Below are 57,671 nucleotides of genomic sequence, written 5' to 3' on the forward strand. Positions count from 1 at the left end.
AGCGGTGAAATCGTTCAACGCGCCATTGATTATATCGAAGATCATCTAACAGAATCGCTGTCACTCGAGGAAATTGCCGGCGTGGCGGCCATGTCATTGCCCAATTTATACCGATTGTTTCATAGCCTGACGGGACACCCCATCAAGGAGTACATACGTAAACGCAGAATCAACGAAGCCGCCATCTGCTTGCGGGATACCGACTTGCCGACAATCGATATCGGATACCGCTGCGGATTTGAGTCCTACCAGGCATTCATTAAAACCTTCAAGAGGCTCACGGGACTGACTCCAGGACAATACCGGAGATCTCAGTTGGTTTACAGTTTCGAATGGATGAATCTGAATGAACATGTAAGCTATATGGAAGAGCGGGACTTATCAGAACGATTTCCGGAGGTAAGGGTTATCCGTCTGAATCCTCAGCAAGGGATCGGCTATCTGTTTGTTTCCGAGTTTGAGAGTGGCATAGAAACCGTGGCGATTGATCATTTTCGCGAATTATTGTCTTCATACCGTATCGACATGAATGGCTTGAGGCTCTTCGGTTGGAACGTGGATATGGAAGGTGATACCAAGCCATTCGGTTATCAGCTGCTCGCTGTAGACCTGATGGACCACACCGAGATGATGAAGCATCCGGAGCTATATTCCATAACGCTGGACGGCGGCCTTTATGCAGTAGCTAGATCCCCATCGGTGGCGGAAGACTGTATTCAGAACACCTGGAACCGTTTGTTCTCTGAATGGCTGCCCCGCAGTGTGTTTGAGCAAGGAAAGCATGAATTCATTGAAGAATATGCGCTGAACCGGGATCAAATCGTTCGGATGAAGCTATATCTTCCGGTGGAACGAAGTAAGCTGGTGAAGCGTATTGAAATCGTGGAGTTGTCTTCGCTTAAGGTGATGCGTTTTCGAAGAACGGGTGTAGACTGCGTCAAACAAGCGGATGAAGATTCCATTTCCTGGTTATTTCGTAATGGATTAATTGAAGATTCGCGAATTCGTGTATTCATGCACTGTGACGGTGGACTGCTGGACGAAAGCTCTTTGTACGAGGTTTATATAGCCCCTCCTGAGGAGTTTCTTGCTTCCCATGAAGAAGTCGATCTACAAGTTGAGCTGGAAGGCGGAATGTATGCCTGTCTGGAGTCAGGTGCTTATGGCACAATGACAGGTTTACTTGAAAGAGTGGATCGATGGCTCGCTATGTCAACCGAGTATAGGCCAGATCCAGCGCGCTCTTGGTTTGCGAGTTACTTACCTAAGGAAGAGGCGGACCACGGGATTTTCAAAGTGAAGTGTTATGTTCCTGTTCAAATCATGTCATAGGCTTAAGAATGGAGGGAGTTGATGAGCCGATTGCCTATCGAAAAAGTGCAGCCGGAAGGGTATCGTCCGTTTACGACACCCCGCGTGTTAAAAATGATCCATGGAGGCAAAACAATGAACGAACAAATGCAGGATGGTCACAACCATGCACAGGCAAGCCCGATTAAGAACAAAGTAGGCAGCATTTTCATTCCGGTTCGGGATATCGAAAGGTCGCGCAACTGGTACTGCCGTGTACTCGGAATAGCGGAAGATGATTGCCAGGTGATGAATGGTCATCTATGCCCTTTGCCCATGGAAGGAACGGGCGTGATCCTGGATACCATGCCGAAGTGGGGAGGAGATCAGCCGGGGGGAGCGCCGTCTATCGATACTCCTGCGTTCATGCTGCTGACAGAGGACCTGGAAGGATCATTAACCTACATGAAAAAGCTCGGAGTGGAACTCGTGACGGAAATTGAGCATAATCATTGGTTCGTCGTGAAGGATCCCGATGGCAACAAACTCATGATATGTCGTGAATAAGTATTGACGATATCATGTTGTCTCTAATAACCTGAATCTCCCTGCGAGAGTTCAGGTTATTGTTGTTCCGCCAGACGATAATGGGGAACATAAGGGTGAACTCATCATTACGGTTGACTGTCAACAAAAACTACAAACCGATGAGCGATATTCTACGTCTATAGAGTGGAACGATTGGTGGGAATAACAAATGTGATCGAGGGAAACTCTAAGCCGGCGCTTGCAGCCGGCTTTTTCTGATAGGATAGGGATGTATAGATTGTAAAAAAATATAAAATGAGGTTGATAGTGGTATATAATGGTCTTATAATGGAAATGTAAGCGTATTATTTCAAGTGTTATATCCTCGAACAACAAGTGAATCTACCATCATAGATTGGTTGTATGGCAAACAATGGTGAACAGAAAGAGAGGTGATTCGAAGCTTCAGTAGACGGTTCGCTTGAAGAACAGCTATGAGTTGCACTGGTATCCATGAAGCCATAATCCGATGATAATTAGGAGGGAACATGATGCTAAGAAAAGGAATATGTGTAGTTATACTGTTCAGTCTTCTGGTCGTTCTATTGCCTGTCAACAAAACCAATGCCGCACCGAACTGGAATTTGGTATGGAGTGACGAGTTCAACGGAACCTCGCTCAATAGAGCCAATTGGACACCGGAAATCGGTACCGGCAGCGGCGGATGGGGAAACAATGAGCTGCAGTATTATACCGACCGGGCACAGAATGTGCAGGTTACTGGCGGTAACCTTGTCATTACAGCGCAGAAGGAATCTTATGGCGGGATGAATTACACTTCTGCCCGGATAAAAACCCAAGACTTGAAGAGCTTTACTTACGGGAAAGTGGAGGCGCGGATCAAGCTGCCTTCGGGTCAAGGCTTGTGGCCGGCGTTTTGGATGCTCGGAAGCAATATCAGTTCGGTTGGCTGGCCGAAAAGCGGAGAAATTGACATTATGGAACGGGTAAACAATAACCCTTACGTGAATGGTACCGTACACTGGGATGCAGGAGGGCATGCCGATTTTGGACGAGTGTCCGGCAATTTGGATTTCTCCCAATTCCATGTCTACAGCATAGAATGGGACTCTAAATATATCCGTTGGTTCGTGGACGGCCAGCAGTTCAATGAGTTCTATATTGAGAATGGAACCGGTAATACCGAGGAATTCCAGCGCCCGTTCTTTATATTATTGAATCTGGCGGTCGGCGGAAATTGGCCTGGAAGTCCGAACAATTCCACACCGTTCCCATCGCAGATGTTGGTGGATTATGTACGCGTCTATCAGGACACGGGTGCATCAAACGTGATCAGTAATGGGATTTACACGATCGCTTCCAAGGCGAGCGGCAAAGTGATGGATGTTGTGGATGTCTCCACGGCAAGTGGAGCCAAGATACAGCAATGGACCAACTACGTCGCCAATAATCAAAGGTTCAGAGTAGAAAGCACCGGAGACGGTTACTACAAGCTAACAGCCGTACACAGCGGAAAAGTTCTCGACGTGCCGAGTTCATCTACATCCACTGGCGTTCAACTGCAGCAATGGGATGATAATGGATCGAATGCGCAGCGATGGAAGATCGTTGATGTGGGCGGAGGGTATTATAAACTTGTGTCCAAGGTGAGCGGACTGGCAGTCGATGTAGCCAGTTCTTCAACAGCAGATGGGGCTGTTGTCCAGCAGTGGACGGACAATGGGACGGATGCACAGAAGTGGTTGTTTACCAAAATTAACTAAACTTGAACAAGCAGCTCCGTGAGGGGCTGCTTGTTTGTGTGAGCTTAACGGAAGCATCGAATGGTTTATGCTCGGCGGGGCCAAGGAGGCAGGGAGAAGCGGGGAACGATTGAATTAGGGGAATATGCCGATTGTTAATGGGAAAATCGATTATACGCAGTAACTTATCCAATCGAGCAGTCCAGCAATGGACTTGCTCGATTTGTCTGTATGGTTGATTTTTACTGACATGAAGATGGGGTATTGACTTGAGCCTTGCTTCACGACATGGTATATTGTGAAGTTACCGGCAAATTCGTCGTGCAAAATGAGGGGATGATCTTAAGCTAAACGCAAGTGAAGATGAGAGACCATGGTAGTTATCCGGATTAACATTCAAACCATATGATATTACGGCTGAAATCGTTGGTTAATGTCAAAAACAGGTGGCGCAATTGCGTTGTTGTTTCATATATTTAAAGAGACTGAAGAGTCGAAGAAGGGAGGAAGCCAATGAACTTAAAATGGAAGTCATATCTCCCGCTGCTATGGATCCTGGCCATTCCTGTGCTCAACATTTTTTATGGTGTCTTAAACCATGCACATACGCCAGTAAAAAGCCTAGTGACGGATCTTGACACCGTGATTCCGTTTGTACCGATATTCATTATACCTTATCTGGTATGGTACCCTTTTATCATTATCATGCTGTTTTTGTTCTGTGCCAGAGATCGCAATGTGTATTATCGAACACTGTTGACCCAGTGTATTGGACTAATTGCCTGTTACATTATCTTTTTCTTGTTCCAGACGACGGTAGAGCGACCGCCACTTATGGGCACAGGGGTTCTTGATTGGTTTGTAAACCTGGTGTATAGTACCGACAATCCCTACAACTGTTTCCCAAGCATCCATGTCCTGACCAGTTACTTGATGATAAAAGGGGCAGCAGCTAGTGCAGGCTTTACAAATAAAGATCGGGTTGTCGTGCATATCATTGCTTGGTCGATCATTGTTTCCACGCTATTCGTGAAACAGCATGTCCTGCTGGACGTGGTTGGTGCCATCGCATTAGTTGAGATTCTGTGGTTTGGGGTAGGAAAATTATTTTCAGCACTCCGGGCTAAGGATAGGGGAGTTATCGTCCGCGGGGAGAATATGTAGGAGCAATGAAAGTCCGGATGGAACGATAGCCGTTTAGCTTGAAGCATTATGCACGAAACCGATCGATAAGTGCCGTATTTATAGGAAAGATGTCGTCATCATAAACAGTGATTATGAGATGCGGAGATCAGAAATTGGCTGAGGAAATTGCGCATGTTTGTTTTTGATGGGTAGAAACTTAAGGAGAAGAACGGGAAGCCACTGGTGGGATTTACATGTCTATGCAAATGTCCGAAGTAATGTTCAGTCAGCTTATTTCGGACATGAAGAATAGGATGCCGCTGGATTTACATAAGGGTGAGACGTTAGAGGCAGAGTCGTTGATCGTTCACAGGCTGTAGGTGCTGCATGATTTGATGGAAGCGAAGCTGAGTGATTATCTTCATCCCCTCCGTTTTATTGCGACGAATAAGGAGCTGTTCTCCGATCTCTACACGGAGTTGTTCCAATGGAGCAACGAGTATAAAGATGATTCCATGACTGGCCGGATCCAACATGTTTTGGGCTGCGATCACCCGTTGTTGAATCAATACATATTATTAAGAACGAGAATGGAAATGACGATACACCGGGAAATGGAACTGGAAGCACTGCGACTTCAGCCATAAATTGGTTCCAACAGGTATCGATTGGAGTAACAGCTCCTGAAATCAGCCGAGTTTTCCGAAAATTTTATAAATAAGGTTTACCACCGAAATGGTTTTATATATAATAATCTTAACAAATGCGATGAAGAGACGAGTAAATAAACGAATTCTTGTACAGAGAGCTCCGGCAGCTGAAAAGGGGCAAAGCGTTCTTTATTGAAAAAAGACTCAGAGCAGCACACGGAACCCTCATATAGAGGAGGATGGTGTGCCAGGAGCTCCTGTTACAGAGCTAGAGTATCTGCATTACCGTGTAATGCCGTACTCGATGAGGCGAATATGGTGACATATTGGCAAATTTGGGGTGGTACCGCGAGTATAACAATCTCGTCCCTAAGACTTATGGTCTTGGGGGTGGGATTTTTTTATATCACAAGAAAGATGAAGGTTCTAGGTAGGGAGCCTACACGAATCGCGCCGGATTGAATAGTTATCTAGATAAGCTCATTTACTGCATGCTTTTGTCCGTACGGTTGATCAGAGTCGATGTATGGGGAACATGACGCCACGATTGAAAGGATATGAGTAACGAATGTCAGAAAAACTTAAAGTCGGTATTGTTGGTGGAACGGGTATGGTGGGTCAACGTTTTATGCAATTGCTGGATGGGCATCCATGGTTTGAAGTCACTTCCATTTCAGCCAGCAGAAATTCAGCCGGCAAAACGTATGAAGAATCCGTTCAGGGCCGCTGGAAGCTTGCGACGCCAATCCCCGAGCAGGTGAAAGGCATTATCGTGCAGGATGCTTCGCAAGTGGAACAGGTAGCAGCTGAGGTTGATTTTGTTTTTTGCGCGGTTGATATGAAGAAGAATGAGATACAGGCATTGGAAGAAGCTTATGCCAAAACGGGGACGCCCGTCATTTCCAATAATTCTGCTCATCGCTGGACGCCTGACGTTCCGATGGTCATCCCGGAAATTAATCCGAGTCATATAGACGTGATTGCCGCACAGCGCAAACGTCTGGGAACGACAACCGGGTTCATCGCGGTGAAGCCGAATTGCTCCATTCAGAGTTATGTACCGGCGCTTCACGCTCTGCTTGACTACAAACCCACCCAAGTTGTTGCCTCCACCTATCAGGCGATTTCCGGTGCCGGTAAGAACTTCACCGATTGGCCGGATATGCTGGACAATGTGATACCGTATATCGGCGGGGAGGAAGAGAAGAGCGAGCAGGAGCCGCTGCGCATTTGGGGCAGCGTTGTGAACGGGGAGATCGTGAAAGCCCAATCGCCATTGATTACGACGCAGTGCATTCGCGTTCCCGTAACCGATGGCCACTTAGCCACCGTGTTTGCATCGTTCGAGAACAAACCTTCGAAGGATGAAATCCTGGACCGCTGGCGGCAGTTTAAGGGAAGACCGCAAGAGCTGAATCTCCCAAGTGCGCCTAAGCAGTTCATTACGTATTTCGAAGAAGAGAATCGGCCGCAGACGAAGCTGGACCGTGATATCGAGCGCGGCATGGGCGTATCGGTAGGCAGACTGCGCGAGGATTCCCTCTACGATTACAAATTCGTAGGACTCTCACATAATACGCTGCGCGGTGCGGCAGGCGGAGCTGTTCTAATCGCCGAACTGCTGAAAGCCGAAGGTTATATTCAAGCGAAATAATAACCATACTCGTTTAAGACAAAGGCGACTGCTTGATGCAGTCGCCTTTTTTTTATGCATTGTTCATGGTTCGTACATTGACGAAGTTCGTATTTATCGTATATAGTGTAATTCGCGCTTCAATGCAAAGAAGCAAAGAAGCAAAGAAGCCGAAAAGCATAAAAGCGAAAAAGCTCATCGATATAAAACAAGCGGACGGGAAGGAGCTCCCGTCACGACCATGTATAAGGAGTCTTAGCATCATGGAACGACATCTCAGTTTCTCAAAAAGCATCATTCTTATAGCGGTTATACTGGCAGTACTATTTGTCTCCATTTTTCTTCTTAAGGCAGAGCCGCATATTCCGCTCCTGGCAACGACCGTGGGTATCGCCGCCTTGCTGCGGTTGTTCGGGTTTTCTTGGAAGCAGCTCGAATCCGCGATCATTCAAGGCATTCAAACGGCGATTATGCCGATTCTCATCCTTTCGCTCATCGGCATTCTCATTGCAGTATGGATGATGAGCGGTACCGTGCCGACCATTTTATACTATGGAATGGACTATATTGAACCGCATTATTTTGCCGTGAGCGCTTTATACGTGACGATCGTGGTGTCGATGTTTACCGGAAGCTCATTCACGACAGTCAGTACGGTTGGCGTTGCTTTCATGGGGATTGCTGTAACGACCGGGATTTCTCCGGCCTTGGCAGCAGGAGCGGTGATCTGTGGGGCTTGTTTCGGGGATAAAATGTCGCCGCTGTCCGACACAACGAACTTTGCTCCGGCGGTTGCCGGCATATCCTTGTTCACCCACATTGGCAATATGATCTACACCACGGTGCCGGCACTAATCGTGACAACGGTCTTTTTCCTGCTTGCACCAACGGCGAATACCCTGGATTTAACCTCGATAAATCAAATCAAGGCTGCTCTGAATGACGGATTCCATATTCATTGGCTAACGTTGCTATCGCCGCTTGCGGTCATTGCCTGTTCCATCAAGCGGATTCCGATCCTCCCTACACTCATTGTCGGCATTGTTACCGGACTCATCGTAACGGCCTTCGTTCAGCAGCAGTCGGCAGTCGATGTTTGGTTCAGCGTCATGCAGAGCGGCTACAAGAGCACGATAGCCAACGAAACCGTGGCTTCCATTGTCAATCGCGGTGGATTGCAATCGATGATGGGGTCCGTATCGCTGATATTGATTGCGTTATCCTTGGGAGGGCTGCTTCAGCATTGCGGCGTCATTGAAGCCTTCTTCCACAAAGTCATGCAGCCGCTGAAGCGGAAGAGCAGCATTGTCCTGATGACGGGGGCATCCTCCATTGCGGTAAATGGCATGACGGGCGAACAATATTTATCGATCCTACTACCTGGTCAAATGTTCAAGGAGGAATATGTCCGCCGAGAAATTCCGGCGAAGACGTTGTCCCGTACATTGGAGGATTGCGGTACGCTTGTTAACCCACTGATTCCATGGGGGGTAAGCGGCGCCTTCTTCGCTGCTACGCTTGGAATTCCGGTCATTGAATATGCGCCGTACGCAACTTTCTTGTGGTTAAGCCCGCTCTTCACGTTTGCCTATGCCTTGATACCGCGATTGCAGCGGAACTCGCTTGGCAGGAAGATATAAGGATTACCCAATAAACATAGATCATGTGCTTGACCTTGCCTCCTGGATAGGGGGGCAGGGTCTTTTTGATTATAGCGATTCATACCCAACCTGTTCTTTGATTTATTTGATACGATGGATATATGCAAGCCAACATTGTAGATTCATTTCTTAAGGGAGGGATATAAGCATGAATCATTGGATAAATAAAGCGCCAACCGCTACGGCGCTGATGGAATTGCATGTTCAGGCGATGTTTACGCATGACCGGGATATGCGAATTCGCACCATCAACGAGCCTTGGCCGGGAGAGGAGCCTGCCCCCAGGTTTTTCCTGGGCCGAACGATAGACGGCTCCGCGATCTGCAGGTTTCGCCATGACATTCCCGAAAGAATTGCCGGGCAATTGAAGGCGCTGGTTGAAGATGAGCCGATCGTAAACGATGAAATTCAGACGAAGCCTAAACATTTTGCGGCTTATATGAATCTCCTTCATACTGAGCACTATACGAGCGGACCCTGTTATCGGATACCTGACATAACAACGCCGGCCAAACAGACGGTATGGATCACTCGAGAAAATATGAACGAATATTCGCTCACCGGTTTTGAATGGCTGATCACGGAAATCGATTATGGCCAGCCTTGTGTTGCGCTCGTTCATGAGAACAGGCTGGTGTCGGTTTGCCGTAGCGTTCGGATTACGGAAGGAGCACACGAAGCCGGGCTTGAGACGTTAGAGGAATTTCGCGGAAGAGGTTATGCGGCTGCCGTTGTTGCGGGATGGGCTATCGAGGTGCGTAAGGTGGGCGCGCTGCCGTTGTACAGCACTTTATGGGAAAATAACGCTTCTCGGAGAGTGGCAAGTAAATTAGCATTGTCCTATTACGGGGTTAACTTCACAATCAGATGAGAAGCTGGGCAACATAGACTACTTTTACTAAAGGAAGCCATAAAGAAATCCCTCAAACAATTTGAGGGATGAAGGACCCATGATTATGTTAATGATTAGCTCGAGCTGCCTCTTCTGTTCTTATAATAGCCATGACCTTGGTTGCCATGTCTATGTCTGAAATCGGATGAGGAACCTTTACGACGCGAATAGCCATGACTGCTGCTGTATTTTCTGCCATAATTCTTTGCGGAACTGCTGTAACGCTTACGGCCCTGACTATGGGATGTAGAGTGGAGAAGCTTGTTCATGATCTTTCTTAACATGCGAAAACATCCTCCTTTCTTGTTCGTAATCATTCCATATAATTTAATCGGATCGTAACATAAATGAAACCCCATAATCAAATTAAAGGCTGCCCCTCTTATCCGAGGGGTGGCTTCTTGCATTAGCGAGAGACTGCAGCTCGTGCATGAACTCCAAGGAACTTAAGTAAGGTTCACTCAATTGCAGCAAGCGTTTGATCATATTCTGCAATTCAATCGAGAGATGCAGTTCTTCCTGCCAGCTTCGCTCCACGACTGCGCTCCGGTTGTTATCCGGTTCGTAGGTGGAATAGAGCATGAACAACATAAAGTGACCAATGTCCCGAAGATCCTCGCTTTCCTTCGAATCCTTAAATTGAACAGAGGAAGCCGAGCTGTCTCGCTTGAACTTTTTTCGTGCAGGTACTTGGAGCGGAGGGGGTTCACCGATCCTTCTCGCTAGTCCAAAATCAATAAGATTGATCCTGCCATCCTTAAAGAGGACGTTAGGAATCCGCAGATCAAGATGAACATAGCCTTGCTCATGTAGGTATCGGACTAGCTTCAGAAGCTGCAGCGTGATTTCGATGCATTCGTCTTCTTCGTATTTCATATCTTGTTCAAATATCAAATCTTCAAGCGTATCACCGTTCATATAAGACATGACCAGATAACAATTGCGGTTGTTCGAGAAGAAATCCCGGTATGCCGGAATTTGTGGATGCTGAAGAGATCTTAATACTGCTGCCTCTCGATTCAGCAATTGTCTGGCATAATGGCCTTTGCTGGGTCTTGACTGTTTGACCGCCACCACACTTCCGCTTTGTTGATCCAAGCATTGGTACAGGATGCCGTAACTTCCTTCCCCGATCATCTGTTGAATGGTATAACGATTTCCCAGCACCGTATTTTCTTCAGCCGGGTAATCCCGCCAAGCGCTTATAAAGGAGCTAAGGTATGAGAAAAAACGCATATCGATTCCAAATCTCTCCTTTGGGTTGGTCCCTCTATATTGTTAGAGCAAGTGCGATCCCTTGTTGTCGTACATTATAAGCTTTTTGATAGGATTATACGAATAGAGGGTATATTCGATCGGATTAGGGTGAACCTCAGCTAGTCAATCGACATCCACTCGATCTTTCCTATAATCTAGCGGCGATAAGCCGTTAAGTTGCCGGAACAGCTTCGAAAAATAATGGATAGAAGAGAAGCCGTGCTTCTCGGCGATCTCCGTGATGCTGATGTTCGTATTGCGCAGATCCTCCTTGGCCCGATTGATGCGGAAGTGGTTAATGTATTGGGTCGGCGGCAAGCCCGTCGATCTTCTGAACAATTCGAAAAAATAACCTCTGCTGATCCGAAGTTCCTCGTAATACGACTCCAATGGACGCAGCTTGCCGTGCAGGATATCCTGATCCAGTCGCTCCAGTAATTTGTTCATTCTATGATCGGGAATGGCCTTATCTTGCAATGCGAATGCAAGAAAATACTCGATGAATTGCAGGAAATGGCTTTGTGTCCTTACGCTGCGCATGTAGGTATGCTCATTCTCGAACTGGTTCCCGGTGTAGAATTTTTCAAACAGGTCGCTCCATACGTTGATCTTCTCAACTTTCATGAGCTCAGGTATGGCATAGGGAAAAGAAGGGCCTACATAGGAAGGAATCAGTTGGGCAGTGTCATAACAGATCACGCTGGGATGATCGGCCAAAGCCCGGCGGTCCACATAGGACCAGTCGAAATAACAGCAGACATGTACCATGGGATCCTGGCTGTCCGCTATCCAATCATGCGGCTGCCCAGCCGGTATATATACAAGGCAACCCGGGCCGGTATGATATGTGCGGCCTTTGGTGCGAATGATGCCTTTACCCTCGGTAATTAGATAAAGTGATGACGAATAGCAGTGCCGGTTGTTATTGCTTTGACCTTTGGAAAAGGGGTACCGTGTAGCATAAAACACATAGGGATGGAAGACGGCAAAATCCACGTATTTAGATCCACATCCTTATAAGATAAGATTCTATAGATATTCGCATGACGATTGTACAAAAGCCTGACGTTTATGTAAATACAGCGATCGTCACCATTGCTATACTAACACTGAATTCATTTCATGCATGAGGAGGGAATTGAGATGTTGGATTATCAATGTCTATTGACGGATGAACAAATAATTCAATTTATTACGAAGGGGTATGTGGTGCTTCACAACGAATTGCCGGATCAGCTTCATGCCGCCGTCAGGGATAAAATTAATGTTGTATTGCACGAGGAAGGAAATCCCGGCAATAACATCCTGCCCCGTGTGCCCGAGATCCAGCAGTTCTTCGAAACGCCGGTCGTTAAAGGGGCTTTGACGAGTGTTCTCGGACCGGATTACTATATGCACCCACATCGGCATTGCCATTATAATCAGCCGGGCGATCCGCTGCCGGGAGGCGGGCAGTGGCACAAAGACGGTTACTGGTCCAGCATGCGCAGCCACCGGCCCTGGTGGGCGATGATTTTTTATTACATGCAGGATATCACCAAGGAAATGGGACCGACCGCCATCATGCCCGGTACCGCATATTACGAAAAGTTTGTAGGCGATCAAGGCGAGACGCTGCTGCCGACCGGCAAAGCGGGAACAATGGTCCTGGTTCATTTTGATTTATGGCACAAAGCTTCGTTGAACGTGTCTGACATGGATCGATACATGTTAAAGTTTCAATTCGTTCGATTGCGTGCGCCGGAATCGCCGAGCTGGAATCATCAAGAGAAAGAGATGAGCTTTACGGGCGGAACACCTTACGTGCATTTGAATCTATGGAAAGATGTATGGAACTGGATGCGCGGCGAACCGGGTCAGGGGATGCACTCTGTAACGGGAGACAAAGCTCAAATAGAGCAATTGGCCGAAGATCTAAAGTCCGAGGACGAGACCGTTCGCGCAAGAGCCGCGGATCAAGCTGGATTGCTAGGAGAAAAGGCCGCTTCTTTAGCTCCTGAACTAGGCCAAATGTTGAATGATAGGGAACCGGTAGCTTTGAATGTAAGTTATGCGCTTGGCCGAATGGGCTCCGCAGGGATCAATGAATTGATATGCCGCATGTCCGAAGGAACAACGCAAATCGCGCAGAGAGCGGCTTACGGACTGCAAGGTGCCGGCGCTGGAGCCGTTCCAGGACTGCTTGCACTGCTGGAGCACGCAAACGAGAAGCGCAGGGCGCTTGCTGTTTTCGTACTTGGCATGATCGTCCCGTCGTCGAATGAGGCGGTGTCTGCATTGAAAGCGTGCTTGCAGGATCCGAGCGATTGGGTTCGTCGAAATGCAGTCGAAGCGCTGGGTATAATGGGGAGGGAGGCAGGCGATGTGTGCCAGGCCTTGGCAAACGTATTGGAGCAGTCGCTTCTGCAAGAGGAAGAAAGAGAAGCCGCGGGTCCCGATGATACGGACATCAGCCAGCAGAGCTATATCCTAAATAAAATGGGATATACTGCTGCCCTGTCGCTGCTTCGCACCGCCAAAGCCACGGATGTTCCCATCGTGATCCATTCGCTTGAGCAAGCGCTGCACAGCAAGGACCGTTATGTAAGGGCGTATGCCTTCGAAACGCTTACCCATCTGCGGACCCCGGAGGCGACGGATGTCCTGATTCGATATTATCGACCGGCCAGATGGTGTCCGGACACAACGAAGGCGAGCACTTTCTGATATCCGCATGCGGTCTGAAGACCTCTTATTCCTGATGGGAACGAGGGGTCTTTTTATATGTCTAGAATTCGATGTGATTTACGAGCAGGTGTCCTTTTTTTGCAAAAGCATGACCCTTTCATGCAAAGACTTGTGCGATGCGCTCTAGTAAAATGAGGCTCAAAGTTCGGCATTAGCCGTTTATTGTTGAAAGGAGCAGTCATGCATGGCAACATCAATCAAAAGAGTTCATGTCGTATTCAAGACCCATCTGGACATCGGGTTTACCGATTTGGGAAAGAACGTAATCGAGCGTTATATGGAGCATTTCATACCCCAGGCACTGGAACTGTCCGAACAGCTGGCTAACGAAGAGGGGAACGTAAAATTCGTATGGACGACCGGCTCATGGTTAATTCATGAGTTTTTGGGAGCCGCTGCTCCTGACATGCGGGCGCGTATGGAAAAGGCCATTGCGGAGGGACGGATCGTTTGGCATGGGCTGCCGTTTACGACGCATACGGAAATTATGGATGCCCGGCTATTCGAATTCGGAATGTCCATTTCGGGCGACTTGGACCAAAAGTATGGAAAAACCACGATTGCCGCTAAAATGACGGATGTTCCGGGTCATACCCTTGCAATGGTCCCCTTACTGGTTAAACACGGCATTCAATATTTGCATTTGGGCGTTAATATGGTGTCCAAAAATCCCAAAGTGCCGGAGATGTTTGTATGGCGTGCTTCCGACGGTTCGGAGATCATCGTTCATTATGCAGATAGTTACGGCAAACCGTTTCAAATGGAAGGGTTGGAGGACGCTTTGTATTTTGCCCATACGCATGATAACCATGGTCCATCCACGATGGAGGAGATTCGTGTTTTATTTGAACAGTTGGAGCGGGATTATCCAGGGGCGGAAATCATGGCCTCGACACTTGATGCATTTGCCCGGCGGCTTCAAACCGTAAAGGATCGTTTGCCTGTCGTGAGCGAAGAAATCGGGGATTCGTGGATACACGGTATTGCCTCAGATCCTTGGAAAATCGCCCGTTACCGTGAATTGCTAAGGCTTCGGGATCGCTGGATCGAATCCGGTCAATTGGACAAGGACGGTGATGCGTACGCTCGATTTTGCAATCGCCTGATGTTGATCCCCGAGCATACCTGGGGGCTGAACAATTCCGTCTATCTCGTCGATTTCGTTAATTATTCCACTGGCGATCTAGCCGTTGCAAGAGCGCGGGATGTCGTTGAAGACAATCAACTGAGGAAATTCGATTACCTATGCCAGCAGGCGAATGGTACTCGGTCGTACAGCCATTACGAGAGCTCTTGGCAGGAACAACGGGATTATCTTGAGGAGGCCGTTCAATCGCTGCCGAAGGGGTTGGCAGCTGAAGCGCGAATAGAGCTGGATCGGATGAGCCAGCATCATCCCCTTCCGGGATCGGAGCCGATGGAGTACAAACAACCGATCGAGACAAACGAGCTGTACGAATTAGGTCAGTTTCAGGTGAGTTTCGCCGCCGACGGCTCGATAAACCGATTATTGGATCGATCAGGGAAGGCATGGGCGGATGACCATCAGAGACTGGGCACTTATAGGTATGAAACCTTCAGCAAAGAAAACTATGATCGCTTCTTTAAAGAATACGTGACCAATCTGGATATTCATCACGGCTGGGCGGACAACGACTTCGGCAAGCCGGGAATCGAATATGTCAAACCGCGGCCGGAACATCGGCGGTATACGGCATCCTTGCGGACGATACACCTGAAGAGGTGCGCAGATTATGATATCGTAACAGTGGAAATGAAGCTGCCGGAGATTCTCAGTAAGCAGTATGGGGCTCCGCGCCGATTGAACGTAATCTATACGTTCCTTGCGAATGAGCCCGTCATAGAGGTAAGTCTAAGCTGGAAGGGCAAACCAGCCTGTCGTCTTCCGGAAGCAAGCTGGTTCTCGTTTGCGCCCCTTGTGGATAATCCCAACGCATGGATGATGGATAAGCTGGGCCAGCGTATATCTCCGTTGTTCGTCGTGAAGGACGGTAACCGGAACATGCATGGTGTCAATTCCGGCCTATATTATGAGGGGGCGGACGGAACAGTGGTCATTGAAACCTTGGACGCGCCGCTAGTGTGCCCGGGGGAACCGCGTTTGCTGCAATTCGACAACTCCTATGCTTCATTGACCGGTGGATTCCATTTCAATCTGCACAATAATGTGTGGGGTACGAACTTTATGATGTGGTTCGAAGACGATATGAAATATCGGTTCAGATTGAGACTGCATTCTCATTCATGAGTTCATTGTGCCCATCATAAAAAAACAAAACGGAAAGGTGTGAGTTTATTAACTCGCATCTTTTTTTATATATGCACGATCATCCGCAGGTCAAGTTATGAAGAGGTATTGTTTTTATTAATAAAATCGTGAATCCTGTTACGAAGCTGCTCATGCTGCTCAAAATGGTTATAGATCCGATAGGCTGCTGTCTGCGCATTTCCGAAAAAGAAACGTTCAAACTGGGTTTGCCGACCTCCGAACGAGCTAGCACCAAGCTCCCATGCAAGCCTGAACAATGCGATACGATCCCAAGCTTCCGTCGTGGATCCTTTTAAATATTGATTAAGGTAGGGGCCTGATTCCGAATGAAAATCCAATTCGGAAGGGATCATAATCAGGCCGCTGGAGCCTAGCAGCTGAATCATCTCTACCATCTCGGGATAGAGTTTGGAAAAGAGGATGCTGGATGCGAGAAGAGGACTGGCGGCAGGAACGAAATATCCGAATTGATCCTGGCTGGCACCCTGCTCGGAAGCCAATCTTAATGCTTTGAAGGTCTCCAGAAATGTAATCATTTTCGAAACATTCGAGACCATATGGGGCTCGAGTCCAACGTTCTGTTCATCTGCCAAGGATTCCAGCAAGCCGAGCATGAATTCGGTTTTAACGATGAAACGGATGGCCATTTGGTGGGCGATATGCGTATGAAAGTGACTCTCGCCGAATAAACGCCCGGCGTAAGTCTCGTCCCCATAGTAAAAGAACCGGTCATGAGGGACCAGCACGCGGTCGAAGATGACGAGCGTATCCATCTCTTCGTATCTTGCACTGAGGGGATAATCATAGGAAGAAGTGGCACCGTAGCTTTCACGGCATATAAAAGTCATGCCCGGTAAATCGTTGGGAACCGCAAATGCAAACGCAGAAGGATTCACATCCTGGGACATCGTTGGCGAAGGTGTCGGGAATACCAGCATTTCTTCGCAAGTAGCTCCTTGTGTTGCCAACATGAAGGCGCCGCTTATGATCATTCCATCATCGTTAATCTCTACGACTTTAGCCGCGACAGTGTCTTCAGCAGCATCTTGCTGACCGGACATTTTACATGCATAGGGCTGGATGAAGGCGTGAGATAATGTAATATCATGATCACGACAGTACTTATAATAGTTCCTGAGATTTTCCGCATATCTCGGATGATGCTCTTCCAGAATATCGGCAGCGGTATATAAGGACATGATCGCAGTGTTCATATAATCGGGAGAACGCCCTAAAAAGCCATGATGCTTGTTCGCCCATAATTCCATCATCCGTCTGCGTTTCTGCAAATCCTCAGCGTTCTTGGGCGGGAGAAAAGACAAGCCTACGCGTTCGCCCGTATCGGGTGAGGGGTACGTCATCTGTTCGATATAACTTGCTTCACATTGCATATCGTATAGATCAGCTTGGGTTTGAATAAGACCTTGGAATGCAGGATGATCGGATAAAGGTCCCTGGATAGGCTCTCCTTTATACCAAATGTTGATATTCTGTCGGTCAATCCGTTCGATATACTGCTTTCCCGATTTAATAGGCACGTTGTTCACCCCATTTGCGAAAATCATAGCTAACGAACCTGTCTACTGCTGTTAATGTACGTGCTTAGTCCATACGGAGTACGTTGTCCGTCGGAAAAGGGATAAAATATGCGAATGTACCTCAAAAGCTTGAGCCAGGAAGAGACAGCAGGCAAAAAAAACGGACCCGTTATGGTCCGTTTCTTGAAATTTCGATTATTGGGATTGGCCCAGATACTGCTCAAGCGTGAGGTTTTGTCTCGTGATTTCTCCCGCAATATAGACACCAACGTAACGAACATGCCAAGGCTCATAAGAATAGCCGGTTAATTTCTCCTTGCCTTTTCCGTAACGAATGATAAATCCGTATTTCGGTGCATTGGCTTTCAGCCATTTGCCTTCCTTTGTATTTCCGAAGCTTTGCTCCAACGCATATCCTACGGAAGCACTGGATATATCCATGCTCAGTCCGGTCTGATGCTCGCTTTGTCCCGGACGCGCGCTTGTTTTGTTAGCGACGGCCTCGCCCTTATTACGGGCGTTGCGTTCGAATATGGCTTTTTGAGTGGCATAGGAACGGTAGCCCGATACGGCTTTGAGATCGATCCCGTCTTTCTTGGCTGCCGCAAACAATTTTTCCAGCGCAGATGCCGCTACTTTTTTCATCTGTTTTTTGGGACTTGGTCCCGAGAAGCTGAACGGAATATGGGGTACAACCAAGTCTTGCGGAACATAACTCGATGGTAGATTTCTTTGCTTGTTGACAAGTACAACGGTGCTTGATAGATTGGTGACCGAATTTAAACCGCGAACCGTTTTTAAAGTTCGGTTAGGAGCGTTGTTTTCCAAAAACTTCGTAAATGATAAGCTGGAAGAAGCTGCTGCGGCAGCTTCCGCCTTGCCAATGCCGGTGCTGCTTAGAAAACTGGATAAGGCTAGGCTTGTGACAACGGAACCAATGATGACCGTAGGTATGATGGATTTGACGATTTTTTTGTGCATGTGTGAAGTCCCTCCTCGTTAGCTATCTCTCAGTATATAAGAGAGTTATATCGGTAGAATCTCTGACTTGTTTCTGAATTGTAAACAAAATAGAATAGATCGAATCTGATAATAATCCAAAAATAGATTATAGTGATATAAAATAGGTGGGAATTTCCACATAAGGAGAAGTTTCACATGCAAAATGAACAGCTGCAAGAAATATTGAAGGAATACGGCATCCATGAACCCGAGATCACGTTTATTCGGCATAATGAAAATCGAACCTATAAGGTAAAAGGCCATGACGGAAGTACATATCTGCTTCGCATTCATCAACCGATAAAAGACGGCATGGCAGGTCAGCAGCATACCTATGACGGTCTGCTGGGTGAACTGCAAATGCTGGAGCATTTGTCAGGCTGGGATCAAATGCTTGTCCAAAGGCCGCTGCGGAATCGGGAAGGCGAGCTGATTACAATCATCGAACATGAGGGGAAGCGTTGGAATAGTTCCGTGCTTACCTGGCTGGAAGGAAGAGACTTGCATAAGGATGATGTAAGCGACCCGGTCATGGTCGAGAAGCTGGGGGCTCGTGTTTCAGAGCTGCACCGATTCTATGGTCAGTACATCCCGGAGGGCATGGATAAACGTCCAAGTCAGGGGATTAGCTACAATCAATATATGATCGGGGTTATAAAGCAAGGGTTAGCGAAAGAATTGTTTACTTCCTCCGATGTTTCCGTCATTGAAGACACGATATCGTTGGTTAACTCGCGGCTTGCGGATCGTGGGAACGAAGAAGCCTGGGGGCTCATCCATGGTGATTTAAGCTTGGGGAATATCATCATGACTTCGGATGGAGAACTGAGTTTTATCGATTTCGGTTTTTTCGGACCAGGTTATAATTACACGGATGTTGCAATGGGTGCCATGATGGTTCCCTCGGAGCTTCGGAATCTATTCCTGAGAGGGTATTATGGCAATGATCATACGGGACAAGATAAGCTTGTTCAGTTAGAAGGCTTCATGCTGCTGGCCATTATCGGATACTATGTCTTTCAAATGGAGAATGAATCCGTGCATGCATGGATGCGTGAAAGAATGCCGAAGCTGTGCGCCGATTACTGTAAGCCGTATTTGTCGGGTGAACGCATATTTTATTCCGTATAGTTCGATGACGAATTAGACGGTATCCGTGAAAGTTCATTATAAGCATTCAATCCCTTGGTATGCACAATGATCGGGTGATACGATATGAGATACATAACATAAGGATTAGAGGTGAAACCAAATGGCGGAAAGCAAACTTCTACTGCAACAAAAAGCTCTACAGGATGAAGCTTCTGAGGTAGCTGATGAACTTCGACTTTATGAATTGCTAAGTCAAGCAGGCGAACCGGTTCGTGTCGGCAGTTCAGCCCTCGGGTTGATGGTATGGAGAGACCTGGACATGACGGTAATATGCTCTCGGCTGACTCAGCAATTAATTGCACAAATCGCATCGGAACTCATGCTGCACGCTGGTGTTCGGGAACTGAAGTTCATAAACGATACCGGTGTATATAATACGGATCCCGCTTATCCCGATGGATTATACATTGGCCTAAAGTATAAGTCTCAGCAGGGGAAGGAGTGGAAAATGGACATTTGGTTCGTGGATGAACCGGAGAGACAACCCGACTTGAAACATATCGTCACGATGCCTGAACAGCTGACTCAGGAACGCCGGGAAGCTATTTTGCAAATCAAAAGTGATTGGGCAAGCCGTGATGAATATGGCAAGACTGTGCGAAGCTTCGATATTTATACAGCGGTTCTGGAAGAAAACATAAGGACACCGGAGCAGTTTCAGGCCTGGCTGGGCCAAAGGTCCATGAATAAAGAATGAAGCTGATGAATCAATAAGAGGAGAATTTACATATGGAGATTATCAAGCATAACCTAGACAGTTGGGAGCTTAAAGTAAAACAGAAAAATCAGTGGACGGTTCCTGTAAGCAGCGAGGAAATCCAGAACGCCAGAATGGGCGATTGGTCAATTATCGTTACCGCTACCAAGCCTGTGCCCAAAGAATGGTTTCCTGAACTAAGCGAAAAGAATGTGCTCTGTTTAGCTTCTGGAGGGGGACAACAGGGACCCGTGTTGGCCGCTGCGGGAGCGAATGTAACTGTATTGGATTTCTCCGAATCCCAATTGGAACAGGATCGCTTTGTGGCTGAGCGGGATGGATTGCCCATTCGGACAGTTCTTGGTTCTATGACGGATTTAAGCATGTTTGATTCGGAGAGCTTTGATTTGATCGTTCATCCGGTATCTAATCTTTTTGTGCCTGATATTCAGCCGGTCTGGCAGGAAGCATACCGTGTGTTGAAGTCTGGTGGTATTATGATAAGCGGCTTTATGAACCCGGCCTTCTACTTATTCGACTGGGAAATGGAAGAGAAGGGGATACTTCAGGTGAAACACACCCTTCCTTATTCGGAACTGGATTATGCGTCGGAAGAAGAGATCGTGAGAACCGGGGTATCATTGGAATTCGGACATACGCTGGAGCAGCAAATGGGAGGTCAGATCCGAGCAGGGTTTATGATTGGCGGTTTCTATGAGGATTCGTTCGGAGGCAAGAGACTGTTGGATCGTTATGCAAACAGTTTCATTGCGACAAGGGCCATAAAGCTTTAACATCCTGTCCTATTTCCAAGGGGTTCATTAGAAGAGTCATCCTATCGGGTGGCTTTTCTTTTTTTATGTATATGTAAAACATAAGCAAATCCTATTTTTTTGATATTATCCATATTATTTTTCCTGTGATAGCATGTTCGTATATCTAGTAAGTGGAGAGAGGAATGATGGATATGAGTTCAGCATTTTGGTTAACAAATGCCCGGTTAGAGAGCGGTTATGAAGTTCAAGATGGCGTAATTACGGGAACAAAGACGGAGATTCGCCACATATTCATAGAAGATGGAAAAATCGTGAAGATCGTAGCTTCGAATACAACCCTAACAGACCAATGGCCGCAGCACGATGTGAAGGGCTTATTGCTTCTGCCATCCTTTATCGAGAAGCACTGCCATTTGGATAAAACGCTGCTTGGTGACAGGTGGCGTTCAGTTACGCCGGTTTCCAGTATTTTCGAGCGTTTGGCGATCGAGAAAGCGACACTTCCTTCACTGGATACCTTGACGCAGGACCGTGCGGAACGACTGCTTGATATTTACCTGAAGTCCGGCGTGACGCATGTGCGTACGCATGTCGATATATATCCGGAAGTGGGATTAGACAATTTAGAAGCGGTTCAACAAGCATTAAGCGCATTTGAAGGAAAGTTATCTTATGAGATCGTTGCTTTTCCGCAACATGGTTTGCTGCACTCGAAATCAACGGAGTTAGTGAGACAAGCACTTCGCAATGGAGCAAACCTGGTCGGCGGCGTTGATCCGGCTACGGTGGATGGCGATATCGAAGCGTCTTTACAGGAACTGGTGGGGCTCGCTGTTGAAGCCAATGCAGGCATCGACCTGCATCTGCACGATGCCAATCATCTGGGGATCTTCACCATGAAGCGATTAGCTGAGTTAACCATTGAAGCGGGACTGCAAGGCAAGGTGGCGATTAGCCATGCCTTCGGATTGGGTGATATTCCGCCATCCCAAGCGCAAGAGATGGGGGACTTGCTGGCTGATGCGGGGGTCGCCATTATTACGAGTGTGCCGATTGGCCGCAAGTTTCCGCCGGTTGGCTTGCTGCACGAGCGCGGTGTAGAAGTGGCCGTCGGATGCGACAACATTTTTGATGTGTGGTCGCCCTTCGGAAACGGGGATGTGCTGGAGCGTGTCGGCCGATTGGCGGAAATATCCGGATGGGTGGATGAACGCGCGTTAGCGCAAGCGCTCCAATATATTACCGGTGGCACCACACCGCTTAATCATGATGGGGAGCAGGTATGGCCGCAGGTTGGAGACGTTGCCAGCATCGTATTTGTTGAAGCTTCTTGTTCCGCTGAAGCCGTTGCGAGAAGATCCAAACGCGTGGCGACGATGTTTCAGGGGAACATCGTTTCCGGTTCGTTTTAGGCGAATTTTATGTCCATTCGGATTAAATTGCTGCTGTCCTATACCGGTATGCTGGTCATTAGCTTGCTGGTCTTTGTCTTGACTGCGAGTTTGTTCACCATTGCGGCCACAGGCGATATTCACGGTATTCGGGATTTTTATAAAGTGCACTATCAGATTAACCCGCTCACGGAAGAAGAGGAGTCTATATTCCTCGAATTAAAATATCTTGCCAAGAACGAACCGGATGAGCTGCAGAACAAAGAGCTGCTATCGGAATATGATTTTAAGCTGAGAACCGTACGAGCGGGTCTGTATGTCCGGAGGGATAACGACCAGATCTTTGAGTCCAATACGATGAACCAGCCTGAATTGGAAGCGAGTCTGCCTCCATATGACCTGAACAACCATCAGATTCGTAATACCCTTAACATCGGTGAACGGTTTTATGCTTATGCCAAATATGATTTCCGGTATTCGGACGGTGCCAGAGGCAGTGTGTATGTGATTCGAGAGCGAAGTCCTTTCGGTGAAGTCACGCGCAAGCTGCTGCCCATTCTTGTCTTGAGTCTCGTTGGCATCGTTGTGGTTGCAAATGTATTGTTATATCGCTGGATTACGCGCAGCGTGGTCAAACCGCTTGATTTGCTTCGAAAATCGGCGGAACACATCAAGGAGGGAAATCTCCAGTTTTCTCTGGATTTGCATTCCAAGGACGAAATCGGCCAGTTGAACGAGACGTTTGAGAATATGCGGAAGCGTCTGCATGAGTCGATTCAACTCCGGCTTCAGGACGAAGAGAATCGGAAAGAACTGATCTCCAACATCTCTCATGATTTGCGCACGCCCATAACGAATATTAAAGGGTATATCGAAGGTATACGTGACGGCGTTGCAGATACGCCGGAGAAAATGGATAAATACGTGAACATCATTTACACCAAAACCACCGATCTGGATAAACTTGTGAATGAGTTGTTTCTGTATTCCAAGCTAGATTTAAAGCAGGTTCCGTTCATGTTTGAGCATGTCGATATCATCGGTTTTATAGACGATTGCATCGATGAGCAGCGCTATGTTTTGGAGGAAAAGGGAATACGGTTGGAGTGGAAGGAACGTACCGGTCCGTCTGTCGAGGTCATTGCCGATCTGGAAAAATTAAAACGAACGGTGCTCAATATCATCGAAAATGCCCAAAAATTCATGGACAAGGAGGACAAAACCATATGTGTCTCCACTCAGCTTTCTCCGGGATGGGTAACGGTTGAAATACGGGATAATGGGATGGGCATCGAGCCGGAAGCGATCCCTTATATATTCGAAAGATTTTATCGTGCGGAGCCATCCCGCAATTCTTCAACGGGCGGCAGCGGCCTGGGGCTTGCAATTGCCAGCCAGATCATCGAGGGACACGGGGGTACGATTTGGGTGGAAAGCGAGCCCGGCATCGGCACCAGTCTGTACTTTACCCTCAAACGAGCGACAAAGGAGGCAGTGTAATCCATGACCACACGCATTCTCATCATTGAAGACGAGACAACGATCGCTCAGTTGGAGCGGGATTATTTTGAGTTGAACGGTTTTCTGGTAGATCTATGCCATACAGGCAATGAGGGGCTGAAACTTGCCCTTAACGAGGACTACAATCTTATCATTATCGACCTGCAGCTTCCCGGAATGAATGGCTATGAATTATGCAGCCATATCAGGAAGAACAAGGAGGTACCGATTCTGATCGTTTCTGCTAAAAATGAGGAGATCGATAAAATTCGTGCCTTTAATCTCGGTGCCGACGATTACATTACCAAGCCGTTCAGCCCGAGCGAATTAGTCGCAAGAGCCAAGGCCCATCTGATGAGATATGTGAGGCTTATGGGCAAGCAAAGCCCAAGTCCAAGTTCAGAAATTAATATTCGCGGCTTGGTCATCGACAAATCGGCGCGAAGGGTGTTCGTACGCAATCAGGAAGTCACGTTTACGACCCGGGAGTTTAACTTGCTTGAATTTCTGGCAAGCCATCCGAACCGGGTGTTTAACAAAACAGAACTGTTTGAACGGATCTGGGGCATGGATTCCAGCGGGGATATTGCAACCGTAACCGTCCATGTCCGCAAACTGCGCGAAAAGATGGAACTGGATCCATCCAATCCACAGTATATTGAAACGGTGTGGGGGGCTGGCTATCGCTTTTCGGTCTAAACAATTTATAATTTTTTAATAAAAGTTTTCGAAACGCTTAATCCCAGCTTTCTTGGGAGTTTAGGACTCTCTTCTATCATGGAGATATGACGATCAACGTTCATATGTCAACGATTTAGGGAGGGTTTACAAATGAAAACATATTCTAATAAACTGGCGGCCATGATGGTGGCGGCTGCCCTGGGAACGGCTTCGCTTCCGTTTCATGTACTGCAGACCGAGGCTGCGGGAGCCCCGCTCGTTGCCCAGGATATAGAGCAAGCCACTCAAGTGCTGTCCCAGCTTCGCGTGATGCAGGGTTACCAGGATGGCACGATGGGGATAACCAGTCCCATTACGCGGGCAGAGCTGGCAAAAATGCTTGTGCTTGCGTTTGGACTTGAAGGCAAAGGAGATACAAAGCCAAGTTTCACGGATGTGAATTCAAACGCGTGGTATGAACGGTACGCAGCTGAGTTGGTAGCACAAGATATTATGCAGGCACCGGAGGGACGTTTTGATCCTCGGGGAATCGTTACCCATGCCGACCTGGTGCAAATGGTATCTAAGGCTCTGAAACGAGATGTGAAGTCCGTGGATGAATGGGCGAAGCGTTTTTATTCTGAGGAAGGCCATACCACACGTGGTCAAGCTGCCTACTTAATAAGCATTGCCCATGAGGCAATTCCGTCTGAAAAAGCCAACATCACGAGTGTCCGCGCACTGAATGCCATCACCATGATCGTTACCTTCGATGCTCCTTTGACGGCAGATAATGAGGCGTTTGCAAAAGCCAAAGAAGATTTTAAATTTAACAACGGGCTTGAAATCACCAACATGCCGCGTTTGAAGACGGGCTCAATTTCCACTTACATCGTCCCAACCTCCGTTCAAAAACCAGGTACATCCTATACGCTTACCTATAAAGGGAATACAGCAGGCATATTTACAGGTAATAGCACGAAGTTGGACATGACAGAGGCTAGACAAGTCGCTCAGGATACGTTTGAGTTGGAGGCACTTAAAGAGAATGGTGTCGTTGACTATGGTTATGTTATTTCCGCTTATAGCGGAGGCCGCGGAGCCAATGCATTCGTATTGGATGAGAACAACAGCGCCGATGGAAAAGTCTATCAGATCATATCCTCTGGTCAAGCCAGAGAAGTGACGATTACGCCTGCAGGCGGACAACCTATCGTGGCAAAATACGTACCCTTCACCCAGTCCACGGATGGCAAACAAGAGCCGAAATTCCGTTTACCTGAAGGCCAGACACTGACGCCGGGAGTTACCTATACCGTTACTTCGGATTGGGCACAGATTGCAAAACCTTCTTTCGTTGCGGGAAGTTTCGAACCGCTGGATATCATCGGAGCCGAGGTGATCAGTGACAGTTCCGTTTCCATTACATTATCCGAGGACCCTGGAGACGAGCTCTTCTCCGGACGGAGCATCGAATTGATTGACGCAGAAGGCGGCAAGCACATAGCAACCTACAAATATTCAAGCCGCAAGGGAGCCGTAGGCGTGTTTGATCTGACGCAGGAGGGCAAACTGAAGCCAGGAACGACTTATACGATTAAACCGGTCGGCGAATGGGCAGACGAAACAACGGCGGTTCTGACGGTGAATGAATAGAATACTGCACTGGACATGGCTGTTCAATATAAAGAGGACGAGTTTTACGCTCGTCCTCTTTATATTGATTTTTTGCGACTATGAAAATGGTTCTAACATTTGTAAAATCAAGGATAAGTGCTAATACTGGTTTCAAATCCGTCATGATGGAGGAGTACATATGATTGAAGAGCTTTCCCATTATTTAAGTGAATGTGATATTGAAGTTTTAGATCTGGACAGCTTAACGCTTCCTGCCATGAAAGAAGGGGAGCACAAGATTCTCATCGTTCCTGGTTATAATCTGGTGGAAATGATGGAAGAAATATGCGAAGAAGAATCCCTCTCTGCCTATGTGAACAAGGAACTGGAGTTGGTTCATCAGTTAACTTTGAAAGATGCACTTGTAAAAATAGTAGCTTCGCAATTATCTTATACGGATATTTCGCTGGAACCGGAAGAATTAGGAGGTAAAAGCTTTGAGGATTTGTATCGGACCTATTCTTTACTATGGGAGGGCAATGAAATTCTTAACGAAGAGATTTGCGAATCGGATACCGAGGCCTTTGACTGGAACACAACTTGGGTACAGGGAAAGGTGGAAGAGGACGAGCAAGTTATCCTGTTGACGTTACCGGCGGAAGCCGGATATGAAGCGCCGCTGTGGGTTCCAATGGGAGGTTATAACGAATGTCCGTTGCCCGAGTATCAGTCGGTGATTTTTAAGCATTTTCAGCAGAAGTATCAGATTAAAATTGTGGCCGTTTCGGAAGATACCTGGATTCTTCAGGCTGGAAGACGCCCGCAAACGCATGATGAAGCATTAAAACTGGCCAGGGAGCATTTTATCTTCTGTCAGTATGTCTTGGAACGATTTCCGTCTGTTGGACATTATGCAGATTATTTAATGAAGCATGATACATGGTATTTTTGGTGGGATTAAACGTCAGAAGCCGCGTGAAAAACGCGGCTTTTTTTATGCGGCCTATAGTCAAAATATACAAATGAATGGTTATTTTCGTTTTTTTGTTATAAAGCATCATCATCCTTAACAATCGAATATTAACCAAGTTCACCGATTGCCCTAATATGAAGTTACTTTCGTAATTTACCGGCATGCAGGCACGTTATGGAAAATTGTACCCTTCCATACGCAGAAGTACCTATCCCTGCGCTCCAAACATCCAGTAAGATCAAATTTATGAGCCGGTCGCGGAAATCACTTCATGATTGAAATCGCTATCATTCTGGGTATTATATGTTAAACGGTTGACAACCTGTATATACATGTATATGATTTTTCTATATGCAACCTGTATATACAAGATGGCGAGGAGGACGAAGTTTCATGTTGAACCCAGAAACCCAGTCTCAAGATTGGTGGAGAACTTCGACGGTTTATCAAGTCTATCCAAAGAGCTTCAACGACACGACCGGCCTAGGCACGGGCGATATACGCGGGCTCATGGAGAAGCTGGATTATATAAAAGGACTTGGCATCGACATTGTGTGGCTTCAGCCGGTGTATGTTTCTCCGCAAAATGATAACGGTTACGACGTTGCGGATTATTGCAGCATAGATCCTGTATACGGGACGATGGACGATTTCGACGAGCTTGTGGCTGAGTTGAAAAAAAGAGGCATGCATCTGATGATCGACATTGTCGTGAATCATTCTTCGACCGAGCATCGATGGTTTAAAGAAGCGGTGTCTTCTCGCAATAACCCGTATCGAGACTATTACATCTGGCGGGATCCCGCGGAAGACGGCGGTCCGCCCAACAACTGGCAATCCAAGTTTGGAGGACCGGCATGGCAATATGACGAAGGGAGCGGGCAGTATTACTTGACCCTTTTTGACAAAACGCAGGCAGACCTGAATTGGGAGAACGCGAAGGTCCGTGCGGAAGTCGTGGATATTCTCACCTTTTGGGCGGACAAGGGCGTAAGCGGATTCCGGATGGATGTCATCAATCTCATATCGAAAGATCCCTCGTATCCGAATGATGACGGTTCGGTAGCACCCGGAGACGGACGCAGGTTTTATACGGACGGACCGAGAGTGCACGAATACATTAAGGAATTGAACGAAAAAGTGTTCAAGCCTTATAATCTCGTCACGGTGGGTGAGATGTCCTCCACAACCCTGGAGCATTGCGTTCGTTACTCGAACCCGCAGGAGAACGAATTCTCCATGACGTTCAACTTCCACCATTTGAAGGTAGACTATCCCAACGGGCAAAAATGGGAGCTGATGCCTTATGATTTCGAGGAGTTGAAAAGAGTGCTCTCCGATTGGCAAATCGGCATGCAGAAGGGGGGCGGCTGGAATGCCCTGTTCTGGAACAACCATGATCAGCCGCGCGCGCTGACCCGGTTCACCAATGATGGTGAATTCCGCACGGAAAGTGCAAAAATGCTGGCTACGACGCTGCACGGATTGCAAGGCACGCCATATGTATATCAAGGCGAAGAGATTGGGATGCCTGATCCGAACTGGAATGATATATCCGAGTTTCGGGACATTGAATCCTTAAACATGTATGCCATTCTCCAGGAACAGGGTAAAACGCCGGAGGAGGCTGCCCACATCGTCAAGGTACGCTCGCGAGATAACTCCAGATTGCCTATGCTGTGGAATGACAGCGATCTAGCCGGCTTTACGACGGGGACGCCTTGGATCAAGATCGATGAGCGGTATCCGCTGATCAATGCGCAATCTGAAGTGGAAGATCTGCATTCGATCTATCATCATTATCGGAAGCTGATTGAAATGCGAAAGAACATTCCGGTGATGACGGACGGTGAATATGTTCGCCTGGATGAAGGCCATCCCGAAATCTATGCGTATGCCAGAAAGAACAAGGAGCAGACGCTTGTTGTGATTTCCAATTTCAGTGATCGCGACGTATCGTTCGAACTTCCTGAGAAGAAGCTAGTGAATCTGACAGAAATCCGATGGGCTCAGCTGCTAATCGGCAACACAACGGAAGAACCCGAGCTTACTCCAACGGTTGCACTTCGACCGTATGCATCCTATATGTGGCTTATCCATAACAACTAAATTCATAATGTCAGGAGCGAAGAGCTATGGCCCTTGATCGCAAAAACGTGGAGCGCATTGTCGAGGCAGTCGGTGGAAAAGACAATATCGAAGCCGCTACGCATTGCGTAACCCGTTTAAGATTTGCCCTTGTGGACGACAGCAAGGTGGATTCCAAAGCCCTAGATGAGAATGATTTGGTGAAGGGGCAATTCTCGTCCCAGGGACAGTTTCAGGTTGTGATCGGACCGGGTCTTGTCGACCAGGTTTACAATGAAATGATGGACATCACCGGCGGAGCAAGAGTATCGAAGGATGAAGTGAAGAACATTGCGAGTAAGAAGCAAAATCCGCTGCAGCGAGCGATCAAGACGCTTGCGGACATTTTTATTCCCATCCTGCCGGCGATTGTCATGGCAGGTTTGCTGCTTGGCATTAACAATCTGCTTACAGGACCGGGTATTTTCTATGAAGGTCAATCGTTGATTCAGGTCCATCCCGAGTGGGCAGACGTAGCCTCCATTATAAATCTAATTGCAAGCACCGCCTTTACGTTCCTGCCCGTCCTGATCGGATGGTCGGCAGTAAGACAGTTTGGCGGCAACCCGCTGCTTGGGATTGTACTAGGCCTGATCCTGGTAAATCCGGATCTGCTTAGCGCTTATCAATATGCGGATGCCAAGCTGGAAGGCACGGTTCCCGTCTGGAATCTGTTCGGCTTTGAAATGGAGAAAATCGGTTATCAAGGCCAGGTGCTGCCTGTTCTTGTTTCCGCTTATATTTTGGCCAAAATCGAGAAGTTTCTGAACAAACGGGTGCATGATTCCATTAAGCTGCTTGTCGTGGCGCCAGTAGCTCTGCTCGTGACCGGGTTCCTTGCATTCATTCTAGTGGGACCGATCACGTTTGCCATTGGTAACGTCCTCACTTCAGGTCTTGTCAGCATTTTTGATTCCTTTGCAGCCTTGGGTGGCCTGATCTACGGCGGACTGTATGCACTCCTTGTCATTACGGGGATGCATCATACGTTCCTTGCGGTGGACATTCAGCTCATCGGCAGTGAAGGGGGAACGTTCTTGTGGCCGATGCTGGCGTTATCTAATATTGCGCAAGGGGCCGCAGCGCTAGCCATGATGTTTATCATGAAGGAACAGAAGGCCAAAGGACTTGCCGTTACATCTTCCATCTCTGCCTTCTTGGGGGTAACGGAGCCAGCCATCTTCGGGGTTAACATTCGTTATAAGTATCCGTTTATCTTCGGTATGATTGGATCCGGGATTGCCGGCGTGCTGCTGGCCGTGAACAACGTTCTGGCTTCGTCGATCGGCGTGGGGGGCATTCCGGGATTCCTGTCCATATTCCCTAACCAGTGGGGCGTCTTCTTCATTGGCATGGCGATTGTATTGGTCATTCCGTTCACGGGGACATTGTTGTTCGGGCGTTACCATTTGTCCAAGCAGCATCGACATACAGCGAAAGAGAACGCTGCCGGCAACGTCGCAAGTGATCAAGCAGTAATGACGGAATCGAACGACAGTCGTCAATCTGAGTCATTCGAGTCATCGGAAACAGAGAATAGTTCAATTACGGAACCTGCCCAAAAAGCCGCAGTAGATATCATGGCACCAATCAAAGGGAAGGTGGTTTCCTTGTCTGAGGTACCCGACCCTGCTTTCGCCGAGAATCAGATGGGTCAAGGTGTTGCCATTATCCCGTCGGAAGGGAAAGTGTACGCTCCATTTGACGGTCAAGTCGCGCATTTGATCAAGAAGAGTAAACATGCGATTATTTTGACGGATACGAACGGGGTTCAGGTCCTGATTCACGTCGGAATCAACACGGTTTCCTTAAAAGGAGAGGGGTTCACGGCTCACGTGGAAACAGGTGCCGACATAAGCAAAGGGCAGCTGCTGCTTGAATTCGATATGAATCGGATTCAGGAAGCCGGTTTACCCGTCATTACGCCGATCATTATTCCAGACGGCCAAGAACAGGTTCAGAAGGTTACGGAGTATGAAGGCGAAGCGTTGCCAGGTGAAACGCGAGTGCTTCAAGTGACTCTTGGTAATGGAATTTGACAGGTTCTTATGTAACATGTAATGGCTGCTGGAAAATGGTACAATAGCTGATGGTGATAAAGGGATGACGAACAACATTTATTGGACGCTATACAAAGATTATGCTGACCAAATTGAAACCGGCGCTCTTCAACCCGGCAGCAAGCTGCCCTCGGAAAACGAGCTTACGGCCACCTATCAAATTACAAGGGAAACGGTACGTAAGGGACTCAATTTGCTGGCTCAAAACGGTTATATTCACAAGGTAAAAGGCAAAGGTTCATTTGTGCTGGATACAGGAAGAATGAACTTCCCGGTAACGGGGCTTGTCAGTTATAAAGAGCTTGCGGAACGGTTAGGCCGAAAGAGCCGAACGCTTGTATATGAGACGGAATGTGTTCCGGCCGGAGAGCGTATAGCGAAAGAGCTTCAAATTCGACCGGACCAACTTGTATGGAGGGTGATACGTGCCAGGGAAATCGAAGGGGAGCGCATCATTCTCGATATCGATTATTTGCTTGCCGACATCGTAACGGGTCTAACGAGAGATATTACTGGGGATTCGATCTATCAATACCTGGAGCAGGAGCTCCATCTGAAAATCAGCTACTCGAAAAAAATAATTTCCGTTGAACGAGCTACAACGATGGACCAGTCCTATATGGATCTTGGAAACGATACCCATGTTGTCGTAGTCCGGGGATACGTTCATTTGGAAGATACCACACTCTTCCAGTATACGGAATCGAGGCATCGATTGGATAAGTTTCAGTTCGTTGATTTTGCAAGAAGAGAATCCAATCATGATTTTGGAGACCAATAAAGAAGTGATCATCAAGCCGCGAATTTATCGCGGCTTTTTTGATGTCCTGACAGGAAAGAGGGAAACTCCTTCTCGATGTTGAAGCTATTTTAGTAGTAATTGTCTGATAAAGCATGGTAAAGGAGCCGATAGATCATGGATTTGGGACTGACAGGAAAGGTCGTGTTGATTACCGGAGGGAGCAGGGGCATAGGGCTTGAAACCGCGGTAACGTTTGCGCTCGAAGGTGCCAAGGTTGCTATTTGTGCACGGGACGAGGAGCAGTTAAAGACTGCGGCAGACCATATCCGGCAAGCAGCGGATTTCGAAGTGCTAACCATAGCAGCGGATGTCACGAAACCTGAGGACTGCATGCGAGCGGTGAACGATACGGTGCAGCATTATGGACAGCTTAATATTCTGGTAAACAATGCCGGAACCGCCGCTGCGAAATCATTTGAGCTGATCGATGACGAACAATGGGCATCCGATCTGGATCTCAAGCTGTTTGGCGCGATTCGATTTGCACGTGCAGCCGTCCCTCACATGCGAGAGTCCGGGGGAGGTGCGATTATTAATGTCACGACATCCTGGGCCAAAACACCGCCTGCTGGGTCCATGCCCAGCAGTGTCAGCCGTGCAGCGGGGCAAGCCATGACCAAGGCTATGAGTCTCGATCTGGCACCAGACCATATCAGAGTAAACACCGTATGTATCGGAATGATCCGCAGCGCACAGCTTGAAGAGCGATGGAAACGGGAAGAACCCGGACTCACATGGGAACAGTACGCGCGGGACACGCGCCACAGGATTCCGTTTGGACGTATTGGAAACACGCAAGAAGCGGCAAAAGTTATCGTATTTATGGCATCCGATGCTGCCTCATATGTTACTGGAACTTCCATCAATATTGATGGAGGGTCAGCTCCGGCTTTATAAGCCGTTAGCAATGAAAAACCCGGGAGGTTTTGGATATGAAGCATGAAGTTGTGATTGGAATTGATGGAGGCGGCTCGCAGACGCGCGTCATGGTCAGCGATTTGAATGGAAATGTTCTCTCCTATGCCGTTGGCGGAGCCTCCTCGATCCATAAAGACAGCCATGCGCACGAGAATGTTCAACAAACCATACGATCGTCACTTGCCCTGGCGAGCTGCGGCGTAGATCAAGTCAAGGGTCTATATGCGGGAATAGCGGGTTACGAGTCGGATCAAGACATGGAGTGGGTAACTCGTTTAACCGCTATTGAAGGACTCGATTGTCCGAAATGGTACGTGAACGATTCTCTTGTCGCGCATGCAGGTGCATTCATGGGCAATCCAGGAATCGTTGTTGTGTCGGGGACGGGGTCCATGATTCTGGGAATAACCGAACAAGGGATTCCTATTAGAAATGTGGATTTCCATCATTATGCCGCCAGCGCTGCGAGATTTCTGTCTTATGATGCTGTGTATCAAATATTGGCCGGGAAAATCCATCCATCCGATGAATCGTTGGTCCGCGAAATTCAATCCTTTTGGGGAGTCGAAAATAGGGATCAACTTCGAATGTTGGCGTCTTTGGGTTTTATTAAAGATCGACAAGAGCGAGACAAGAAGTTCGGGGAGATGGCTCCTCTTATCACGACTGCAGCTGAAGTCGGAAGCCGATTAGCTCGGAGCGTGTGCGATGAAGCCATGAAGCAAATCATGGTAGGTGTTGAGATTCTAGGTTCATTCTTTGAGTCAGATCATGTATCGGTAACCGGGATCGGCAGTGTCATAAACTGCGCTTATATGAAGTCAAAACTAATGAGCAGCTTGCAATCGGGCATAAACAAACATTATGAATACCGGAACCCCCAATTATCGGCCGCTGCCGGCGCTGTGCTTATGGCACTTCGGAGTTTGGGGTTGCAGGTTGATTCCCATAGGGTTGAATCCATGCGCAGGCACCCTCATGCTACATGGTAGAGTATCTTTGAATGACTAAAAGTATTTGATCTCTGATCAAATACTTTTTTTATTTTTCACTGGAATACAGGGTGTGATCTAAATTGATTAATTAAATCCATGTTCACCAAATGAATTCACTAGAATCATGATGCTTGGTTGTTAACTTTTAGTCCAATGCTTGTTCTATATTCTGGAGTTTAACCTAAATATTCCATAAACATAACATAGTAAAACTAGTAAATATTTCTTGTCTAACCTGAAAAAATGATGTAAAGTAACATATCAAACAAGCAATATTTGGTTTTATTTCAGAAATTTTGACATATCAATTGACCACAGATCAATTAATATGTTGATTTCAGTCGAAAGGTTAGAGGCTGTGGTTAGATAAGTCGAATCGACTGGAACAACTCACTCAAAGTTTCATAGGATTGTCTTCTGTATTAGGTGCTTCCGCGCATGTCTTATCTATCGGAGGGCTGCAAAATCTATCTTTTTACAGAAAAGAGGCTGTGATATGAGTCAACCCATTTTGCAGATTCGAGATTTGCACACACACTTTTTTACAGACCGAGGTGAAATTCCCGCTGTCGATGGTGTGAGCCTTTATGTTAGACCTGGAGAAGTGCTTGGCGTCGTTGGTGAATCTGGCTGTGGCAAAAGCGTGACATCGCTGTCGGTTTTGAAACTGATTCCACAGCCTCCAGGCAAAATTACCGGTGGTTCGATCTTATTCAAGGGACAGGATATCGTCCCGTTAAAAGAACGCGAGTTGCGTCAGATTCGGGGAAATGCGATCTCCATGATTTTTCAGGAGCCGATGACGTCGCTAAATCCGCTATTTACCGTGGGCCAGCAAATCGGGGAAACGGTCCGCCTGCACCGGGGGGTTAGTAAGAAAAACGCGAGGGTACATACCGTGGAAATGCTGAGAAAGGTTGGCATCGCTAGGCCAGAGTCCATCATTGATGAGTACCCCCATCAGTTGTCGGGAGGAATGCGTCAGCGGGTCATGATCGCGATGGCGATTTCCTGTAATCCGGAACTGCTTATCGCTGATGAACCGACGACCGCATTGGATGTAACGATCCAGGCTCAGATCCTCGATCTGATCCGATGCTTGAATGAGGAGTATAAAACAGCGGTCATGTTGATCACGCATGATCTTGGCGTCGTCGTAGAAATGTGTCATCGCGTTACAGTCATGTACGCTGGGAAGGTTGTAGAGGAAGGCAGTGTGCACGATATATTCAAAAAACCGCTTCATCCCTATACCCGGGGTCTTATCAAGTCGGTTCCGCGAATGAAAGAGCAGCGCAGACGGCTGTTCTCCATACCAGGCAATGTGCCGATATTGAATACCCGGATGAAGGGCTGCCGCTTTGCCGAGCGATGCTCGGATGTCATGCCGCTGTGTCTCGAACAGCTTCCTGAACTGAAAGAATACGAAGCGGCACACAGCTGCCGATGCTGGCTGCATGAAACTCCGAAGGAGGAAGTCATATGAGTGAACCATTGCTGCAGGTGGAGCATCTGAAAAAGTACTATTCCTTGGGAAAGCGGTGGTTCGGAAAATCCGAGCAGCAAGTGATCAAAGCAGTCGATGACGTTTCCTTTTCCGTGCTGAAAGGAGAGACGTTTGGTTTGGTGGGTGAAAGCGGATGCGGTAAATCGACAGCAGGCCGTTCGATCCTGCGGCTAATCGAACCGACGGCCGGCAGGGTCCAGTTTAATGGACAGGATCTTACTTCATTATCTCCCGAAGAACTTCGCTTACAGCGCAAAGATATGCAAATCGTCTTTCAGGACCCATTTTCTTCCCTGAACCCACGGCATACCGTCCAGCGGATATTGGAGGAACCGCTCATCGTGCATGGAGTAGGGAACGCAAAAGAACGGCGTAACCTTATCAGTCGCTTGATCGAAGTCGTCGGTTTGTCGCACAGCCATCTCCAGCGTTACCCGCACCAATTCTCGGGCGGTCAGCGGCAGCGGATCGGCATCGCCAGGGCCTTGTCGCTGCAGCCGAAGCTGATCGTTGCGGATGAACCCGTGTCGGCACTCGATGTGTCCATTCAGTCGCAGGTTATCAATTTGCTGCAGGATCTGCAGGAGGAGTTTGGACTTACCTATATTTTTATCGCACATGATCTAAGCGTGGTGAAGCATATTTGCGATCGTATCGCCGTTATGTATCTTGGCCGAATCGTGGAGATTTCCGATAAGAACAGGCTTTACGAAACACCGCAGCACCCATATACGAAAGCGCTTTTTTCTGCAGTCCCTGAGCCTGACCCCGATATCAAAACCGAGAGGATTATTTTGCAGGGTGAAGTGCCGAGTCCGGCAAACGCGCCGGTCGGCTGCGCTTTTCACACCCGTTGTCCGATGGTGATGGATATTTGCCAAACGTTGCGCCCCGAGCTTACGGAAACGGAGCCTGGCCATCTGACGGCCTGCCATTTGTTCACAGGATCGGATGCTACCGGAAGAGCCGTATAATTCGACCGACTGGTACCCATTAACTAACAATTGTTGCAGCACTTTTCTTCTTTCTGGTTTATAGCCGGGACAAGTCGTCCGGGCCTTATATAAACAAAGATACTTTTGTAATAAGAAGGGAGCCACAATATGAGAGTGAAAAGTTGGAGCAGTGTCGTGTTGGCATTGATGTTGTGCGGAGTTGTTATCCTTGCCGGATGCAGCGGAAGTAAGGGCAGCAGCAATAACGGTGCAACAGGAACGGATACGGGGGGGAAAACAGAAACGGCAAACCCGCCACAGTCCACACAGGATACATTAATTGTCGGGCGGGGTGGCGATTCCGCATCCCTGGATCCCGCAATCGTTACAGACGGCGAATCGCTTAAAATCACGCATCAGGTGTTTGACTCTTTGCTGGAATATAAGGAAGGAACGACCGAAGTTCAAGGCTCACTAGCCGAGAGCTGGACGGTTTCCGAAGACGGCCTGAAGTACACCTTCAAGCTTCGTCAAGGCGTGAAATTCCATGACGGAACCGATTTTAACGCCGATGCCGTCGTCTTTAACTTTACCCGCTGGTCGGATCCAAAAAGTGAGTACAAATTTGAAGGTGACTCTTTCGACTACTACGACTCCATGTTCGGCCCCGACGGAAAACGCATCATCAAAGAAGCGAAAGCAGTCGATGCGAATACCGTTGAATTTACGCTGAATCAACCGCAAGCACCGTTTCTGCAAAATCTGGCGATGTCCTCCTTCGGCATAGCCAGCCCTGCGGCCATTCAAGAGAAGAAGGAGAACTTCAAAAACGAACCGGTTGGCACCGGACCTTTTGTCTTTAAGGAATGGAAGCGCAACGATTCAATTACCCTGGAGAAAAATCCAAGCTATTGGAGAGAAGAGCTTCCAAAATTAAACAGAGTGATTGTACGCTCTATTCCCGACAACTCTGCACGCTTCAATGCGCTGCAAAGCGGGGAAATCGATCTGATGGAAGATTTGAGCCCGGACGACTTGGCCACGCTCGAAGGCAATCCGAATCTGCAAAAAATCGAACGCCCTTCTAATAATGTAGGTTATGTCGGCTTCAATCTAAAGCAAAAACCCTTTGATGACGTGAAAGTAAGGCAGGCATTAAGCCATGCCGTCAACAAACAGGCGATTATTGAGGCCTTCTTCGCTGGTCAAGCCATCCCGGCTGTAAATCCATTGCCGCCTTCCCTGTGGGGGTATAACGACAGCATTCAGGATTATGAATACGATTTAGAAAAGGCGAAGCAGTTACTGGCCGAAGCGGGGTACCCGAACGGTTTGCCTGATGAGTACACGTTCTATGCCATGCCGGTTCCCCGTCCGTACATGCCGGATGGCAAAAAGGTAGCCGAGGTCATTCAAGCCGATTTTGAGAAAATTGGGGTAAAGGTCAAGATCGAATCTCCAGAATGGGCTACTTATCTGGACGATGCAAAAGCCGGGGAGAAAGCCGACATCTTTATGCTCGGCTGGACGGGCGATAACGGCGACCCGGATAACTTTCTGTACACGCTGCTTGATAAAGACGCCATTCCGTCTAACAACTACAGCTATTATGCCAATGATAAGCTGCACGAGATTTTGATTGCCGCTCAAAAAGAAACCGAACAGTCCAAACGAGAAGAGCTGTATAAACAAGCACAAGACATCATAAAAGTCGATGCTCCGTGGGTTCCGCTTGTGCATACGACACCTCTCCTGGCGGCCAAAGCAAATGTGAAGGGATTCGTACCGGCGCCAACCGGCACAGAGTATTACTATAACGTCTACTTTGAATAACGGGTTGTACCACATTGTCTTTGGCAGGTGAATTATTTTGAAATCCTATATTTTAAAGCGATTATTCATCATGGTTCCTGTTTTGATCGGTATGACGATGATTGTATTTTCCATTATTCATGCAATCCCTGGTGACCCGGCGGAAACCATTCTGGGACAAAAGGCGACGGAACAGTCCAAGGAAGCTCTCCGTGAACAATTGGGACTTCATAATCCGTGGTACCAGCAATATTTCACGTACATCGGAGATTTGCTCCAAGGTGATCTTGGACAATCCATCCGTACCAAAGTGCCGATTGCCGAGGAAATCACCCCTTATTTGGCAGCGACTGCCGAGTTGACGTTTGCCGCTATGGCGTTTGCCATCATTTTCGGCGTTAATGCTGGAATTATAAGCGCCTGGAAACAAAACTCATGGTTTGATTACATTAGTATGCTGGTTGCGCTTATCGGAGTATCGATGCCCATCTTTTGGCTTGGGTTAATGGAACAGTGGATTTTCTCTCTCGAGCTGCAATGGTTGCCTTCGATCGGTCGGATGAATCAACGGGATCCGGTTGAAGCCGTTACGAATTTATATTTGCTTGATAGCATTCTCGCCGGACGATTCGATCAATTGTGGACGGTGATCAAACACCTGATCCTGCCAAGCGTGGCGTTGGGTACGATTCCAATGGCGGTCATCGCCAGAATGACGCGTTCGAGCATGCTGGAGGTCATGAACTCTGATTATGTCCGCACGGCAAAAGCCAAAGGGCTGTCCCAATTTTTTGTCGTCTACAAGCATGCACTTAAAAATGCGTTTATTCCGGTGCTTACCGTCATCGGTTTACAAACCGGGGCGCTGTTGGGAGGAGCTGTATTGACGGAGACGATTTTTGCCTGGCCAGGCGTAGGACGGTACATTTATGAAGCGATCAGCTCACGCGATTACCCGGTGATTCAATCCGGCATTCTGATCATCGCTTTTGTATTCGTTTTCATTAATCTGATTGTGGATTTGCTGTATGCAGCAGTGGATCCGCGCATTCGCTACCGGTAAGGAGGGGTGACCATGCCACAGATTATGGCGCACACTAGCGACAGCCCTGCCGTCTCCATCGAGAAGGTTTCCGAACCTTGGAGGGATGCGTGGGGAGCTTTCCGCAAGAATAAAATGGCGATGCTCGGACTGTTCATGATTGTAGCCTTCATTGTTATTGCACTCGTTGCGCCGCTTATTGCACCCTATGATTATAAAGCCCAAGAGCTGACCGATCGGTTAAAGCCCCCATCTGTGGAGCATTGGTTCGGGACAGATGATCTGGGGCGTGACATACTCAGCCGGGTGCTGCACGGGGCTCGTATTTCATTGTGGGTCGGTACTTTTTCCGTGATTGGCTCCATCATCCTGGGAACGTTTTTTGGGTTGCTCGCGGGTTTTTACGGGAAATGGATGGATATGTTGATCTCGCGTATTTTCGATATTTTGTTGGCGTTTCCGAGTATCCTGCTGGCAATTGCGATTGTAGCCATACTGGGGCCCTCGCTGCAAAATGCGCTATACGCGATCGCGATAGTCAACATACCGACCTATGGCCGATTGGTTCGGGCCAAGGTGCTTAGCTTGAAGAACGAGGAATACATCACTGCTGCGCAGGCGATTGGGATGAAGAACCGCGGTATATTATGGCATCACATACTGCCAAACAGTCTGACTCCGATTATCGTGCAAGGCACGCTGGGCATCGCAACAGCCATCATCGAAGCCGCAGCACTCGGGTTTCTGGGGATGGGCGCCCAGCCCCCCGCTCCGGAATGGGGGAAGATGCTGTCCGATTCGCGGCAATTTATAGCGACGGCTCCGTGGACGGTCGTATTTCCCGGTGTCTCGATCATGCTGACGGTACTCGCCTTTAACCTGATGGGAGACGGACTGCGCGATGCATTGGATCCGCGAATGAAAAGTTAATATACCCTAAGATAAGTAGGCTGCCGGGAGACCCCCGGCAGCTTACTATGTCAATACATCTATACGGGAACTTTAAACATTCCGGCTTGTCGCATAGACCAGTACATGTTGGGGAAGTGCCGGCTCGTTTCTCCAGCATGGAAATTCCAGCTGCTTGATACGTACTTCTTTATTAAACTGCAGAGTAAATTCTGTGCGGTTCTTTGCAATTCAGATTAATGTCGTAATTTTATATATGATTTGTCGCATAGTTGGACTAAAAAAATGAGTAAGATGTGATACCTTATATGTGGATGTCATGGCAGCTAAGTTTATATCCAGAGACCCAAGAGATGTTGTGGCAGAATTACATACATATAAGCCCGCCTGCTCTTTATGGCGTTATGGATAGGCAGGACTTTATATTTGAAGTTATAAAAAATTAATGAAAAGTGATGGTGATGATTTATGTCTAAAGTTTATCGTATTGGAATTATCGGCTGTGGCGGAATCGCAAACGGGAAGCATCTGCCGAGCTTAAGCAGATTAAACAACGTGGAGCTCGTGGCATTCTGCGATATCGTCCTAGAAAAGGCAGAAGCCGCGGCTAGCAAGTACGGTATTGAGGAAGCTAAAGTGTACGGCGACTATAAGGAGTTGCTGCAGGATCAAAGCATCGATATCATTCATGTTCTGACGCCTAATGACTCGCATGCCGAGATTTCCATTGCTTCGCTTGAAGCAGGTAAGCATGTTATGTGTGAAAAACCGATGGCAAAAACGGCTGCGGATGCCAAGCGGATGATGGAAACCGCGAAACGCACCGGCAAGAAATTGACAATCGGATACAATAACCGTTTCCGCCAAGACAGTCTTTACCTGAAACAAGTATGCGAAGCCGGTGAACTCGGAAATATTTATTTTGCCAAAGCTCATGCCGTACGAAGAAGAGCTGTTCCGACTTGGGGCGTATTTTTGGATGAGGAAAAACAAGGCGGTGGTCCGCTTATCGATATCGGTACGCATGCTCTCGATTTGACCCTCTGGATGATGGATAATTACAAACCGAAGATTGTTCTCGGTACCACATACCATGAGTTGTCCCGCAAGGAGAACGCGGCAAACGCTTGGGGACCATGGGATCCGGAAAAATTCACTGTCGAAGATTCCGCTTTCGGCATGATTGTGATGGAGAATGGCGCGACCATTATGCTGGAATCCAGCTGGGCGCTCAATACGCTGGATATCGATGAAGCCAAATGTACGCTGAGTGGTTCGGAAGGTGGAGCCGATATGAAGAACGGTCTTCGCATCAACGGCGAGAAGTTCAGTCGTCTGTACACTAACGAAATCGAATTGAATTCCGGCGGAGTGGCGTTCTATGACGGGAAGCAGGAGCAGGCTCCGGATGTTGAGATGAGAAGATGGATCGAGGCGATTGATCAGGATAAGGATCCTGTCGTAACCCCAGAACAAGCTTATGTTGTGTCTCGGATTTTGGAAGCTCTATACGAATCCGCCAAACTCGGCAAAGCCGTTTACTTGGACTAAGTTTATATCCATATCATAATTCATAATGCAAAAAAGCCCTGATGATCAGGGCTTTTTTTTATTTAGGCTTTAGCCAGTTGAGTGCGTGAAACGCGCGAAACAAAAAACCACCCGCTATGCGGGTGGAGGGATCAAGGGTTTGACCAACAAGACCATCCCGATAGAATTGAGATGTTCAGGCTCAAATTGAAAGGAATGGTCTTAGATGGCAAACAAGAACTATAGTCTAGCTCACACGAAGTGGATGTGCAAATACCACATTGTGTTCACCCCGAAGTATAGACGGAAAGAGATCTATAATCAAGTGAGGAAAGACTTGATCGAAATCTTCAAACGTTTATGTAAATACAAGGGTGTGGAGATAATCGAAGGTCACATGATGCCCGATCATGTTCATATGTTAGTAGCAATTCCCCCAAAAATCTCAGTATCTTCATTTATGGGATACCTGAAGGGGAAAAGTGCACTGATGATATTCGAGCGACATGCAAATTTGAAGTATAAATATGGCAATCGAAAATTTTGGGCGGAAGGATACTACGTCAGTACAGTAGGCTTAAATGAGGCAACCGTCGCTAAATATATTCGTGAACAAGAAGCACATGACCAGGCAGTGGACAAACTGAGTGTGAAAGAGTATGAAGATCCATTTAGCAGAAACAGTAGCAAGAAAAAGTAAACCAGTTTAACTGGTAAGTGAAAGAGACAAATTACACTGAGCCTGAACAATTTATTGTCAGGCTAGCGTCTTTAGGCGCAGTTTGGCAACAGGGGGTTATACCCCAAGTGCAAACCACCCGTTGGACGGGTGGTCATGATTTTCGGTACATGCTTAATCTAGCAAAATATGTGATGGGGAGGAATGGATATAGATTAATGGGGAATAATAAGCTCATTACATAATGAAGGCGGGTTGATGAAATGATATTTATTTATAATGATTACGGTGGAACGCATACGACCTCACTGGCAGCAGCGTACCATCTCAATAAATTACCTACGAATCGGCAGCTTACAACCGAGGAAATTCTGGCCGTTGACTATTTCAATAAACTAAATAGGTCCGACATGGGCAAACTCGTTTTCCACGGACTGGATGAGAATGGGAATCCGGTGTACACCATTGGACGGGGCTCATCTAAGCTAGTCATTCCAGCTTTAAAAAATTTAAGCCTCATTCTTCAAGACAAATATCAGAACACGGAACCTATTGTGTTTTCCAACACTTCGCCTACTGTTCCATTGGTCATGACGATCGGGGGATTTTTGTCCAGAGGATTAAAATTGGGTTTTGTCGGCGATCCGCTATTAGTGGCAGGTGCAAAGAAATGCTGCGGTATTATCCGTGAACTTGTTCTACATACCAAACAGACCGCAGCCGCCAGGTCCGGTACGGAGTCCGTAATCGTGATTGAGAACAAAAATTATTCTTCATAGTTATTCGAAGTCTAAAATCCATATGAGAAGATAATCCCGGATTTCACAGGTTTATCTTCTTTTTTTGATGAGCCAAATAGGCCTCAGCGTTTTCTGGTATAAAGAGCTGAAGTGTATGAAGTTTACAGCTGGTTTTCTTCGGTAATAATGTGGGAATAGCATCTGTGAGAGGAAGGATATTCCCATGCGGTATCGAAGAAGAAGCGGCCATTCCATCAAAAATAGAACCAAAGATACCCTACCAGCTAATACTTCGACAACAGATCCCGATGCTTTAAGTCCGGATATAAAAAGTAGTCTAAACCATATCAGAGCAGCCCTCGGCAACAGTACTGATATCGTGATCAGGGAAATTCCGCTGGATGAAGAGGAGAAACACTATATCGCTATCCTCTATACGGACGGCTTGGCCGACCAAAAGATCATTTCGGAATCCATCATGATGGTCGTAGCTGACACTGCTAAATCCCTGGTGAGGGAAGATACGGAACATCCGAAGCCATTCGATGGGCAAAAGATATTAGAAAACATTTCCTTTATCAATAATGAGATTCAGTCCATTTATGATTATAAAAAGTTGTTCCATTCCTTATTGTCGGGGGACACCATTTTTCTGGTAGATGGATTGGACCGAGGCATCGCAGCAGGTACACGTGGATGGAAGGACCGCGGGGTCATGGAAACGTCGGCGGAAAATGTCGTCCGCGGTCCACGCGAATCCTTTACGGAGTCGCTTCGAACGAATACGGCTTTGATTCGTCGAAAGATCAAGGATCCTCATCTGTGGATGGAAACGAAGCAGATCGGCCGAATTACGCAAACGGACGTCGCCATGATGTACATCGATGGCATTGCCAACGAGAAGATCGTCGGGGAAGTCCGAACCCGGCTTGAACGAATCGATGTGGACAGCATTTTGGAGAGCGGATATATCGAGGAATTGGTGCAGGATAAGACCTTGACTCCATTTCCCACGATTTATAATACCGAACGTCCCGATGTGGTCGCGTCCGAGCTGCTTGAAGGCAAAATCGCTATTATCGTAGATGGCACCCCATTTGTTCTGATCGTTCCGGCCCTATTTGTGTCTTTCTTGCATGCTGCGGAAGATTACTATCAGCGCGCGGATATCAGTTCATTCCTGCGGATGCTGCGCTACCTGAGCATATTCATTTCGTTGCTTGGGCCTTCCCTCTATGTAGCCATAACCACGTTTCATCACGAAATGCTGCCGACCCAGCTCCTGTTCGGGCTGGCTGGACAACGTGAGCAAATTCCGTTTCCCGCCTTCGTCGAGGCCGTCCTCATGGAGGTCACCTTCGAGATTCTGCGGGAAGCAGGCGTGCGGCTTCCCAAAAATATCGGATCCGCTATTTCCATCGTAGGAACGTTGGTCATAGGGCAAGCCGCCGTCGAAGCGGGGATCATCTCTCCCGCCATGGTCATCGTGGTTGCGATAACGGCCATTTCCAGCTTTGTCGTTCCATCTTTCAATATGTCCATTGCTTTTCGGATGCTTCGATTTCCGTTAATGGCGCTTGCCGGATCATTCGGCCTGTTCGGCATCCTTGTCGGGATTATCGCTCTTATTCTGCATTTGTGCAGCCTCCGCTCGTTCGGAATCCCGTATATGTCGCCTTTCGCGCCGTTAATTCCGGAAGGGCAAAAAGATACGATATTGCGGCTGCCACAATGGATGCTGATGAACCGTCCCCGACTGATCAATCAGAACAACGAAAAGCGCAAAACAAGCACACCTCCCCAAAAATCGCGGGAATAGATGAATGCACACCAGCGGGAAAGCGAGTGAACATTGGATGAAACGGATATTGGCGTTGATTCTCCTACATATCGTCATCACTCTTCTTTTAAGCGGTTGCTGGAACCGCAGAGAATTGAACGAATTGGCCATAGCGGTAGCCGCAGGGGTTGATTGGGTGGACGGCCGCTACCGTTTATCGGTCCAAGTCGCTATTCCCGGGCAGATTACCGCCAAAAGAAGCGGAAGTCCCCAAGCGCCTGCTACACTTTTTACGGCTGAAGGCGATACCATATTTGAGGCGGCCAGGAGAATAACCCAGATTAGCCCGCGAAAAATTTATTTTTCCCATTTACGGATGTTTCTGATGGATGAGGCGATGGCAAGGGAAGGGATAGCCAAAGTTCTGGACCTTCTGTCCAGGGATCACGAATTCCGACCCGATTTCTACCTGGTTATTACCAAAGGAGCAACGGCGGAGGAAACTTTGAAAATCATGACGTCCATGGAAACAGTTCCTGCCAATAAACTTTACGATTCCCTGCAAATCTCGGAGAAGGTTTGGTCACCCAGCATGGCTGTGACACTGGATCAATTGATAAGTGATATTACCAGCAACGGGAAACACCCCGTGCTTACAGGACTGGTGATAACAGGGAATCGGGATCTTGGAAAAACGAAGAAAAACGTAGAAAATATCGATACACCGAGTCAATTGAAATATTCGGGGCTTGCCGTTTTCAAATTTGACAAACTGATTGGCTGGTTAAACGAGAAGGATAGCAGAGGTTATCGACTCATAAGGGGGCACGTGAAAAGCTCTGTAGCTTTTGTTCCCTGTCGGAATGACGGAAAGGTTATCGTGGAGACGCTGAGGACCGATGCCAAGTTGAAGGGGAAAATCATCGAATCCCGTCCTGCAATGGATATCCGAATTAATTTGGAGGGAAATATTGGTGCAGTGGAGTGCAGCGGCTTGGATCTGTCTCAACCTGCGACCGTGAAGGATCTCGAAGTCGAAATGGAAGAAAAAATAACCCAAGGCTTGGAGTCCGTTATCAATAAAGTGCAAACTGAGTTTAAAGTCGACATATTCGGATTCGGGGAGGCTTTTCGCCGTTCGCATCCGAAGGCATGGAAAGAAATGGAGGACGCATGGAACGACCGATATTTTCCGAACCTCGAGACCCATATTCAAGTGGATTACAAAATACGGCGAACCGGAACAACCAATGATTCTTTTCTAAATGATCTAAAGGAATGAGGCGAATTGATGCTGAATATCGCGATTATTGCAATTTCAGCCACCATCTTAACCTGGCTGGAGCTGCCGAGGATGCTCCGGGAAAAAGAAATTAGGGAAATCTGGGGGTTTACGGTATTCATGATCGTTGGCATTGGAATTAGTGTGGCCCAAACGGTCATGAACGATATTCCAACTCCTCTGATTATGATAACCATCGTATTCAAGCCGTTCAGTGATTGGCTTTCTATCATCGGTTTGACCCACTAAGAAAAGGAGCAGGAAAGATGCCCGTAGTCAAAATTTCGTTGCGCCAGGTCAGCATTTTAACCGCTATGTATACGATCGGAAGCGCTATTCTTATCGTTCCTTCGGGTACGGCTAACATTGCTAAGCAAGATGCTTGGATAGCCGCTTTGGTTGGGATCGGTCTCGGATTCATCATCTTGGCGGTGCAGCTGCAATTGTCTAAAAAGTATCCGGAAACCAATTTGATGCAATTGTCCGAGAAACTTTTAGGAAAATGGATAGGCAAAACGGTAAACTTTCTGTTTTTAATTACATTGCTCCTAAGTGGTCCCGCTTCAGTGTTACACGAAATTAGCGACTTCATGACCATCCAAATGCTGCCCGAAACCCCGGTTCAGGCGATCATTTTCCTCTTCGGGGCCCTTGTTGTCTTGGGGGTGCGGTTAGGGCTGGAAGTGCTGGCCAGATCAGCGGAGATGCTGTTTCCATGGTTTCTTCTTCTGTTTCTGTCCATGAGCATTTTATTATTGTCGGAGATTAAATGGGAGAATGCACTTCCCGTTTTCGAATCGGGGGCCCACCCTATCCTCCAGGCCGCAATCTCTTTTGTTAGTACTGCGTTTTTGCCGCACATCGTGTTGATGATCATCTATCCGGGGGCTGTTAACCGACCGGCAGAGGCTTACAAGGCCGTATATATCGGAAGCCTATTCGGTGCGGGGGTGCTTTTTACGATTATTGGATTAGCGATATTGGTCTTGGGTCCGGACATTACGGCACGAAATCTGTATCCCAGCTATATGCTGGCCAAAAAAATCAATATCGGCAATTTTCTTCAGCGTATTGAAGCAGTCATGGCGGTGATGTGGTTTATCACTTTATTTTTCCGTATCTCCTTGTATTTTTATGCCATTGCGATCGGCGTAAGCCAGATATTTAATATCAAAAATTATCAGCCGCTGGTCGTGCCGCTAGGCTGGATTTTGGCTGCGGTTTCCGTCTTCATATATCCCAATGTTCCATTCAAGGTAGAATGGGATACAAAGACTTGGATACCCTATACAATTACGATCGGATTTATATTCCCGCTGCTGTTGTTCTGCATGCACGGGATCCGGAAAATGCGGTCCAAAAAAACAAAAAAGTCCTCGAAATCCGGCTGAACGGTTGGAGGACAAGTGGGTTACTTGATAATCCACTGTAATGGTAATTGAAAAGGATATAGCTTGGAGTTCTTGTTCGATCCGTCTACTTGTAGACGGTTTTTTATGTTGAGCTGGCTGGAAAGGCTGGATGTTTCTGATGCGCTGGTAATATATGAAGTCACTAAGACTTCATTAAAGAACGGCTATCGTGCTTTATGCCAAATCCTTAGGTTTATCACCGATCAAGCCCAACAAAAACATCTGTGAATAAGCGTAACCTTTATAAGTCTTGGATAAACACGAAGGAATCGTAAGATCCAGATCCATATAGGTAGTCAAGATTAATTGTGTGAACTCCTTCTGGTTCGTCAAGGATTGCTCCTGCAATTGTTTGGCGAATTCCTTGCTGACATGTTCTCTTCCTCCAAGTGCTTGCTGTAATTCGTATCCTGCCAAATATAACTCGGCAGCTGTATCTTCATCTGTTCCTCGATGCTCAGCTACATAATTGCCGATCCAGTCGCGAACAAGAGAAGAAGGGTCTGTGTTATTGTCCTTCGCAATCTCTTGAAAGCTCTCCTTGAGGTCTTTGGATAGACGGATGTGCAGATTGGTATCCATTGGCAAAAGCCTCCTTAACGTAGTGAATTTATTGTATTCAAAATGTTAACACATTGTCAACACAATACATACACAATTCAAACGAGATAGCCTAGTGGATATCTCACATCCTCTCAAGAACTGATGCCGACTGAAACCCCGCGTCCCTTGCAGTCGTATATGAACATTGTCATCTCTGACATCGTTAACAAGGGGAGGAGATAAACCCGTGGCCAAGCAACGTAAAAATAAACCCTGTCGTACAGGTATGTATACATATAAGCAGAATAGGAGAAGACACCGCAAAGGATCCGAAGACACCCGCTTCGATCGGTTCTGGTTCCGGATTGTGGAAGCGATCGGATGGATCATCCTGCTCGGATCATTTCTAATGTATTGGGATTCCGCCCGGCTCACGGCTATTATATTCAAAGCTCAGCCGGTCCATCAGTTGACATCCGAAACGACTGGCTATGTACGGCTCGAAGGTCAGGCAGGAGGAGAAGCGGCATACACGGACGAAGGCAAGCTTCAGGATCGTTACGCTCTGCTCCAGAAAGAGCCGTTCCGCTGGGAATGCGGCAAGGGCGGTTGCGAATACAAGCTGGATGATAACGGAAGCCACCGATTATGGGGAAGTTCAGAGTTAAACGGAGTAACGGTTCAGGCGGAACGGTTCAGGTTCTACACGGACTGGCTTCCGCTGAATTTTGCGACGGTTGAACCAAAACAATTATCCCTGATTTACCAAGGAAATTCATCCCGTCCACTGCTGATGGAAAGCCCCAAGGGCACGGCTTACGGTTATTATGCCGTCTCCCCCGGAGATTGGGTGACGGTAATTGGCCGGGCTAACAAAGGCCAGCTGGAAGCCTTCATCTTACCGGGGGACGATACGAAGCAGCCTGTTCTGCTGATCGGTACGAGTGTTGAACAGATGCTGTCGGAAGAAAAGGGAGTCCAGACCATGTATTTGATCATTTCTTGTATCGTCGCATTGATGCTGCTCCCTAAGATGATCGGAAGAACTAGGCGAATCACTCAATGGATAAAGACTAGAAGAGCGAGATAATATGAGCTGCATACGGAGGCGAGGATCATTGCTGCGGCGAAGGCCGCGGCTATATCTATTGGAAATTTGGTCTTCTAAATTGGTAATAACGAGCGGCTGATCCAAAGGTGTAGACGCTGGTGTTCAGCGATTTGCCCCCTACGGAGGACAATGCCACGCAGGCAGCCGAGCATAGTATTTGTCTTGTCTTGAACGGTTTGCATTCATCGTGAACAGCAAAGGGAGCCCGGTGATCAGGTGGCCGTTGAACCACTCATAGCTTGCGGCCACTGCTCCAATTGCCGAAGAGGTATGGCGAACCTGTACTCGAACAGCGGCGGTTACGGTTATTCCATTTCTGGCGGGTTCGCGGGCCAATGATCGAAAATAATGCAAAATTTTAGTTGATATGCACTTATCCTAATGAATCAGCCGAATTTAATGAAAAATAGATATATCATCCAATCAGCCTGTTTTTTTATATATAATTAAATCTTACATTTTTTATATAAACCACTTAGGTTAATAAAAGCAAAGTGAGGTGAGCGTGATGGAGGATACCATCACCATTGTAGAATATGAGCAAAGCTGGGCGGAAACTTTTGAATCCGAAAAAGAAGCGTTGCTTACGAGACTTGGTACCGAAGCGGTAGCAATCGAGCATGTGGGGAGTACCGCGATTCCCGGGCAGGCATCCAAGCCGGTGATCGACATCTTTGTCGGCTTGACGCCGCTGCGGCCGGTCGCCTATTACGAATCACGGTTCGATCCGGTCATCTATCCGCATATTCAAACCGGAATGCAGGGGAGATATTTATTTGCAATGCGTACGGAAGGAAAGTGGACCCATAATGTCCACCTTATGATGTATGATGATTTGTTCCATACGAGAAATGAAATTTTGCTGCGAGATTATTTGCGTAGTCATCCAGAGCTTGTAACGCAGTACGGCGAAGTAAAAAGGGTGGCTGCCCAGAACGCAAATTCCATGGAAGCCTACACGATGGAGAAAACCGCTTTTATTCAGATGGTTGTGGATGCGGCCCGAAGTGAGCTGGGCCTTCCGCTGCAAAATGTGTGGGAAGATTAGGATTAAAAACAGCTCGACCAGCGCCATCATGATGTGCGCTGGTCAATGAAATCAATGGGGATAAGGCGTTTCAAATTCGACGCCGCACGGACCGCCATTCGGATTGATATCGAGATTGATCTCCGTACCGTCTTCCCGGAACAGCGGCCGATAGAATGCACCGATCTTGGCAGCCGACGCGTTCGCGTAGTGGCAGATGAAGGCCCTACGGAAACGGTTGGATTTGTTGCGGTAAGAGCCGTGGATCAGGTTGCCGTTAAAGAACAGCACATCGCCTTTGTCCATGATGGCGGGAAGGACCTTTTTATCCTTGGGCGGCTTCACGAAGTGAGTGGTAAATGACTCGTTCGAATCGGCTTTCTCCGGGCACACCAGTTCATAATCACTTGTTTTCGGAACAACGAGCAACCCGCCGTTCTGCTCATCAGCCGGATCGATTGCGGTCCATGCCGCGATACAGTTGCCCGGCTCGACCTGCAGGTAGAAGTTGTCCTGGTGCAGCGCCTGACCGCGGGAACCCGGGGGTTTGTAATAGAACATACTTTGAGCCGCGAGTGCCGGTTCGCCATACAAATCGGCTAGCACCTCCATAACGGGCTTATGCAGCATGTATTTTTTCGCGGTTGCATTAAAGCGGTGCGGATGCATCACACGAGGATAACGCTTCAGCGGTTCGACATCTTCATCATCTAACACCGGCTCAAAGTGGCCGGGAATAGTAGTGTGGCTGATCACCTCGAACGTCGCTTCGATTTCCGACAGCTCTTCCTGGCGGAAGAGCCCTTTTACAATTAAATATCCCTCCGTTTCGAACTTGTGCAGCTGCTCTACCGTCAATACGTTTAACCTCTCACGCATAGAAATTCCTCCCGTAAGATTATTATTTCTTCCTGTTGACAATAGAATAAGGCCTGCTTATCTTGAGAGGAAGTATGATATCTGCTTATTATTACCGGAATTCTGCTATTCGAGGACAGAGGAGGAGAGGCTTGTGCAGACGCCTGACGGACGGGAAGGCATATCCTTAGAAAGTACCGGAACCATATTCGGCGACCATTTCGATCAAGACGATGCTTATCGCCTGCGTCGTCCTCACGGGATGCAGGACTGGCTGCTTGTCTACACGCTGCATGGAGAGGGCTATGTCCGGACGCCTGCCGGAGAGAAACGCTGCGGGCCCGGGCAGCTCGGGCTGCTGCGCGCCAACGTCGCTCATGAGTATGGGACAGTCCAAGGGAAGCGCTGGAACTTCCTATGGATTCATTATCCCGGGCTTCCGGAAAACAGGATGCTGCGTCATGAGGAGTTTCTGATCGAAACGCTTCCCGATGAACGTGCTCGGAGGCGTGTCGAGTTAGCGTTTCGGAATGTGCTGCAAGATTCGCTGGACCGGTTAGACCTGTGGGAGGCACTATGCGAGAACGCGCTGCGCGAGATTTTACTTCTGCTTGCACAGCGCACGAACAAAAGATTTGATCCAAGGGTCGAACAAACACTCGGCCTGTTGTCCCGTTCGTTAAAAGAAGATATTCGAATTGACGCCATATCGCGAGAAATCGGAATATCGGGGTCAAGGCTGGCCCACTTGTTTAAGCAAGAAACGGGGTACACCATCGTGGAGCATCTGAATCAAATGAGGGTTCGCCATGCCGCCTTATTGATGATCCACTCCGGCCGTACGGCGAACGAAGCCGCGCAGGATGTCGGGTTTAACAGTTACAATCATTTTGCCGATCAGTTTCGCAAACAGTACGGTGTTTCACCGAGGCAGTATCGCCAGGCGTGTAAGCCTACATGAATGCTGCCAGGCTTTTTATGTATTATGCATGGAATCATGCTAAGAGAAGAAGCTGCCTGCAATGGCGCCGTGTAGTATGGCTCTGTACAACTTCCCTGATGAGATGTTAAATTATAAGGATGTCCCTCATATAGAAAGAAGGTATTAAGTTGGCACGATCCTTATATATTGCACTCATCCTCCTAAGTCTCATATGGGGAGGTTCGTTCTTTTTCATTAAAAATCTGCTGCACGATTTCGGCCCTTGGGGAATCGCCTTCCTGCGGTCGACCTTTGGATTTCTCTTCATTACGATTGTCATGCTCATCATGCGGAAGCCGTTTGCCCTGCGTGAAATTCGTTGGCTGCCGACCGTCGTGATTGCGATGATCAATATGGCACTGCCATGGACCTTAATCGGGTTTAGCGAAACCAGGTTGGCGAGCAGCATGGCTTCGGTATTAAATGCAACAACGCCGATATGGACCATGCTCGTTGGTTTAGTGTTCTTCGGCTCCGTGTTTAGGAGGATTCAATGGATGGGCATGGGGGTCGCGCTTGTCGGTCTGGTCATTCTGCTCGGCATTCGCCCCGGATCATTTATTACTGTCGATTTCATTGGCTTCGCAGTGATGATAGGTGCTACCTTGTGTTATGCCGTTGGTTCACAATTATCCAAGCGTTTACTGGGCGGACTGACGATGTATCAGCTAACATTCGGAACGCTGCTTGGGGCGATGGTAGGGAGCGGTATCATTGCTTTTACTACGGAAAAGATTGATCTTTCGAAGATCGTAGAGCCAGCCAATATAGGTTCTCTTGTTGGCCTTGGCATCTTTGGTTCTGGCGTGGCGTATATTCTGTTCAATTATATGGTTTTAAAAGGGAGCCCGGAGTTTGCCACATCCGTTACCTATCTCGTTCCTGCAACGGCGATGATCTGGGGATATACGCTGCTGGATGAACCGATTGGATGGAGCCTAATTATCGGCTTGATTCTCATTTTATCCGGTGTATTTATCACAAATCGTGGCGGACGAACATCAAAAGAGAGTTTGGCTGCTGTACCTAAGTAGCATTCATTAGTAACAAGAAGGACTGCTGAGAGGCAGTCTTTTATTTTTTTATCCTCTTGCTGTACTTTATATGAAGCAATCAAGTTATTCAGGAATTTCGCTATGCACGCAAACTGAGGAAATTCATAAAGTGCTTCCAAAAGAGGGAATGATGCCGCGAGTGATACGAATCTTTATTTACGCCGGGCCGCTTAAATTGCGGTTTTTTTGTCGTTAACCCGCTGCGTTTTGTTATTTTCCTATTGGTTTTAAAGCTTGAAAATACGATGAAGACTTTGTGATTATTCTACTTCTTTTGCAAAATCCACTTTGGCCTATAGCAGGACAAATGTAATGAAGCGTGATAAATATCGATTGACACCATCTTGGTATTTGCCTAATATACGGGCCAGACGGCCCCCATCCATGTTATATATTCTACTTACAAGGGGCTTATCAATCCATCGGTAAAGGAGGTTCGTATACAAAGACAGTGACTAAACGCTCGCATGCGATGCGATCTGCCTGCATGTGGAACGATCCTTCGGGAAACAACGATTGAATCTAAGGAGGTTATTTATGAGAATTAGAAAGGGTGGCAAGTACCAAGTCTTGATGCTTGCAATTTGTTTTATATTGGCATGCTCGGGAGGCGGTGGTGTCGCAGCTGCTTCCGGGGAGAGCAGGCTGGATCAGAAAACGTATGGGACACCGGAAGAAATTCTAGTCCCTAACAACTATACGGTGGCCGTGTTCAACGGTACCACCGGCAAGGAAGAAGGCCGCAACGTGCTTTACGCGACCAGTAAAGGGAAGCCGGGACATCTTAACGTCATTGATCTGGAGGATTATAAACTGCTGCGAAGCATTCCGATCGGACCTTCCGAAAGCTCGTGGGCACACACCACGGCACCGGACGGAACATTGTTCCTTGCGGCTGACGGCGGCGGAGCAAGGCTGTGGAGTTACTCTCCGGTTACTCATGTCCCTGTGCAGGTGGCACAGTTCGACGGACAGTCGGTCCCGAACAGCATCACCACAGATGAACAGGGCCGTGTGTATGTCGGAACCTATCCCGGCGGCAAAGTGTACCAGTACGACCCGGTTACAAAGCAGACAAAAGATTATGGCCGCGTCATCGGCTTGCTTGATCAGGAATATGTGCGCTCCATTGCTTACCAGGGCGGCAATATATATGCCGGTACCGCACATAAGCAGATCGTACGCGTGAATTTAACGACAGGTGAGAAAACGAATATCGCGGCTTCCTTGCCGGTTAAAGAAGACACCGTGTATGACTTGAGCACGATTGATAACCGTTATTTGTTTGCCAGATATACGGACGGAAGCGGCATTCCTGGAGAGGCGTTTATCTACGATACGCAGACGGAAAGCTGGCTGGATGTCGTGCTGGAGAACGTAACGGGACTGCACGCAACGGACTCGCTTGACGGAAAACTGTATTATATGTCCGACAAGAAGCTGAAAACGTTTGATCTTGCCACGCATGAGGTCGAGTTGACCGGCATGGAGTACAACAGCGGATTTCGGGGAGTAGATTGGGTGGAATTTCCGAACAATCCGGAATACCCGGGAAAAAATCTGGTTACCGTTCGATATGACGGCGGTGTTACGATCATGAACATCGAAACCAAACAGGTACACCTGATGCCGCCGGTCATTCCGGGTCTGCCCGGCGTTGTCAACCGGTTGAAGAGCGTATCCGATACGGAGTTGATCACCACCGGCTCACAGGCCCGTTCTTCACTCGTTGATCTTACGGATAAAACGGCGACGCCGTTCAGCATCGGTCAGGCCGATAGCGTTCATGCCGTAGGAAATAAGGTCTATATGGGCGTGTATCCGGAGGGCGGACTCTACGAGTTCGATCTATCGACGGAGCCTGGAATGAACAATCCGAAGAGATTGGCCGTGCTGGGCAACGATCAGGAGAGGCTGGTGGATATCTCCAGTTCTAAAGGCAAATTGTACATTTCGACTATATCGGGTTACGGTACTTTGGGCGGCTCACTGACCGTTTATGATACCGCTACCGGGGAAATAAACGTTTATCGCAACGTCGTCCAGAATCAGAGCGTGCTTAGCACGACGGTTCATGACGGCAAGGTATTCGGCTCCACGACGATACGGGGCGGACTGGGCTCCGAGCCGACCGAGGCGGAAGCGAAGATTTTTGTATGGGATGAGGAAAAACAGCAAAAAATCACCGAGTTCCCGCTCAGGGTTCCGGGATTGGATAAACCGGTATTCATCGGTGATCTTTCCGCCGGTCCGGACGGTTTGATCTGGGGGGCATCCTATGAATACATTTTCGCAATTGATCCTGATACCTATGAAGTCGTGAAAAGCAAAAAAGTGTATCCAAGCTTAAACTTCAGCCAATGGGCGCATCACCCGCTGCGCTGGTCGGAGGATGGGCTGCTCTATGTGCTGTTTAACAACAAATTGACGGTCATTGACCCAGAAACGCTGGAGCATCGGACATTGGCCGACACCTCCAGATTTGATTTACATGCGGATGGGAACCTGTATTTCACGGATATGCAGACCAATACGATCCTGTATCGGATGGAAGTTGACGGAGAGGTTGTTGAAGAACCGCCGCATACGGCAGTACCTGTTAACAATCCGGGCTTCGAAGAGGAATTAAAGGGATGGAGTCCGTTATTCGCTCCCGGTAACGGTTACCGCTATGATCTCAGCACAGAACGCAGTTTCACAGGAACGCACAGCCTGAAGATTACGGACACGCTGAGAACGGCATCCGTTGCCGTTCAGAGTGATCCGATTCCCGTTGTCCCGGGAGAGGAATATACGGCGGGCATGAATCTTTATATTGAATCCGGCCAGCCGGGCTTTATGTTCCGATTCTTTGATAGCAATAACGCGACCATCTCCACCTTGGAAACCCATTTGGATGAATCGCGATTGGCCCAGTGGCAGAAAGTGACGCTCAGAGGCAAAGCTCCAGCCAATGCTGCATACGCTAAACTGATTGCGGTAACCTCCAGATACAATGTGGCAACCGCATATTATGACGATTTCTTTGTTACGGTAAAAGACAGTGCGCCACCAGTCTCAACGGTAAGTCAATCGCCTTCTCCCAACGAGAACGGCTGGGTGAATTCCGATGTGTCGTTGTCTATCTCTGCGGACCGTGCCTATTCTATCGAATACTCCGCGGAAGGGGCACAGCCGATAGAAAAGACCACAGTAAGAGGGAATACGGCTCAGCTTGAAATCACGAAGGAGGGCGTAACGACCGTCACCTATTCCGCTACCAACTTCTCAGGCGTACTTGAGGTTCCCGGGACACTGAAGGTGCAAATCGACAAGACAGCTCCGGTCGTTGAATTCACCGGTGAGCGTACGTACACGGTAACCGACTCCGTATACGTTTCGTGCAGCACCGACGATAGCTTGTCCGGGTTAGCTGAGAATCCATGCCTTCGTCCACTGATTGAACGTCCTGCCTATTTCTTCGAGCCGGGATCCCATGATATTTCCGTAACGGCAATCGATCTGGCGGGAAATAAAACGGAAGCGGTCTTTAGTTTCGAGGTGTCCGTGACTTATGATAGCCTGTCCGTGCTTGCAGAGCATTTTGCCGCAAGTCATCCGGGACTCGCACAATCTCTATCAACTAAACTCCTCAATGCCAAAGAGGCCGATAACAAGGGAGACATCTCTGCAAAGGCAGGCATGCTGAACGCCTTTTCCAATGAAGTCAGCGCACAATCCGGCAAAATATTGACGGGTGAACAAGCAGAATTGCTTGTCAAACTGGCAGGTTACCTGTAAGCAGGCGAAAGCGTTAGTCAAAAACACAATACTTTGCTTTTATATCGTCATCTATATTTTAGAAACAGCCGCGTGAATCTCGCGGCTGTTTTTGTTTTTCGCAAAGACAAGATCCTCATCGCGAGTGGAATGGACTATTTCATAAAGAAATGATGTACCGTCGAAATTTGTCATAACAAATGTACGGTTTATACATCTAAAGTAGCAATTATTCGATGTCATATTGACTGGAAAATAAAACCTAACTAAAATGTGTTATAACAAATAAATGAATACATCAAAAATGTTAATACAAGTAGTTGAGAAGGAGGTGGTGCGTTGCCAAAGCAAGCAGATATTAGTCGCCTAACGTAGCTAATATTTGCTTACGCAATTTGATCGAGAAGAAGGAGGTCATGACAAAGCATGGACGCCCGATTAAACTCGGCATCCCCAAAGCCCGCTCCAAAGTCCAACAAATGGACGCATATTAAAAGGCAGCTTAAGCGAAATATCGGGCTGTACATCATTATCTCGCCGGCGGTGCTTTATTTTTTGATCTGGCATTATTGGCCGATGTACGGCGTTCAGATCGCGTTCAAAGATTTTATGCCTGGCCTTGGCATTTGGAACAGTCCATGGGTCGGATTTGAGCACTTCGAGCGGCTTTTTGACGCTTATTAT

At 47.8% G+C, this 57,671-nt stretch carries 49 protein-coding genes and 1 other annotated feature (2 of these 50 only partly in view); of the genes, 43 read left to right on the forward strand and 6 right to left on the reverse strand.

Going from position 1 to position 57,671, the window contains the following annotated elements; genetic code table 11:
* From MKY48_RS14810 to aac(2')-IIb, 9 genes are all read left to right on the forward strand, one after another.
* A protein-coding gene (locus MKY48_RS14810; protein ID WP_339272899.1) for an AraC family transcriptional regulator crosses the window boundary here: on the forward strand, positions 1 to 1,332 show its 3' portion. The gene continues 6 nt to the left of window position 1, outside the view; 1,332 of the gene's 1,338 nt are visible here — the last part of the coding sequence; its start codon lies beyond the left edge, outside the window; the stop codon is at positions 1,330 to 1,332.
* 21 nt (positions 1,333 to 1,353) lie between these two features.
* Complete coding sequence (locus MKY48_RS14815) at positions 1,354 to 1,857, forward strand: VOC family protein (protein WP_339272901.1); 504 nt, start codon at positions 1,354 to 1,356, stop codon at positions 1,855 to 1,857.
* 512 nt (positions 1,858 to 2,369) lie between these two features.
* Positions 2,370 to 3,602: an RICIN domain-containing protein gene (locus tag MKY48_RS14820; RefSeq protein WP_339273504.1), complete on the forward strand. Its 1,233-nt coding sequence runs from the start codon at positions 2,370 to 2,372 to the stop codon at positions 3,600 to 3,602.
* 492 nt (positions 3,603 to 4,094) lie between these two features.
* A complete protein-coding gene (locus tag MKY48_RS14825; protein WP_339272903.1) occupies positions 4,095 to 4,745 on the forward strand; it encodes a phosphatase PAP2 family protein in 651 nt (216 codons plus the stop codon).
* Between the two features lie 215 nt (positions 4,746 to 4,960).
* Positions 4,961 to 5,086 carry a hypothetical protein gene (locus MKY48_RS14830; protein ID WP_339272905.1) on the forward strand — a complete coding sequence of 42 codons (126 nt, stop codon included), beginning with the start codon at positions 4,961 to 4,963 and terminating at the stop codon, positions 5,084 to 5,086.
* A gap of 12 nt (positions 5,087 to 5,098) precedes the next feature.
* Entirely contained in the window at positions 5,099 to 5,353 is a 255-nt protein-coding gene (locus tag MKY48_RS14835) for a hypothetical protein (RefSeq protein ID WP_339272907.1), read from the forward strand.
* Positions 5,354 to 5,465: 112 nt separating this feature from the next.
* Positions 5,466 to 5,730, forward strand: a binding site (T-box leader).
* Positions 5,731 to 5,924: 194 nt separating this feature from the next.
* Complete coding sequence (asd, locus tag MKY48_RS14840) at positions 5,925 to 7,010, forward strand: aspartate-semialdehyde dehydrogenase (RefSeq protein ID WP_339272908.1); 1,086 nt, start codon at positions 5,925 to 5,927, stop codon at positions 7,008 to 7,010.
* Between the two features lie 242 nt (positions 7,011 to 7,252).
* The gene (nhaC, locus tag MKY48_RS14845; protein WP_215164292.1) at positions 7,253 to 8,629 is read left to right on the forward strand and encodes a Na+/H+ antiporter NhaC; all 1,377 of its coding nucleotides are present in this window, start codon (positions 7,253 to 7,255) and stop codon (positions 8,627 to 8,629) included.
* Positions 8,630 to 8,798: 169 nt separating this feature from the next.
* Complete coding sequence (gene aac(2')-IIb / locus MKY48_RS14850; RefSeq protein ID WP_339272912.1) at positions 8,799 to 9,521, forward strand: kasugamycin N-acetyltransferase AAC(2')-IIb; 723 nt, start codon at positions 8,799 to 8,801, stop codon at positions 9,519 to 9,521.
* 387 nt (positions 9,522 to 9,908) lie between these two features.
* Here aac(2')-IIb and MKY48_RS14855 read toward each other — a convergent pair whose 3' ends face one another.
* Entirely contained in the window at positions 9,909 to 10,778 is an 870-nt protein-coding gene (locus MKY48_RS14855) for a protein kinase family protein (protein WP_339272915.1), read from the reverse strand.
* A gap of 144 nt (positions 10,779 to 10,922) precedes the next feature.
* Complete coding sequence (locus MKY48_RS14860; RefSeq protein WP_339272916.1) at positions 10,923 to 11,795, reverse strand: AraC family transcriptional regulator; 873 nt, start codon at positions 11,793 to 11,795, stop codon at positions 10,923 to 10,925.
* Between the two features lie 147 nt (positions 11,796 to 11,942).
* On the opposite strand from MKY48_RS14860, the gene MKY48_RS14865 reads away from it, so the two are divergent.
* Together MKY48_RS14865 and MKY48_RS14870 are read left to right on the forward strand one after the other, a co-directional pair.
* A complete protein-coding gene (locus MKY48_RS14865) occupies positions 11,943 to 13,505 on the forward strand; it encodes a HEAT repeat domain-containing protein (protein ID WP_339272917.1) in 1,563 nt (520 codons plus the stop codon).
* A 205-nt stretch (positions 13,506 to 13,710) separates the two neighbouring features.
* Positions 13,711 to 15,795, forward strand: coding sequence for a DUF5054 domain-containing protein (locus MKY48_RS14870; protein ID WP_339272919.1), 2,085 nt, complete (start codon positions 13,711 to 13,713; stop codon positions 15,793 to 15,795).
* Between the two features lie 95 nt (positions 15,796 to 15,890).
* Here MKY48_RS14870 and MKY48_RS14875 read toward each other — a convergent pair whose 3' ends face one another.
* Both MKY48_RS14875 and MKY48_RS14880 read right to left on the reverse strand, forming a co-directional pair.
* On the reverse strand, positions 15,891 to 17,354 hold the full coding sequence (locus MKY48_RS14875) for a 4-hydroxyphenylacetate 3-hydroxylase N-terminal domain-containing protein (RefSeq protein WP_339272921.1): 1,464 nt from the start codon (positions 17,352 to 17,354) through the stop codon (positions 15,891 to 15,893).
* Between the two features lie 195 nt (positions 17,355 to 17,549).
* On the reverse strand, positions 17,550 to 18,335 hold the full coding sequence (locus MKY48_RS14880) for a M15 family metallopeptidase (RefSeq protein WP_076323242.1): 786 nt from the start codon (positions 18,333 to 18,335) through the stop codon (positions 17,550 to 17,552).
* A 177-nt stretch (positions 18,336 to 18,512) separates the two neighbouring features.
* Between MKY48_RS14880 and MKY48_RS14885 the strand changes: the two genes are divergently transcribed.
* From MKY48_RS14885 to MKY48_RS15005, 25 genes are all read left to right on the forward strand, one after another.
* On the forward strand, positions 18,513 to 19,487 hold the full coding sequence (locus MKY48_RS14885; protein ID WP_339272923.1) for an aminoglycoside phosphotransferase family protein: 975 nt from the start codon (positions 18,513 to 18,515) through the stop codon (positions 19,485 to 19,487).
* Between the two features lie 121 nt (positions 19,488 to 19,608).
* A complete protein-coding gene (locus MKY48_RS14890; protein WP_339272924.1) occupies positions 19,609 to 20,205 on the forward strand; it encodes a hypothetical protein in 597 nt (198 codons plus the stop codon).
* Positions 20,206 to 20,237: 32 nt separating this feature from the next.
* Complete coding sequence (locus MKY48_RS14895) at positions 20,238 to 20,999, forward strand: class I SAM-dependent methyltransferase (RefSeq protein WP_339272926.1); 762 nt, start codon at positions 20,238 to 20,240, stop codon at positions 20,997 to 20,999.
* A gap of 173 nt (positions 21,000 to 21,172) precedes the next feature.
* Entirely contained in the window at positions 21,173 to 22,393 is a 1,221-nt protein-coding gene (locus MKY48_RS14900) for an amidohydrolase (protein ID WP_339293314.1), read from the forward strand.
* Between the two features lie 9 nt (positions 22,394 to 22,402).
* On the forward strand, positions 22,403 to 23,872 hold the full coding sequence (locus tag MKY48_RS14905; protein ID WP_339272929.1) for a HAMP domain-containing sensor histidine kinase: 1,470 nt from the start codon (positions 22,403 to 22,405) through the stop codon (positions 23,870 to 23,872).
* A 3-nt stretch (positions 23,873 to 23,875) separates the two neighbouring features.
* Positions 23,876 to 24,571 (forward strand): response regulator transcription factor, encoded by a 696-nt coding sequence (locus MKY48_RS14910; RefSeq protein WP_339272931.1) that lies wholly within the window; start codon positions 23,876 to 23,878, stop codon positions 24,569 to 24,571.
* 132 nt (positions 24,572 to 24,703) lie between these two features.
* Positions 24,704 to 26,188 carry an S-layer homology domain-containing protein gene (locus tag MKY48_RS14915; protein WP_339272933.1) on the forward strand — a complete coding sequence of 495 codons (1,485 nt, stop codon included), beginning with the start codon at positions 24,704 to 24,706 and terminating at the stop codon, positions 26,186 to 26,188.
* Positions 26,189 to 26,348: 160 nt separating this feature from the next.
* Positions 26,349 to 27,110, forward strand: a complete 762-nt coding sequence (locus MKY48_RS14920; protein WP_339272934.1) for a DUF4253 domain-containing protein — start codon at positions 26,349 to 26,351, stop codon at positions 27,108 to 27,110.
* Positions 27,111 to 27,515: 405 nt separating this feature from the next.
* Entirely contained in the window at positions 27,516 to 29,231 is a 1,716-nt protein-coding gene (gene treC / locus MKY48_RS14925; protein WP_339272936.1) for an alpha,alpha-phosphotrehalase, read from the forward strand.
* A 26-nt stretch (positions 29,232 to 29,257) separates the two neighbouring features.
* Positions 29,258 to 31,288, forward strand: coding sequence for a PTS system trehalose-specific EIIBC component (gene treP, locus MKY48_RS14930; RefSeq protein WP_339272937.1), 2,031 nt, complete (start codon positions 29,258 to 29,260; stop codon positions 31,286 to 31,288).
* Positions 31,289 to 31,352: 64 nt separating this feature from the next.
* Positions 31,353 to 32,090 carry a trehalose operon repressor gene (treR, locus tag MKY48_RS14935; protein WP_339272938.1) on the forward strand — a complete coding sequence of 246 codons (738 nt, stop codon included), beginning with the start codon at positions 31,353 to 31,355 and terminating at the stop codon, positions 32,088 to 32,090.
* A 135-nt stretch (positions 32,091 to 32,225) separates the two neighbouring features.
* On the forward strand, positions 32,226 to 33,008 hold the full coding sequence (locus tag MKY48_RS14940) for an SDR family oxidoreductase (RefSeq protein ID WP_339272940.1): 783 nt from the start codon (positions 32,226 to 32,228) through the stop codon (positions 33,006 to 33,008).
* A gap of 35 nt (positions 33,009 to 33,043) precedes the next feature.
* A complete protein-coding gene (locus MKY48_RS14945) occupies positions 33,044 to 34,021 on the forward strand; it encodes a BadF/BadG/BcrA/BcrD ATPase family protein (RefSeq protein ID WP_339272941.1) in 978 nt (325 codons plus the stop codon).
* 499 nt (positions 34,022 to 34,520) lie between these two features.
* On the forward strand, positions 34,521 to 35,510 hold the full coding sequence (locus MKY48_RS14950) for an ABC transporter ATP-binding protein (protein ID WP_339293315.1): 990 nt from the start codon (positions 34,521 to 34,523) through the stop codon (positions 35,508 to 35,510).
* Positions 35,507 to 36,505, forward strand: a complete 999-nt coding sequence (locus MKY48_RS14955) for a dipeptide ABC transporter ATP-binding protein (protein WP_339272943.1) — start codon at positions 35,507 to 35,509, stop codon at positions 36,503 to 36,505. The genes MKY48_RS14950 and MKY48_RS14955 overlap by 4 nt, the downstream gene beginning before the upstream one ends.
* 129 nt (positions 36,506 to 36,634) lie before the next feature.
* Positions 36,635 to 38,299 carry an ABC transporter substrate-binding protein gene (locus MKY48_RS14960; RefSeq protein ID WP_339272945.1) on the forward strand — a complete coding sequence of 555 codons (1,665 nt, stop codon included), beginning with the start codon at positions 36,635 to 36,637 and terminating at the stop codon, positions 38,297 to 38,299.
* Between the two features lie 37 nt (positions 38,300 to 38,336).
* The gene (locus MKY48_RS14965) at positions 38,337 to 39,341 is read left to right on the forward strand and encodes an ABC transporter permease (RefSeq protein ID WP_339272947.1); all 1,005 of its coding nucleotides are present in this window, start codon (positions 38,337 to 38,339) and stop codon (positions 39,339 to 39,341) included.
* 12 nt (positions 39,342 to 39,353) lie between these two features.
* Entirely contained in the window at positions 39,354 to 40,250 is an 897-nt protein-coding gene (gene nikC / locus MKY48_RS14970; protein WP_339272949.1) for a nickel transporter permease, read from the forward strand.
* 447 nt (positions 40,251 to 40,697) lie between these two features.
* Complete coding sequence (locus MKY48_RS14975; RefSeq protein ID WP_339272951.1) at positions 40,698 to 41,780, forward strand: Gfo/Idh/MocA family oxidoreductase; 1,083 nt, start codon at positions 40,698 to 40,700, stop codon at positions 41,778 to 41,780.
* Between the two features lie 205 nt (positions 41,781 to 41,985).
* A complete protein-coding gene (gene tnpA, locus MKY48_RS14980; protein ID WP_339291822.1) occupies positions 41,986 to 42,459 on the forward strand; it encodes an IS200/IS605 family transposase in 474 nt (157 codons plus the stop codon).
* A 242-nt stretch (positions 42,460 to 42,701) separates the two neighbouring features.
* Complete coding sequence (locus MKY48_RS14985) at positions 42,702 to 43,217, forward strand: DUF3189 family protein (RefSeq protein ID WP_339272952.1); 516 nt, start codon at positions 42,702 to 42,704, stop codon at positions 43,215 to 43,217.
* Positions 43,218 to 43,401: 184 nt separating this feature from the next.
* On the forward strand, positions 43,402 to 44,997 hold the full coding sequence (locus MKY48_RS14990; protein WP_339272954.1) for a spore germination protein: 1,596 nt from the start codon (positions 43,402 to 43,404) through the stop codon (positions 44,995 to 44,997).
* Between the two features lie 37 nt (positions 44,998 to 45,034).
* Positions 45,035 to 46,240 (forward strand): Ger(x)C family spore germination protein, encoded by a 1,206-nt coding sequence (locus tag MKY48_RS14995; protein WP_339272955.1) that lies wholly within the window; start codon positions 45,035 to 45,037, stop codon positions 46,238 to 46,240.
* Positions 46,241 to 46,249: 9 nt separating this feature from the next.
* Positions 46,250 to 46,489: a hypothetical protein gene (locus MKY48_RS15000; RefSeq protein WP_339272956.1), complete on the forward strand. Its 240-nt coding sequence runs from the start codon at positions 46,250 to 46,252 to the stop codon at positions 46,487 to 46,489.
* 17 nt (positions 46,490 to 46,506) lie between these two features.
* Positions 46,507 to 47,631, forward strand: a complete 1,125-nt coding sequence (locus tag MKY48_RS15005; protein WP_339272957.1) for an endospore germination permease — start codon at positions 46,507 to 46,509, stop codon at positions 47,629 to 47,631.
* Between the two features lie 195 nt (positions 47,632 to 47,826).
* On the opposite strand, the gene MKY48_RS15010 is transcribed toward MKY48_RS15005, so the two are convergent.
* Positions 47,827 to 48,234 (reverse strand): hypothetical protein, encoded by a 408-nt coding sequence (locus MKY48_RS15010; protein WP_339272959.1) that lies wholly within the window; start codon positions 48,232 to 48,234, stop codon positions 47,827 to 47,829.
* A gap of 208 nt (positions 48,235 to 48,442) precedes the next feature.
* Between MKY48_RS15010 and MKY48_RS15015 the strand changes: the two genes are divergently transcribed.
* From MKY48_RS15015 to MKY48_RS15025, 3 genes are all read left to right on the forward strand, one after another.
* Complete coding sequence (locus MKY48_RS15015; RefSeq protein ID WP_339272960.1) at positions 48,443 to 49,285, forward strand: hypothetical protein; 843 nt, start codon at positions 48,443 to 48,445, stop codon at positions 49,283 to 49,285.
* Between the two features lie 237 nt (positions 49,286 to 49,522).
* A complete protein-coding gene (locus MKY48_RS15020; protein WP_339272962.1) occupies positions 49,523 to 49,645 on the forward strand; it encodes an alcohol dehydrogenase catalytic domain-containing protein in 123 nt (40 codons plus the stop codon).
* A 169-nt stretch (positions 49,646 to 49,814) separates the two neighbouring features.
* Complete coding sequence (locus MKY48_RS15025) at positions 49,815 to 50,354, forward strand: GrpB family protein (RefSeq protein ID WP_339272964.1); 540 nt, start codon at positions 49,815 to 49,817, stop codon at positions 50,352 to 50,354.
* A 51-nt stretch (positions 50,355 to 50,405) separates the two neighbouring features.
* Here the strand turns inward: MKY48_RS15025 and MKY48_RS15030 are convergent, their stop codons facing one another.
* Entirely contained in the window at positions 50,406 to 51,212 is an 807-nt protein-coding gene (locus tag MKY48_RS15030; protein ID WP_339272965.1) for a phytanoyl-CoA dioxygenase family protein, read from the reverse strand.
* Between the two features lie 133 nt (positions 51,213 to 51,345).
* Here MKY48_RS15030 and MKY48_RS15035 point away from each other — a divergent pair, with 133 nt between their 5' ends.
* The 4 genes from MKY48_RS15035 to MKY48_RS15050 form a co-directional block, all read left to right on the forward strand.
* Positions 51,346 to 52,152, forward strand: a complete 807-nt coding sequence (locus tag MKY48_RS15035; protein WP_339272967.1) for a helix-turn-helix domain-containing protein — start codon at positions 51,346 to 51,348, stop codon at positions 52,150 to 52,152.
* 149 nt (positions 52,153 to 52,301) lie between these two features.
* Positions 52,302 to 53,207: a DMT family transporter gene (locus tag MKY48_RS15040; protein WP_339272969.1), complete on the forward strand. Its 906-nt coding sequence runs from the start codon at positions 52,302 to 52,304 to the stop codon at positions 53,205 to 53,207.
* Between the two features lie 558 nt (positions 53,208 to 53,765).
* Positions 53,766 to 57,008 (forward strand): hypothetical protein, encoded by a 3,243-nt coding sequence (locus MKY48_RS15045; RefSeq protein WP_339272971.1) that lies wholly within the window; start codon positions 53,766 to 53,768, stop codon positions 57,006 to 57,008.
* A gap of 405 nt (positions 57,009 to 57,413) precedes the next feature.
* Positions 57,414 to 57,671 carry the 5' end (the start) of an ABC transporter permease subunit gene (locus MKY48_RS15050; RefSeq protein WP_339272973.1) on the forward strand. Its footprint extends 702 nt past the window's final position, so the window shows 258 of its 960 coding nt (coding positions 1-258); it begins with the start codon at positions 57,414 to 57,416; the stop codon falls past the right edge of the window.

The sequence above is a fragment of the Paenibacillus sp. FSL W8-0187 genome (assembly GCF_037969755.1).
In the GTDB taxonomy this organism is placed as follows: Bacteria; Bacillota; Bacilli; order Paenibacillales; family Paenibacillaceae; genus Paenibacillus_AQ.

What these genes read in the sequence shown, in the direction of transcription:
- MKY48_RS15045 (WP_339272971.1), top strand. Translation starts at nt 53,766, where the DNA reads ATGAGAATTAGAAAGGGTGGCAAGTACCAAGTCTTGATGCTTGCAATT.
- tnpA (WP_339291822.1), top strand. Translation starts at nt 41,986, where the DNA reads ATGGCAAACAAGAACTATAGTCTAGCTCACACGAAGTGGATGTGCAAA.
- MKY48_RS15010 (WP_339272959.1), bottom strand. Translation starts at nt 48,234, where the DNA reads ATGGATACCAATCTGCACATCCGTCTATCCAAAGACCTCAAGGAGAGC.
- MKY48_RS14865 (WP_339272917.1), top strand. Translation starts at nt 11,943, where the DNA reads ATGTTGGATTATCAATGTCTATTGACGGATGAACAAATAATTCAATTT.
- MKY48_RS14945 (WP_339272941.1), top strand. Translation starts at nt 33,044, where the DNA reads ATGAAGCATGAAGTTGTGATTGGAATTGATGGAGGCGGCTCGCAGACG.
- MKY48_RS14955 (WP_339272943.1), top strand. Translation starts at nt 35,507, where the DNA reads ATGAGTGAACCATTGCTGCAGGTGGAGCATCTGAAAAAGTACTATTCC.
- asd (WP_339272908.1), top strand. Translation starts at nt 5,925, where the DNA reads ATGTCAGAAAAACTTAAAGTCGGTATTGTTGGTGGAACGGGTATGGTG.
- MKY48_RS14830 (WP_339272905.1), top strand. Translation starts at nt 4,961, where the DNA reads ATGTCTATGCAAATGTCCGAAGTAATGTTCAGTCAGCTTATTTCGGAC.
- MKY48_RS14870 (WP_339272919.1), top strand. Translation starts at nt 13,711, where the DNA reads ATGGCAACATCAATCAAAAGAGTTCATGTCGTATTCAAGACCCATCTG.
- treP (WP_339272937.1), top strand. Translation starts at nt 29,258, where the DNA reads ATGGCCCTTGATCGCAAAAACGTGGAGCGCATTGTCGAGGCAGTCGGT.
- MKY48_RS14910 (WP_339272931.1), top strand. Translation starts at nt 23,876, where the DNA reads ATGACCACACGCATTCTCATCATTGAAGACGAGACAACGATCGCTCAG.
- MKY48_RS15030 (WP_339272965.1), bottom strand. Translation starts at nt 51,212, where the DNA reads ATGCGTGAGAGGTTAAACGTATTGACGGTAGAGCAGCTGCACAAGTTC.
- MKY48_RS14975 (WP_339272951.1), top strand. Translation starts at nt 40,698, where the DNA reads ATGTCTAAAGTTTATCGTATTGGAATTATCGGCTGTGGCGGAATCGCA.
- MKY48_RS14950 (WP_339293315.1), top strand. Translation starts at nt 34,521, where the DNA reads ATGAGTCAACCCATTTTGCAGATTCGAGATTTGCACACACACTTTTTT.
- MKY48_RS15025 (WP_339272964.1), top strand. Translation starts at nt 49,815, where the DNA reads ATGGAGGATACCATCACCATTGTAGAATATGAGCAAAGCTGGGCGGAA.
- MKY48_RS14815 (WP_339272901.1), top strand. Translation starts at nt 1,354, where the DNA reads ATGAGCCGATTGCCTATCGAAAAAGTGCAGCCGGAAGGGTATCGTCCG.
- MKY48_RS15000 (WP_339272956.1), top strand. Translation starts at nt 46,250, where the DNA reads ATGCTGAATATCGCGATTATTGCAATTTCAGCCACCATCTTAACCTGG.
- treR (WP_339272938.1), top strand. Translation starts at nt 31,353, where the DNA reads ATGACGAACAACATTTATTGGACGCTATACAAAGATTATGCTGACCAA.
- MKY48_RS14825 (WP_339272903.1), top strand. Translation starts at nt 4,095, where the DNA reads ATGAACTTAAAATGGAAGTCATATCTCCCGCTGCTATGGATCCTGGCC.
- MKY48_RS14920 (WP_339272934.1), top strand. Translation starts at nt 26,349, where the DNA reads ATGATTGAAGAGCTTTCCCATTATTTAAGTGAATGTGATATTGAAGTT.
- MKY48_RS14890 (WP_339272924.1), top strand. Translation starts at nt 19,609, where the DNA reads ATGGCGGAAAGCAAACTTCTACTGCAACAAAAAGCTCTACAGGATGAA.
- MKY48_RS15005 (WP_339272957.1), top strand. Translation starts at nt 46,507, where the DNA reads ATGCCCGTAGTCAAAATTTCGTTGCGCCAGGTCAGCATTTTAACCGCT.
- MKY48_RS14885 (WP_339272923.1), top strand. Translation starts at nt 18,513, where the DNA reads ATGCAAAATGAACAGCTGCAAGAAATATTGAAGGAATACGGCATCCAT.
- MKY48_RS14915 (WP_339272933.1), top strand. Translation starts at nt 24,704, where the DNA reads ATGAAAACATATTCTAATAAACTGGCGGCCATGATGGTGGCGGCTGCC.
- nikC (WP_339272949.1), top strand. Translation starts at nt 39,354, where the DNA reads ATGCCACAGATTATGGCGCACACTAGCGACAGCCCTGCCGTCTCCATC.
- MKY48_RS14880 (WP_076323242.1), bottom strand. Translation starts at nt 18,335, where the DNA reads ATGCACAAAAAAATCGTCAAATCCATCATACCTACGGTCATCATTGGT.
- MKY48_RS14855 (WP_339272915.1), bottom strand. Translation starts at nt 10,778, where the DNA reads ATGCGTTTTTTCTCATACCTTAGCTCCTTTATAAGCGCTTGGCGGGAT.
- MKY48_RS14990 (WP_339272954.1), top strand. Translation starts at nt 43,402, where the DNA reads ATGCGGTATCGAAGAAGAAGCGGCCATTCCATCAAAAATAGAACCAAA.
- MKY48_RS14900 (WP_339293314.1), top strand. Translation starts at nt 21,173, where the DNA reads ATGAGTTCAGCATTTTGGTTAACAAATGCCCGGTTAGAGAGCGGTTAT.
- nhaC (WP_215164292.1), top strand. Translation starts at nt 7,253, where the DNA reads ATGGAACGACATCTCAGTTTCTCAAAAAGCATCATTCTTATAGCGGTT.
- treC (WP_339272936.1), top strand. Translation starts at nt 27,516, where the DNA reads ATGTTGAACCCAGAAACCCAGTCTCAAGATTGGTGGAGAACTTCGACG.
- MKY48_RS14960 (WP_339272945.1), top strand. Translation starts at nt 36,635, where the DNA reads ATGAGAGTGAAAAGTTGGAGCAGTGTCGTGTTGGCATTGATGTTGTGC.
- MKY48_RS14995 (WP_339272955.1), top strand. Translation starts at nt 45,035, where the DNA reads ATGAAACGGATATTGGCGTTGATTCTCCTACATATCGTCATCACTCTT.
- MKY48_RS14820 (WP_339273504.1), top strand. Translation starts at nt 2,370, where the DNA reads ATGCTAAGAAAAGGAATATGTGTAGTTATACTGTTCAGTCTTCTGGTC.
- MKY48_RS14895 (WP_339272926.1), top strand. Translation starts at nt 20,238, where the DNA reads ATGGAGATTATCAAGCATAACCTAGACAGTTGGGAGCTTAAAGTAAAA.
- MKY48_RS14940 (WP_339272940.1), top strand. Translation starts at nt 32,226, where the DNA reads ATGGATTTGGGACTGACAGGAAAGGTCGTGTTGATTACCGGAGGGAGC.
- MKY48_RS14985 (WP_339272952.1), top strand. Translation starts at nt 42,702, where the DNA reads ATGATATTTATTTATAATGATTACGGTGGAACGCATACGACCTCACTG.
- MKY48_RS14905 (WP_339272929.1), top strand. Translation starts at nt 22,403, where the DNA reads ATGTCCATTCGGATTAAATTGCTGCTGTCCTATACCGGTATGCTGGTC.